We start from the raw sequence: 49,411 nt of genomic DNA on the forward strand, positions 1-49,411 counted from the left end.
CAAATCTTTGAATGTATATTCCCACCCTGTTGCTTCACTTACTTCTTGCGTTTTGATGACCTGACCATCTTGTAGTAAGTCTACTTTGATTGTTGTTGGTCGATCTGATACGTCGTTGTCATTCCAAGTTTTCGTTCCTGCAATGAATGTAGTTTTCACCTTATTCGGAATTGGTAACTTAATTCCATTTACAGAACCGGATTTAACTTCGAAACTTATTTTTTCTTGAGGATCGAAATCAACGTAGTCTGGTGCTGAAACTTCTTGCACATAATATTTACCTGGTTGTAAATTAAGGATTTCAATTATCCCTTTTTCATTTGTTTCATGTTCATTTCCAACTTGCTCACCCGACTCTTTATACAACTTAAACGAAACTTTCGGGATTACTTTTTCTTCATTTCCTTCAAGATGCTTAACAATCCTTAGCGTTCCTTTTGAAGGTAACTCACCTTCAGCGCCACCACCAGCTGCCATATTTTCGACTTGATAACTACCTGATTCAGAAACTGGTTCTTTGTACAGAACTTGGTAATCAACTGTATAATCATTCTTAAAGAATTCTTGCTTCTTTCCAGCTTCCGTTATAGTAGATGTATAAGCAATTGAAAAAGCTGCAAGGCGTGCCTTATCCTTATAAAGCACTACTTTAAATGAAGTGTCACTAGTAAATGTGATCTTTCCATAACCTTTAGATTCAAAGTCTTGCAGTGATAAACTTTGTCGGCCTAGATAGTTATCAACACTTATTCTGAAACTATCTTTATTAAGTATTTGACCTTCTCGCAAACTATCAGACACAACAATATTACTGCTTAACTCTTCTTTATTTAAGTTTATGTTCAAGAACCAACGTACTTCATTGTCCTTACCTGAGAGCATATCACCAGTTTTATAAAAAAACGGCTGCTTTCCAGGATTTGTACCACCGCCACCACTTGGGCCGGTAATCGTTACAGTTTGCTTATCTAAATTTGTACCTAAATTTGTTTCAAACTCTTTCTTTTCACCCGTTCCTGCATTAGTAGCTTGTACTCTAAAGTTTAAATATCCTCTAATATTTTGATGTGTATCTGCTTTATCATTAAATGTACATACCACCGTACCTGAAGTTACTTTACAAGTACCATAATCACTTAAATCAAACGTTGTATTCAAGCCGTTTAATTCTGGGGGTAGTGCTAATGTTAGTGTGTCTCCAGGCTGCAGCTTAATTCCGTTTTTTTCACTGAAGTTTACAGTTATTTTAGTCAGTTCTCCGCTCTGTAGATCTGATTTATCCAACTTAAAACTATCCACAAGTCCTATTGTATTTAACTCTTTTGCACTCGCAATTATAGGTACCAAACTCTGACCTATAGTCAACATAAAAAGCATTAAAATTGAAAAAAACGAAGTTATTCTTTTTATCATGCCATTCTCCCATCAATTATTATTAGATGGCTTCTAATATGACTATGTAATGACAATGACTTAATAGGTTGATGGCATTTCTGCTCTTTCAACTGTTATAAACTTAAAAACTTGAAAATTGATTGCTATAAGCCTTCATTTTTCTAATGCAATATTCTCTTTACTAATTTTAATATTTACAAACTAAGCAATTACTGATAACGTTGTAATCAGTATCATTACATCGTTTCATCATCCCTATCAAATCTCGAAATCTTATGTTGTATCATATCTGCCATCTTAAAATGAGCATAAATTTCTGATTAATAATGTTTTCATTTAAATGCCATTGGTTTACTCATACTATTCCCCTTCATTTATAGATTCATAACATGAGTATGTCCAATTTTGATACCGTATTTTTAATGATTCACAATTTTTATTTACCAAAATCTTTTGCCCCCTCCTAAAGGCCTTTTTCATGCTCTCCTCCGTAATATAAGACTATTTAGGTAACAAAAATAGTTTTTGTAACTTTTGTAACTGATTTTGTAATTAATGAAACCAAACATAAACCAATAACAGGTTTTGGATAAAACCTGGTTTCCCCCCGCCTTCATCTATCAATCTATTTTAAATTATGAATTTAGTATTTTATTTACAATCTACATGACCTATATATGTAATGTTTAAATCTCGCTATACTGGATCTTCAATCAAATTTCCCACATGAAGACTAGATTCACAATTTATTGTAGATGATGAAAAAACAGTTACTAAGGAAATCCCTTACTCAATAAATAAATTTTGTAAAACCGTAGCACTAAAAAAGAGGTTGTTGGAAAAGTAGGCTAGTTCACGGATGAGACAACACCCTTGTAGCTAAAATCGTGGTTAATCAAAAAATGGTAGCGCAGGCATAAGCACCCGCGCTACCATTTTCGATTTAATTTTTTGCTATTAGCATTTTTCTAATAAAATTGATTCATGAACAGATTGTTACTAAAAAAAGATATGAATTTCTCTTCGAAACCATCACTGAAGTGACTATGCTTTTTCTATGTAAGAGCTACTAGAAGAAAATCTTCTAGCCTACTCCCATTTATAAGTCCAAAATTGTTCAAGTTGTAGCCATTTTAATGTTGCTGCATCTTTATTCTTTATTTTTGCATGCGTTTCTTCAAGCATCGCTTCTGTTTGCGAACGATGCGCGCCTAGTGCAGCTAATTTATGTTCAAATACTTCACTAATATTATTTACAACATCCGGCTCACCGAGTACAGCTTCACGATTTTTCGTAATCGCAACCGCATGAATAACTGGACGCTCTTCTTTTGACATACGTGATACGGCGCGAACGACAGCGCGGCCAAATGCATCATGATCTGGATGTACGCCGTGCTCTGGATAAAATGTAATAATTCGAGATGGATTTACTTCTTGAATGATCGCTTCAATTTTATCTGCAACGAAATCAACATCTTCAAATTCTAACGTTTTATCATGGAAACCAAGCATTCTTAAATCTTTGATTCCCATCGCTTCACATGCATCTTTTAATTCTTTTTCTCGGATATTTGGAATCGTTTCACGGTTAGCGAATACATTTTTCCCCATGTTACGTCCCATTTGTCCAAGAGTACCACATGCATACGTTACAGGTACTCCTTGGTCTGTTAATAAGCGAATTGTTCCTCCCGCAGCAAATGCTTCATCATCTGGATGCGGAAATACAACAAGTACATGTCTCTCCATAAGTTTCCCTCCTTCTTACTTAAATGGTGTTAAGCTTAACTCAAGCGCTACCGCTAAGCGACCTTGATTATCATGCCCTGCAAGTAATAAACGCTCTTGACCGTCTACTTCCCAGTGCGTAATACCTTCTGCATATACCCAGCCATGATCCATCTTTAGACCAACTCGGTATGGGTTTGTTCCAGTAATCTTCCCGCGTTCAAAGCGAATAATTGCATTTCGAATGAATGCTCCAACTGTCATCATCTTTTCATTAAAGTGTGACGCATACGCTCCGTTCGTCGTTTCTAAATGAATATATACATCTTTATTTACAAAACGTTCAATTTCATTTTGAATAAGAGAACTATCTTTTACTATTTCCATCGGAATTCACCTCTTTAAACCATTTTACGCAAAAATAATGTAAATTGCTATCTCTATATTAGAGGACAACTCTCACTTTTCCTAATAATTTGCACTGTGTTTTTTATATTTTTTATATCATATGTAAAAAATACATTTTTTCCTTCACTTTGTTAATTAGTTTTCTTTCTTTTTTGAATTTGCTACAATATAAATTATGCAGAGGAATGCATTTTTACAATTGAATACATACTTTAAAGAAGGTGACACGATTGGAACAATCAGCACATGAAGTAGCAAATTGGCAATATTATTTTGCAATTGCCGTATTTTTAGTCACGTACGGATTTATTATTTCTGAGAAATTGAATCGTGCTGTAATCGCACTATTCGGCGCTGCTATTATGGTTATTTTTGGAGTTGTAGAATTACATACTGCTTTCACATCACATATTCAATGGGAAACGATCACCCTTTTAATTGGGATGATGATTCTCGTACATATTACGAGTCAATCAGGCGTTTTTGAATTTGTAGCCATTAAAGCGGCAAAAGCAGCTGGCGGAAAACCGATCCGCATTTTATTATTACTCTCCCTATTAACCGCTGTCGGTTCTGCATTTTTGGACAACGTAACAACAGTCTTATTAATCGTACCTGTTACACTGTCCATTACACGTATTTTAAAAGTAAACCCTGTTCCTTATTTGATTTCAGAAGTACTATTTTCAAATATAGGCGGAACAGCAACATTAATCGGTGATCCACCTAACATTATGATTGGATCAGCAAATAAGCATTTAGATTTTAATGCCTTTTTACTTAACTTAGCTCCAATCGTAATTATTATTTCTATCGTGACACTTGGCATTATTTACTTCATGTATCGCAACAAACTAAAAACAACGCCTGAACAAATTAAATTGTTAATGGCATTAAATGAAAAAGATTATATTAAAGATCGAAGTCTCCTTTTAAAATCGATTACGATTTTAGGACTAACTATTTTAGGCTTTGTACTTCATTCCATTATTCATGTAGATGCTGCGGTTATCGCGATGACAGGTGCTACACTTCTTATGTTAATCGGCGTGAAAGAACATGATATTGAAGATGTATTCGCCCACGTTGAATGGGTAACCATCTTCTTCTTCGCCGGACTATTCGTTCTCGTTGGCGGGTTAATTGATATCGGACTCATTTCTTCTCTTGCACAACAAGTACTTGACGTAACAAATGGCGACATCGGTTTCGCTGCTATACTTATCTTATGGGTATCCGGTATCGCATCTGCGACAATCGACAACATTCCATTTGTCGCAACAATGATCCCACTTATTCAAGATTTAGCTACAGGACTCGGACTATCTGTCGATTCTCCGCAAATCGAAGTATTATGGTGGGCATTATCTCTTGGTGCTTGCTTAGGAGGAAACGGAACGTTAATCGGAGCATCCGCAAACGTAGTCGTTGCCGGTATTGCAAAACGTGAAGGACATGCTTTCTCTTATATGGACTTCTTAAAAATTGGTTTACCATTAACAATCATTGCATTATTATTATCACATGCTTATATATATTTACGTTATTTAATGTAAAAGTTATATTGTATGAAATTATATCTTCAAACACAAAAGGTATGCAGCACTACGCCGCATACCTTTTTTCATCACCAAAATATCCCGATAATTGCTAATCCACCTAAAATCATACCACCAATTTGTCCGATGATTGTTGGGGATAATTGAACACCTTTTCTCACTTCAACAACTGGTCTCTCGTGCCTTAGTTGGTGCACACTTCCGTGCAATTCTTTTATAAGCTCCTTTAATTCAGCGACCTCTTCGTTTACTGGCTTACTTTTTTCTAAGTTCATCTCGCATAACTCCTTATAAATTCAATCAGTCTACTGTAAAAATTCGCCAATTATCATTATATCTCCTGCATACCATATATTCAACAATTCTATTTTTTATAGTTTCTTTTCACACCTAAAAAACATAGCTTCATTAAAATTTAGCAGGTGTACCTTGGTGAAAATACATTTGCCACCTTCCTTCTCTAAATTTCCAAATTGAACTACGTAACGAGTGTTGATTATTTATTTCATTGAATATTCGATAAGTAGTTAATACTACATCTTTGGATAAAGGATGTACTTCAAAATCACTTAAAGTCATTTTTACCACGCCTATTCCATTTTTATCGATATCCTCATTTTTATATAAAACTTTACCAGAACTCCCAAACTCAAAAAAATCATCTGCAAGTATCTTTTTAAGCTCTTTTGGAGATGTGCGAACCTCTGGCTTAAGTAATCGTTCCTCTAGCTGATATAAACACTCTCTTAATAAAGAGAAACCTTCCATTAGTACCCCCCTCCCTTCTAGTTATCTGAATATTAGATTTTTCTCACTGCACTATACAATTATTTTTGTATGTTTTTACTAGTTTTGCAGCTCTATCCATTCATCCCGCAATATCCCCATAATGATACGATCAAAACACTTTCCATCTCTTTGAACTGCTTCCCTCATACACCCCTCCATCTGAAAACCCATCTTTTTGTACAGTGCAATGGCTGCTTTATTATAAGAAATAACATCGAGGCCAACGCGGTGTAAATTCATTTCATAGAAAGCATACTTTAGAATAAGGTGTATTGCTTCTCTCCCATATCCATTCCCTCTATCATTCGCATCTCCTATACCAATTGCTAACAAACCCGTTCTGTTATTCCACTCTACGCCATGGATTGCCACAAAACCAATTAAGCGATCATCTTGAACTGTCCTTAACATGAAAGAAACACTATTCGATTTTCGTCCCTTTAATAGTCTGTCACTCGCTATTTCATGTAACGATTGCGGGAATGCCAAATCTGTATCTATATTTCTTAAATATTCACTATCCTCTTGCCACGTAGCCATTACTTTCGCATCCGTTTCTCTCATAACTGATAATGTAATAGCTTTATTTTGAAAAAGATTCATTGTCATTTCAAACTCCCCCTTTATTAAATAGCGGGGACAATTATTCTAGCCTATTGATCCCCAACTTCCATGAACTGCTCTATAAACGGGATACTTACAATAAGCGCTAACATTGGCACAACTCCCTTTCATTAAATTAACTTCATTTTACATTTTTATGCTTTTTCAAACAAACTAATTATAGTTCTCTATTATTTAGAACTATAGTATACTTAGTTATTCTTCAGATTATTCAATCAAAACAAGAAATCATAGAAGGTGAAACAATGTTTTATATAAAACAACTACTCTATTTTACTTATGAACAAGCATTATCTTGCTTATTCCCAGTCGTTATTTTCTTGACACTAGCCCTTTCAAAAATCATTTCTATTCCAGGGTTATATCGCTATGATTTCATACTCATCGTATGTCTTCTGATGCAGTGGATTATGTACAAGACTGGACTTGAGACGAAAGACGAATTAAAAGTAATTACTGTCTTTCACCTCATCGGGCTCTTTCTAGAAATATATAAAGTTCATTTCGGTTCATGGAGTTATCCTGAAGAGGCGTATTCAAAAGTATTCGGAGTTCCGCTTTACAGTGGGTTTATGTATGCGAGTGTCGCAAGTTACATATGCCAAGCGTGGAGAAGATTGCATTTACAAATGTATCATTGGCCTAAAGCTATTTTTGCCATACCGTTAGGCGCTATGATTTACTTTAATTTTTTTACACATCATTTTCTATACGATTTTAGATGGGTATTAACTTTACTATTATTCATTGTTTTCTTTCACACATTTGTGGAATTTTCATTGCAAGGCGTTACATATAAAATGCCGCTCATTCTCTCCTTTTTTCTTATTGGTTTCTTCATTTGGATTGCAGAGAACATCGCAACATTTTTCGGAGCATGGCAATATCCAAATCAACGGGAAGCATGGAATCTCGTTCACTTAAGTAAAATTAGCTCATGGTTTTTACTCGTTGTTATTAGCATTATGATTGTTACACAGCTCAAACATTTGAAAGAGTCGAAAAGATAACGCTGATTATGCAAAAACAGTTAGCCCACCACTCATTAGAGAATGATGGGCTAACTGTTTTTTTAATCGTCCTCATCAAAGAAGCTATAGATTCATCATAATTTACAAGAGCATAAGCAGTCGCACATTATGAACTACTACTAGCAGAAGATGTTGCGGCAGATGAAGCGGCAATCGTTGCCATCATGGCTGCCTGTTGTGCTTGTACGAGGACTTCTATCATTGTTTGTAAACCTGTGTTGTTCGCGTTACTTTCCTCACCTTTTTGACTTACGAACAGTTGAATAGCCATAAGAATATTCGTATCTGTATGCCAACGGAATAATTTCTCCCCCTGCAATTTTTCAATCAATGCTTTAATAGAATGAATCTCTTTTTCTCCATCCTCAAGTAACGCTAGTAGCCCGATAGCTGGGTAATGCATCTGTTTCACTTTTACCTTTTCTTGCTTTAACAAATTCCATATGTTTGTGCATTTTGCAACTAACATTTCTTCCCTGACATCCTTCTTTAGCGAAAGAATATGACTTAAAAATTGAAGATCATTCCCTTTACGCAAGCCAGCTGTCGCTAATTTCTGATAAAGACGTTCCACTCGGTCCATAAGCGTTTCTACATTCTCTGATTGTCCTGCTAGTAAAACCGCGAGCGGATAATCATTTGTGCCTGTAAGAAAAAGATAATCCTTTTTCATGCGTTTATATACTTGCATCGAGCGCTGAATGTGTGTGCCATGCTGTTCATTTTCTTCTGTTAAAAGCACAGTTGCTGCGAGATAAGTAAATATACTCCTGCTAAAGCCACCAGTGACCAATTGTTCATATAAATCTAAAAAATTTCGGAAAGCTTTCTTGTAATCTGTAAAGTGAATATCTAATGTTGCGGCCACTACAAAGCGATGATAAGACTTTAAGTATGAAAACATCCCTACCTGATTTTTAATATAACTACTAATTTCTAAAAAACGTCCGCGATCAAACAATTTATCACTACCTGTATACATAGCAGCAATCATCATTCCTGTTCGAGAATCACTCGTTTTCCATTTTAGTTCTCCCTTTAACTGTGCATATGTATGTGTGTATTGCTCCAACTTTTGTTCTAATGTAATCATAGTATTCACCCCTATTTCTATTTCTTCTCTATTATTATACTTATATTCCATATTTAGGAATACTATATTTAATCATCACACCCTAAAAATTAGAAGGCTTCTTTATCCTAATAGATCGCTTTCCTATCCTTCTTCATCAGCATTACGATGATAGTCCCTAATCCTTCAAGAAGTTAGACAAAAAGGGTAGATAATAAATTATCTACCCTTTTTGTATGCAATTAAACTTTATCCAAAACTAAAGAGCTTTAATAATACGTTCCATCGCCTTCATTTGCCCAATATGATCCGCTTCATGATAAAGCATCATACCGTAAAGTTCTCCTACTGTTTCCAATCCTAGGAATGGTTCTGGAAGTTTGTTTTCAAATGCTTCTGCTGGAATTTCGTTAATACGCTTTGCTTGTTCTTTTAATTGAGCTGTTAACACTTCTAGTGATGGTCCTTCTTTTTCCCATTTAGATGGTCTTGATCCATACCCGAACATACCTGGGTATTCAGTTGGTAAGTGTTTAAACTCTCTTCCAAACATGAAAGTTTCTGCTGCCGTTAACACGTGACCAATATGCCAGCGAATTGTATTGTTAAAGCCCTCTGGCTGCGTATCTGCAGTTTTATCATCTAACGTTTCCATAAATTTAAGTAATGCCCCACGCGTTAATTCAAATTGTTTTAAACCAACTGTTCTATTCATTTTATCGCTCCCCTTTTTTATATACAGTTTATTATGAGCTAAGAATGTTCAACTTATTAAAGTTTCACCTTGTTTAATCTATCAGAAATAATTAAGAAATACACCTAATATGCTTAGTGAAAATAATAAAAAGGTCCACTCCTTATAAATATAGAATTACTTACTACTCAAATAGTTTAGTAAATAAAAGAGGAGTGTATTTACATGCTAGATATTTTAAAACAACAATATCACCTTATTAGCGCTACAAGAGAAACTCTATTTACGTTTTTAGAAGATATTCCACTAGAAAAATTGCACAGCACAGTTCCTAATTTCGGAAGCGGTAGCATTATAAAAACCCATATTCATGTGGCTGATTGCTATCGATATTGGCTCGGATCATTCGCATTTAAGCAAAAACGAGCAGATTTTTTATTTGCTAACGATTATGAAATTGAGCAGGCAGATGTTGCGAAAGTTCGTGATAGATTTAAGTTAGTTGATGAAACTGTCCAACGTTTTTTAGATGAACACAATGGCAGGTGGCTTGAAAATATAGCAAATGAAGTGAAATGGCAAAAGGAACCTTGGAACACAACTCCGCTATGGCTTTTAACTCATACGGAGACGCATGAATTTCATCATAAAGGACAGATTGTATCTATGGCTCGTCACCTCGGATACACTCCTCCTGACACAGATCTTAGTTAATTACTATAACTGCCGATAACATTAAAATTTGTTTATACCAATACAACTGAACTAAATAAACAAAAAAAAAAGAAAGAGCATGTTTTGATTAACCTTTTTCAAAACATGCTCTTTCTTTCCGTAAATAAGTTGATCGTTTATTATAAACACCTGCTAATTAAAAGACTCCCTCGTTACATCAATAAATTGTTGCAACGGCGCTGTCATCCATTTATCTTTATGCCAAGCGATTTGTGTATAAATCGGGGGAATTGTTTCTTTTAAAACCAACTCCTTTACTGTCCCTTCTCGTATATCTTTTTCTACAACTATCGCTGGTAACACGGCTACACCTAAATCTGCAATAACACATTGTTTAATCGCCTCTACGCTAACAAATTCAATCTTATTTGCCGGATATACGTCTTCCGTACGAAATAACTCCTCAAATAAAGTCCGATACGAGCAACCTAGTTCTGTTAGTAACAGTGTTTCACTCTCTAAATCTTTTATAGAGACAGAAGGCTGTTCAAGTAAACGGTGCGCTGGAGCCGCCACTACTTTTAATTCTTCTTTCATAAGCGGTTCCACATGCAAAACATCTTCTGTTTTGCATTCGTCCAAAATAAATGCAAGGTCTACTTTCCCCTCCATCAATTGTTCCTTCGCATCTTTATTGGAATGCGCCGGTTTAAATATAAGTTTTATTTGAGGAAATTGTGCTTTAAACCTCTTTAATATAGATGGAAGCCTATATGTACACTGACTTTCTTGTGCACCAATTATTAACGTACCTGCTATTTCTTCATCATCCTTCACAGCCATTTTTGCTTCATTACTAAGTGCAATCATCTTATCAGCATATAGTTGAAACTTTCTTCCTGCTTCAGTTAAGAAAAGACGTTTTCCTAATCTCTCAAATAATGGCGTACCTAGCTCAACCTCTAACGTTTTAATTTGCGCTGTTACGCTCGATTGGGCAAAGTTTAATTTCTTCGCAGTTTGTGTAAAATTTAAAGTATCTGCAGCTACTTTAAATGTAATTAACTGTTTTATCTCCATTTGTCATTCCCTCTAATCGATATTTCCGATTGATTCCATCGAAATAATCATCTTTTTCTATCGTTATTTGTATTGTATGATAAAGAACATCGACAAACAATATAAATGGAGGTATTCCATATGAAAGCACTTTGTTTCGAAACATTCGGAGACGCTAATGTACTACAATATAAAGAACTAAATGATCCAATCATAAATCCAAATGAAATTCTTGTACGCACGAAAGCAATCGGTTTAAATTTTGCTGATATTTATAGACGCCGCGGCGATTATCATCTCGCTGGCAACCCGCCTTATATATTAGGTTATGAAGGGGCTGGAATTGTTGAAAAAGTAGGAGCTAACGTTACTACTATCAATGCTGGAGACCGCATTGCATTTGCGGATGTTCCATTTGCAAATGCAGAATTAGTTGCCGTTCCATCAGAAAAAGCAATCCCGCTTCCAGATGCTATCTCTTTTGAAACAGCTGCTTCTGTCTTATTGCAAGGTCTAACAGCACATTATTTAACGAAAGATAGCTATCAAATAAAACAAGGTGATATAGCTTTAGTTCATGCCGCAGCTGGTGGTGTTGGTCAACTACTTATTCAAATGATTAAACTACAGGGCGGAACAGTAATTGGTCTAACATCATCAAAAGAAAAAGCACAGGTAGCTACGTTAGCTGGTGCCGATCACGTATTTTTATATACTGAATCATGGCCTACGAAAGTACTTGAAATAACAAATGGTACGGGAGTAAATGTTGTATATGAATCAGTAGGTTCTACACTTGAGGAAAGTTTTAACGCTACTAAAATTGGTGGTACTGTCGTATTTTTCGGAATGGCTGGCGGTAATCCTGCGCCCGTTGATCCACGTATGCTTATGGATACTTCAAAAACTTTAACTGGCGGCGACCTTTGGAACGTGCTTACTACTTTCGAAGAACGTAAACAGCGTTCTACTCAATTATTTGATTGGATCGCTAGTGGAAAATTAAACATCGCGAGTCCTACTACATTCTCTTTACAAGACGGTGCCCGTGCCCATGAATTATTAGAGAGCAGAAAAAGTACAGGGAAGATTTTATTAATCCCGTAATACACAAAAGGAAGCTAGATTTCTCTACCTTCCTTTTCTTATTTCTATATGTGATTTTTTATATTTCTACACTTTCTTTTCCTTTTGCAACATAACTCATATCTCCAACCGACTCGACGATGTACTCCCCATCTTTATATAAAATTTTCGTCACACTAGCATTTTCTACTCCAAGTTTTGTTTTACTACTGTCTATCATTTCTATTAACGCAGTTATCAAAAGCCCATGAACGACAACTAAAACGTTGCCTCCACCATTTTCAGCAGCTTCTTCACTAATTTTATCAATCTCTGTTTTTATACGAGTAGAAAATAATTCCCAATCTTCCGCCTGTTTCGTAGGATCTGCTGCTCTAATAAGGTCAATCACTTCTTGAATAGAAAACTTCATAAGTTCTTCTGGTGATGCAACGCCTGCAGCTTTTCCAATCACATCCCACATATTTTCAAGTTTTTCACCTTCAAAAATACCGAAATTTAATTCTCGTAAATCTTTTCTTTTCTCAAGTTTCAATTTTGACTGCTCACTATATTTTAATACTAAATTAGCAGTTTCAATCGCGCGGCCACTATCACTACTATACGCATTCGTAAAATGAATATCTTTTAATCCTGTTCCTAAATTTGTGGCAACTTCCACACCTTTTTCTACTAATGGAGAATCTGCCCAACCTTGCGCGCGATGATTCGTATTTAATATTGTTTTACCGTGTCTTGTAACATATAACGTAACTACATTCTCATTGCTATTTGTTTCTCGCTTATTCATTCTCTTCTCTCCCTTTACATTTCTATATCAATTTTACCATCTTAATTATTCATTGAGCAAAATATACGTAACTGGATTTACTTAATAAAAAAACGCTACCTTTCTGTATATCCCAACAAAAAGATAGCGTTTTTTATGATACATTTCTTAACCGATACTTCTACTCAGCAAAAGCACTCGAATATTGTACAATCCCTTCTACACCTTGCAGAGCATCCCCTCTTAATTCCATCGCCATAAACACTTCATCAGGCACTTCAAATGGTGCCTTTATATTCCACTCACTTGCTTTCTTAAAACCGAATCTTGGATAATACTCTGGATGTCCTAACACAACAACTGATCCATATCCAAGTTCTTTCGCTTTTTCTAAAGCAGCCGCGATAAGCTTTCCGCCAATTCCTTTTTTCTGATGGCCCCTAGCAACTGAAACTGGTGCAAGTGCTAACGAATCTACAGAAGTCCCATCCTGTTCTATCGTAATTTTCGATAACATAATGTGACCAACGATTTCCTCATCTATAGCAACGATAGATAACTCCGGAATAAACGCGTCACATTCTCTAATACGTTTTACAAGTTCGTGTTCTTTTTTATCACTAAATTCTTCATGTAAAAATGCTTGTTGTACAACTCCTTCTGTTTTTCTATAATCGTTTTTTTGTTCTTGTCTAATCGTTACCATTTTAACTTATCCTCTATTCTTTCTTATTTCTTTTTGGATTTTACGAAGCGCTTTTTTCGATCCGCGCTCAATGTCATGTTGCATTTTTCGTTCTTTATAATCGACAAATAGTGTACTTAAATCGTACCCTTCTGGATATAATTCCTGCGCCGCTACCTCTAATGTAATACGTTTTACATTCACTTCAATAAATTCACCGTTGTAATACACAACGACGTTATAGAAATTATCTTTTTCCTTATAAATGATACCAAAATCATCATGATCCAATAAATTCACACGGTCGCCGATTTTATACTCATAATGATTTTCTCTTTTTTCTTGCACAAATTTCGGTTTTCTAATTTTACTTTCATTCACTTTTTCTAGAGCGTATTCTTTATTTCCCATGTACTCTTTCGCTCTGTTTAGTACATGTTCTCTTACATTCATTTTATTCGCAATCCAAAGTGCATTACTTTCCCCTGATTTACCTATTACTAATTTATAAAGCGGTTCTAACGTCTCACTATTAAATTGCATCGCTGCATTCATAAAGTCATCATGCATTTCTGAGAAGCGTTTAATTTCTCCGTAATGCGTACTCGCAATTGTAATACATCCCGCTAGGTACAACTCTTCTAAAATAGAAATCGCAAGTGCCGCACCTTCATTTGGTTCTGTACCGCTTCCTATTTCATCAAATAATAGAAGCGTATTATTATTTGACACCCTCATAATCTCGGATAGATTTTTCATATGAGATGAGAATGTACTTAGTGCATTTTCGATACTTTGATTATCACCAATATCTACAAACACCTTTTCAAAAATAGCAATTTCCGTTTCTTTATCTCCAGCAATATGAAGGCCTGACATTGTCGCTAATGTTAGTAATCCAATTGTTTTTAGCACAATTGTTTTACCACCCGCATTCGGCCCTGTAATAATTAAACTACGGTATTCTTGACCGATTTCAAAGTTTAACGGTACAACTTCCCCTGTTAAAAGTGGGTGCTTACAATTTACTAAATGAAGGTAGCCATGATCGTTTAACTTCGGTTCTATTCCATCGATTGATTTACTAAACTTCGCTTTCGCAAATACCATATCATACTGGCTAATAAGTTCCATATTAATTTTTATATGATAAATATTTTCTAATACCATTCCTGATAACGTCGCTAAAATTTGATACTCTTCCATCGCTTCTTCTGCTTTCAAACTTGCTAGTTCCACATTTAACTTCGTAACCGTATGCGGTTCTATAAATACAGTAGAGCCTTTTGCCGAAGCTTCAACAATACTTCCCGCAACTTGATTTTTATAGGACGATTTAATTGGAATCGTATAGCGATCATCCTTTTTACTAATAAAGAATTCCTGAATATATTTCTTATTTGCACTACTATTTAAAAACTTCGTTAAACGTTCTTTTATTTTTCCATCTACAGAATCGATGTTATTACGAATTCGCTTTAACTCTTTACTAGCAGCTGCATCAATGCTAGTTCCTTTAATTGAAAAGTTAATTTCCTCTTCAATACTTTTATATTCAGTCATTGAATTTGCGTAGGAAGCTAATACTGGTGCAAAAAATTCTTTATCTAACATAAACTTTTTAATCTTTCTACATCCACGTAAAAAGTCTGAAACACTTACTAATTCTTCTGGATCTAAAATCATCCCTTTTTCTAATTTTTGAATTGTGCTAGCGATATTAGAAATTCCGAAGAAAGGCACATGCCCTTCTGCATCTAATATTGCTCTTGCTTCTGTCGTTTCATTTAAGCGATTTCTCACTACTTTTATACTCGTACTCGGCTCTAATTTATTTATTAATTCTTTTCCTAGTCCACTTACACAATAAGATTTCACTATTTCCTTTAATTCGTTATATTGTAACTTTTCAAAAGTCATCGTATTCATTTTGTTTCTCCTCACTATGATTAATTTCTATCATCAATGAAGATACCTACTCATTAGATTCCAATGAGCTATACATTATTCAATTACCATTTTTATACATTAAAAATATATACAAAAAAGCTGCGGGGATACCGCAGCTTTTACATTTACAAGGCATGTGTAATACCGTATGAGAAAATAAGCCACCTAAAAAGTATATGGCACTCCTCTTATTACACGCTTTATAAAGTATTGTAGGTATCTTCATAGGTATCGAAATAAATCCATGACAAAGTTAGGGGTATGGTGTACATAAAAATCCCCTGATCTTATCTGATTTATTTCATTAAATTTTTCCTATTTAGTACCTACCGCACTCACAAAAAGCACCTCTCATTAATTTATATTATAGTCATTGAAATCTAATTTACTGAAATCATCATACTATATGTTTTGTAAGAAGTAAAGGTGTCAGACTATTGTCCTCCACACACCTGAGGAAGAATAATTTTTTCACCTATTAAGCTGTAAAACTTTCATATAATCAGCCTTTTTCTCAAGGGTCTTTTTTGCTTCTTCAGCAGTTAATATATAATCTACTGCAATATTTTGTAATACATCCTTATTTGTATTTGGTAACTGAATCGTTATATCTTCCACGCTACTCTTATTATTTTCAAGTGTTTTATTAAATTCCTGAATACTTCTTGCAATCTCCGCTAATGTTTCCATATGTGAAGGATTATTTACATCTAAAACAGTATTACTTCTAAAAACTGCCGTATAATACTGCTTCAAATTTTTCTTCTCTATTTCTTTCTCAGCATTCTTATGAGAAACATTATCCCCCGTCTGTATTTGATCGAAAGCAAGTATAGTATTATTCTCTTTTTCTTCATAATATGTATTGAATCGTTCTTGTAAATCATTCGCTTCTTTTTTTATTTTATAGTTATCATTATTTACTTTTGGAGAGATTTGTCCATCGAAATAAAGTTGAAATTGCAAATGCGGTTCATCTACTTGTTGCACAGAAGCTATCCGTCCCTTTGGACCAAGGAAGTCTTTTCCGTTATCCAGTGTTTCAACTTGATTTAGTTTAACAGACATACCATACTCCGATTTTGTATAACTTTGCGCTTTTTGTTCAATTTCTTTATCCGATATATCACATGATGTTAATAGTAATAAACTAAACATCATGCTATATTTTATTTTTATTTTTTTCATATTGCATCTCCTCTTTACTTCATATATATAAATGCCCTGATAGATTCACGACGTTTATAAAAAAGACGAGAAGTTTTGAATAAAGCTACACTCTTCTAATCTCTTACATTATTTTTTTAGCATAACTTCAAATATTTCACAAGTACTTCAACATAGTTTTAATTTCACATCTTACTCAAGATTGTTTACAATTTATCTATAAAAGCATGCCGGAGGGATTACTATGACAGACTTTCAGAAACAATTTTTCGCACGATTACATATACATGAACAAGAAACGGTTTCATTTGAAGATTTACCTAACATTATGTATGCAATGGCACAAACTGTGCCATTTGAAAACTTAAATGTTCTCGAAAGGAACTTTACAGAAATATCAAAAGAAAATCTGAAAGAAAAAATTTTAATAAACAACCGCGGCGGTCTTTGTTATGAACTAAACCCGACTATGTATTACTTCCTTAAAGATTCTGGATTCAATGTTCATCTCGTTTCAGGAACAGTTTATAACGCTACAAACTCTCTATGGGCTGTCGACTCTGGACATATCGCAACAGTTTTAAAACACCATAATGAACTTTATTTAATTGAAGTTGGATTCGGATCATACTTACCTCTTGCACCTGTCCCTTTCTCAGGTGAAGTCATTCACTCCGTAACAGGAGATTATCGTATTCGCAAAGAAACAACTGAAAAGGGTAATTACATTTTAGAAATGCGTAAAAACAATGAGTTTCTCGATCAATCTTCTGCTGATGATTGGACGTTAGGCTATGCATTTTATATAGAAGAAGTAGATGAAGAGAAAGCAAATGCAGCACAAAAAATTATCGTTGAACATGAGAGCTCACCATTTAACAAAGTACCTCTTATTGTAAAACTTACTGAAGATGGTCATGCCTCTTTAACGAAAGATAGCCTTACTGCAACAAAAAATGGTGAAAAAATAAAAGAAACAGTGACAGAAGAACAATATGTAAACCTATTACATTCAAAATTCGGAATTACACTCTAATTTTTTAAACCTTGCTTACAGCAGGGATTTTTTGCAATTTGTTGTATTTCATAGTTATATAGAAATATAACTACATGTTTAGAAAGGAAATGATTATGACAGAACTTAAAAATCGATTAAACGTACCTGATAGTGAAAAATGGAATCTAACAGATATTTACGATACGATTGATGATTGGGAAAATGACTATAAAAAAATAGAAAAGTTAACAAGTGAACTAAAAGAATTTAATGGAAGTATTCATGATGGGAATCGTTTACTAGCTTATTTAACAAAGAGCGAAGAAATATCAAGCATATTATCATTAATGTTTGCTTATGCACGATTACAATCTGACCTTGATACGCGCGATACGGACTCTCAATCCCTTGTTGATAGAGCATCACAATTACATGTGAAAGTAAGTGCAGCGAAATCATTCTTCTCTCCATTCTTACTTAGTATAGATGAAAACACATTACATTCTTACATAGAAGAAACAGAGGGCTTACAATATTATAAAGAAGATTTATTTGAGTTATACCGCTACAAAAAACACGTATTGAATAAAGACCAAGAAGAAATTTTATCACAAATGGGTGAAGCACTCTCCTCTCCGCAGCACACATTTGGCATGTTAAATAATGCAGATATAATTTTTGGTGAAGTGACGACTGATGATGGAAAGAAAGTACCTTTAACACGCGGAATGTATGCAAAGTTAATAGAAGATGAGAATCGTGAGAAACGTAAAGAAGCTTATAAAGCGTATTACAAACCATATGTTCAATTAAAGAATTCTATCGCTTCTACTTTATCCGCTGCAATTAAAAATAACGTAACAGTTTCAAAGCTAAGAAAGTATCCATCCGCTTTAGAGAAATCATTATTTGGCGATATGGTTCCGAAAGAAGTATATGACAATTTAATTGATACGACGAAGAAAAACATTCAATCTTTACATACATACAATGAACTGCGAAAAGAAAAATTAAATGTAGATGAACTAAGACAATACGACTTAGGCGTTGATTTAGTACAAGGTGTAAAACAAGACATTCCATACGATGAAGCGTTTGATATCATGCTTGCATCTCTAGCTCCTTTAGGAGAAGAGTATATTGAAACATTAAAAAGCTTTAAAGATAAACGATATATAGACGTAAGAGAAACACCCGGAAAACGTTCTGGTGCTTATAACTTCGGTGTATACGGCGTTCACCCTTTCATTCTTTTAAATCATCACGATGATTTAAATAGCCTTTTCACTCTTACTCACGAATGCGGTCACGGTATGCATACACATTATTCACACGGTTATCAACCAAGAATTTCTGCACACTACTCCATTTTCGTCGCAGAAGTTGCTTCTACAGTAAATGAAGTGTTATTAATTCATTATTTATTAAAAGAAGCGAAAGAAACGAACGTGCGTAATCATTTAATTAACTACTTTATCGATAGCTTTAAAGGTACTTTCTTTACACAAATCATGTTTGCAGAATTTGAAAAAATCACACATGAACTGGCTGAGCAAGGTAAACCATTAAATGCACAAGTCTTCAGTGAAATTTATGAAAACCTATTTAGGGAATATAACGGTGATTCACTTGTATTTGATGAAGAAGTAAAATATGGATGGTCTAGAATCCCTCATTTCTATCGTCCATTTTACGTATACAAATACGCAACTGGATTTGCCTCTGCCATTCAAATCGCTGATAAATTATTAAGTGGCGATCCGAATGCTCAGAAAAACTATATCGAATTCCTTAAAGGTGGAAGTTCAGACTATCCATTAAACTTACTGAAAAAAGCTGGCGTCGATTTAACAACGCCAGAACCAATTGAAAGTGCATTAAATCGATTCGCTCAACTTGTTGAAGAGTTTTCAGCATTATAGAAAAAAACATGCAGAGTGTATATTCTGCATGTTTTTTTCATTTGAATCCCTTTATCCTAAATGCTGCTGCGTCACACAGTGAATCATGCCACCATACGCATACAATTCATTCACATAAATACCAACAATATTCTCATTCTATTTTCGAAACTAAAAAACATATTTGTGTTACATACTCCTCTACTAAACAATCACATTCAGGTCCCTTTATATAGACTTCATATGGAGGACTCTTCATTATATAGCCATTCCTTTCGACCCACTCTTCTAACGCCATATATGCATAACCTATATAATCATAACTACCATAATGCATAGTAGTAACGATTTGATGTTGATTAAGCTTTTTTATTTCGCATCCTTGTAATACGCCTTTATCGTCTTCATCCATAATCGGAATTCTTAATTCAATATCACTTTGATTAGGAATATACTCTTCATCATAAAAAACTGTAGATGGTGAACCGACTATTTGAAAGTTATTTTTTTGTACTTTCTCATATAAGTCATAAAAATAATCATCCATATCGTCTATATCTATTTGTAACCTTTGAGCAATTACCGTTATTTCATTTCTCATTCCAATTAATATATCGTAACTTCTATGGCGGGCAATATTTAGACCATTGTTAATACTTACCATTTCATTCATTTCTGAAATAACCTGTAAATTTTGTTTCACTTCATGAGACAACTCTACAATTTGCTCTTGCATATGTTTAATAAATGAATTTTGATCTGATGACTGGAGAATAACTTTAATTTTCGGTAAAGGAAACTTGTACTCCCTCAGCTTTTTAATTTTCAAGGCTATTTCTAGCTGCCCTTGCTCATAATATCTATATCCATTTACCGGATTTACATATGCTGGTTTCAATATTTCCTCTTTATCATAATGTCTTAACATCCGTGTACTCATTTTACAAATCCGCGAAAATTCAGTAATTGTATACATATAAATACCCCTTGGCTACATTTTCTTATAAGCTTATTTCTTAAAACCAATCAAAAAACTTTCTAATTGAAGAACCTTCATTTTGATCGCTCAATCTTTTCATTTTTGAAGGTAACAAATGACTCGGACAATACCATGTTAAACAATTTATTGCGCCTCCCATAGTCGATATTTCTCCTACATGAATTTGAATAACTTGTTTCTCCGTATACTGTTGAATATATCGTAATACTTCCCCATCTTTAGCTAATCCAAACTTAGGAACATAAATGGCGTCACATGTTTCCAACATATTTATATATAAGCCTTTTGCCGATGCTATTTCTTGATCATATTGGCCTTTCTCTGTATATGACGAAGGAACAACAATAAATTCAGCTTCTGGCATTTGCTCTTGAATAATCTCTTGAACATTATATCTAAATTCATGATCTCCTAGAAAATCACTAATAAACATTGTGTGTTCATCAATAAATTTAACCATTCCGTCTGCGTGTGCAAGTACATCTCCTTCTTCAGCAGGAATAATAATGACTCGGCTCACATCTAAATCCCATTCTAATTGCTCAATAATCTCCTCTTCTGTCCAATCATCGTTATCATCAAATATGCGTTCTGTTAATATAACGGTATCTTTTTTATTCCAAATAAGATTACCACCATCTAATATTAACGGGGATTTCACATATTCAAAGTCGTTCTTTTTCAACCATTTATTAAATTGTTGATCTAAATATCGCCCTTGATCATCTGGTAAATAATTTGGTCGATATTTAAATTTAACAAGATGATTCGTTACAACTGGCGCAACATCTCTTAACCAAATATCATCATACTCAAAAAAGCTCGTATGAAATTCTTGTTCTTCAACAGATAAAGAAATAAGTTGATCTGTAACTCCCTTCTTTTCATTTAAATTTTCATTAAAATAAATAAGTTCTTCATAAAACGGTTCATAATATTCATTTGATTCATCTGGTATCGCAGTAAAAATAATTCCCTTTTGTTTTTGTTCCATATATTTTACCTCGCTTTTTTTATAATAATTGATTAGCCGATTTAAAAACGCCCGCTCTTCCTCAATACTTTTCATTACAATTTTTAAAACGTGCACATTTCTTGAATGGATTATAGCATGGGCAAATATTATATATTTATATAAAAAATATAAAGCCGTCATTAAGCCGTAAATTGACTCTTGACAAGGATTCAAAATATAAATATTTGATGATTGTAATGAATCCTATTTAATCTTTAAAATTATGAAAGCATACAATTAAATACTAGAATCATAAATCCAATCATTATGAAGCTAATTAAAATGATTTCTTTCAACACCGTTACTCCTTTTTATACAAATAAAAAAGAATGCCACCTAGCCAAAAGTTCAACTATGGGACATCCCTGCCGATAATTACACTTCCATTTACTACTTCAAACTAACGGGTTGTTGTTGCGTCACACAATGAATCATGCCGCCATTTTTATAAAGCTCTCTCACATCAATACCGACTACTTTACGATCCGGGTATAACTTCTGAATCGTATCGTTTGCGATTTTGTCATTCGGATCATTATAATTAGGCACCAATACCACTTTATTCCCAATATAATAATTGATGTATGATCCCTTATAATCGAGAGTTTTCCCGTTTTCTAAAGCAACGTTTGCTTTACTAAGCGGTAAGTATTCATACTTATACTTCTTTCCTGAAGCATTTTTCGCATCTAACAATGTATCCATATCTTTGTTTGATAAACCCCATTCAGCTAGGTCATCTTCTTTCATCGTTACAATGGTAGATTTATCATGGAATTTAGCAAATCCATCAATATGAAAATCCGTAATATCTAAATTAGGCACGCCATCTAACCAAATAAAGTTTGTTACCCCAAGGTCACTTATATATTCTTCAATTTCCTTTTCTGATAAATCAGGGTTTCTATTTTTATTCGTTACAGCACTCCGGGTTAATAAAGCTGTTCCATTACTGTCTAATTCAATTGCGCCACCTTCAAGAACAAATTCTCCCCAATCAATTCTTTCAATCCCTAATTGTTCACTAACATTCTCACGTATACGAGCATCATTTTTATAAGGCGTTTTCTTTCCCCATCCATTAAATGCTGGATCTAATATTTTTAAATTTTTATTATTATCATAAACAAAAATCGGTCCACTATCTCTTGCCCATACATCATCAGTAGGAGCAATGAAGAAATCAATTTTCTCCATATTCAACCCTTTATCTATTAAAAGCTTATTGATTCGCTCTTTCTCTTCCTCATCATATGCAACAATGTGGACTTTTTCACCCTCTGTTAAAGCACTTGCCATCTTAACCCAAATTGGTTCGACTTCTTGTTTATATTCTTGTCCATATGTGTATTCATGTGGCCATTGCAACCATGTACCTTCATGTTTATCTTTTTCATCCGGCATCGTATATTTCCCAGCGTTTTTCTGTACCTCTACCTTCTCATCCTCTTTCCCTTTTACATTTTCATGATTCCCCTCAAAAGAACATCCACTAATAATCGCTGTAGATAATGCACTTATGAAACAAAGCTTTACTATTTTTTTCATTTTTCAACCTCCTGTTCTTCTCTCCAATAATGTAAGGCTTCACATAGTGTTAAGCTCAAGCTTTTTCATAAATATAAAATTTACCAATTACTCTTCAGCATAAATTCCGTACAAATAAATGAACTTCATATAGCATCTTTCCTCTATTTAACATTAATATCATTTAACTTCCCCCATAAATTTATTCTATTATTAACTACCTCCTAGCTGTTTGTTCACTAAGTAGAACCTTACTAAATAAAAAAATCGGTATTGATAATTACATATCAATACCGACTTTCCCATCATTGTTTTCCTTCTATTAAATCATTTGCCATTTTCCTAAACTCTTGATTAAATGCATCATTCATACCATTTTGTACGTTAGAGAATAATATTACAAACGTTCGTTTATCCCAATTAAAATTATTAAATGTGTTCCAACCAGCTAATACACCATGGTTATGATAATAATCTGGGTAAATATAAAAACTAAATCCATATTTTCTTGCAGGTGATGCAGAAAACATATCCGTTAAGCTTTGTTTAGAAAGTAGTTTACCATCCATAATAGCTTCATCTAACCTTTTCATATCTCCAACGGTCGTATACATTTCACCACAACCATACAGCCAGTTCATTTTTAAACGAGGTGCATCTATTAACTCATTATCTTTTTTCGTATAACCTTCCGCTAAGAAAATATCTTCAGGGAGAGTTGCCCCCATTCCAGATTCATGCATTCCAACAGGCGTAAAAATATTTTCTTTCACATATTCAGCGAGCGGTTTATTCGAAATCTTTTCTACAATATACGCAAGCACCATATAATTATAATCTGTATATTTCCATCCCGTTCCAGCAGGGAATTGCAACGTTTGCTTTCCAATCCACGTTACTAATTTTAAACGTGAAGCTGCATCAACACTACCTTGCCCCTGATCTGGCAACCCAGACGTATGTGTTAACAAATTCCGTAATGTAATGTTTTTGTCTGCCGGAAACGATGGAATATACTTATTTACATTGTCATCAATATTCAATTGCCCTTTTTCTCTTAGTTGCATGATAGATATTGCAACAACTGTTTTCGTAATAGAACCAATGCGATATTTCGTTCTTGGCGTTGTTAATACATTATCTTTTACATTCGCATACCCGTAACCTTTTCGTAAAATCACATGGTCTTTACTAGCTACAAGAACACTCCCATTAAACCCTTTATCTTTCAAATATTGATCTAGTTTTTCAGCTGCCACTTCATAGCGCTTTTTTTCAGCTACGCTAACTCCTTGCACATCGTCCTTCCGCTTAGCATTTAAATTAGCAAATGCCTTTATATCATATTTCTTACCTTTATTTGCATGTATTAGCGCAACGACACTACCACAAAAAACAGCAAAAATAAAGAAAACGATTAACCATTTCTTTAACATAATAGGAACCCTCTTTTATCTAGCTTCACTTAACGCGCATCCATTCTGTTCTATATCTTATATTCTATTCTATATTTTATAATATTACCTAATCTATTATTCACTCTATTCTATCAGATTCCTTTTTCTCACACCTAATTTTCGACTACTCTCTATTGTATTTCTTTCTTGAAAAATTTCCACCATACAATCGGATGCGTCACACTATAATTTCAAATTCTTTTGTAACATTTGTTACATACTAAAAAGAATGGAGATGTAATATGAAAAACACTGATAAACGCAATCGTTTAGATGATAGGATGTTTCATTATCGGGTAACAAAAAATAACATGGTTTTAATTGAATATTACAGAAAACAAATTATGATATTAAAAGGAAATGATGCTGAAAAATTTTTAAACAAAATACATCATGCAAATAACGATAAAGAAAAACAACTCATTATGGCTAAAGTTACAGGTAATTTCAAAAGAGGAAATGAACGTCATTGAAAACGAATCTCATTTCTTTTTTGATTATACAGCATATTCAAAAAGAAATGTCGCTCATATGGCATTTCTTTAGACTTTCTTCATAAAAAATTTACATTGCTAACATTCCTTTATTTTTTATTCTTCCAATATAAGCTGGCCGCTGAAATACTGAGTAATACAACTATACATAGCCACGCATACGTATACCCTTTTTCATCTACAATATAGCCAAATAAAACAGGCGCAACAATAATAGCAATTTGATTTAATGTAAGTGCAAAACTCACTGTCATCCCTACGGATTCTTCACTTGCTGATTCTGCAACTTCGGCTATAAAAAGACTGAACCATCCAATTGAAAAGAACCCTAACAATGCACTTACACCATACAATACATTCGTTCTTGCATGTATGCTCATTACTAACATGAGAATGAAGCAGATAGAAGTGCAAACAGTTATAAATAAAGGGATACGCCGATTTCCCTTATAGAACAAATCACTAATAGCTGCTAATATAACCCTACCAATCATTCCAAAAAAGAACATAACGGAAAATACTTTCCCAGCTAAAATAGGTGTAATTGATTGTTCTATAACTAAATATTTTATAAAATGTCCAACTAACACCATTTGCAATGAAATCATGCAAATACCCGTTATATAAATTGAATACAACTCTTTTTTACATATCACTGCTTTTAGATGCATCCAAAAAGAGATATTACTGCGTTCTTGTCTCTTTTCCTCTCGAACACATGGTGGATCCTTATAAAATATATAAAATAAAAGACCACCTATTATACAGATACTTCCTATAATATTTATCGTAGACGTCACATTGTATTTTATCGTAAGAAACGGAATCAATACTCCCGCTAACGCACCACCAATCGGTATCCCAGCTTGCCTTATCCCCATCGCTAATCCACGATTTTCTTTTGGAAACCAATTTATTATCACTTTACTTCCTCCTGGCTGGGACACACTATAAAATGTTCCAACTAATAAAAGTACGAATAGTAGTCCGATAAATCCATTTACTATATTAGTCAATAAAAGCGAACCACCTAGTAAAAAAGAACTTATGCTAATTAACATTTTTTCATTATATTGATCCAGTAACCGCCCGACAAAAAGCATACAAAATAACGGGCCAATATTTACAACACTTATTAACAATCCACTCTCCATATTTGTAAGTACATATTCTTCTTTCCAAAATAAAGCGAAAGCTCCGACACCATACGTTATAAGTGTTGCTGTCGCTTGAGCAATCGTCGCATAAATTAACACCATCCACTTATACGTACTATTTACACTCTCTTCCATTAACATCAAAATCCCTCCCCCTTTCATTGTATGAAAGTTTTAATATCATATAAAATAAAGATTAACCATATAATCCATCAAAAAAATTGATACCTTTTTCGGGGGGATGACACGTGGACATAAAAGATTTAACTGTTTTTTACGAAGTTGCGAAAGAAGGAAATATATCTCACGCAGCTAAAAATTTGAACTATGTACAATCTGGCATAACAATGCGTATAAAGCAATTAGAAAACGAATTAGGCGTTCCGTTATTTTATCGAAATGGAAAAGGAGTTACGTTGACTTCTAATGGTGAGATTTTATTAACATACGCAAAACAAATCATCCACTTAATGGATCAATCTATTAAAGCGGTTCAAAGTAACGGAACCGAGCCAAAAGGAACTTTAAAAATCGGATGTACAGAATCTACAACCGCCGTTCGGCTTCCTTCAATATTAGCGACCTACTATGAGAAATACCCACAAGTCGAATTGATTTTAGAAACAAATACAACGAAACAACTAACTCACCTTGTATTAGAACGAAAACTGGACGGGGCATTTATCGCTGGCACTACTCCGCACGATGAACTTCACACAAATATATTTCGTGAAGAAGAATTAGTTCTCATCAGTAAAAATCCTTTATCCTCCTTTAAAGAAATAGACGGCATGAATTTACTTGCCTTTAGTCACGGGTGCTATTATAGAAGATTATTGGAAGACTGGCTTCAAGAAGAAGGAGTTTCACCTAAACGAGTTTTAGAGTTTGGGACAATTGAAGCGATACTTGCATGTGTAAAATCCGGTATGGGCATAGCAATTATGATGAAGTCTATTTTAAACGGTCATAAACATGACGTATCATTCAATCCTTTACCAAATAGCTTCAAAAAAGTTCCTACTACCTTTATTACTAGAAAAGATATTTTTCACTCTGCTGCATTACAAAAATTTATGGAGATGATCCACAATGCGTGAGAAGAAAATACGTGGTATGAAACGAAGAACAAACACTATGATAAAACGAATTGAAGAACATACAAAAACGTTTCCTTCTACTTTCCATAATGATGAATATTGGTATATACCGTTACCTGTTTCACAAGCTTTTATCGATTCTCGTAAAACACCTAGAAAAGTAAAGCGATTATGTATTCAAACTTTATTAAATCAAGCAAATCAATTAGTAAAAATGAACGATACAAATACATATCGAGTTGTTGTTATGATTTCTATCGCAGATTTATGGAACTCTCAAATTATCATATTTAAAAATAATGACTACTTTCATACTTTTTTCAATAGAAAAAACCATAAATTATTTAGAGGACACTTCTGTATCCCTAAATAAATTTATGGCTTTTCTCAAATATCTCCGGCCTCTATTAACTTGTTGATTTTAATCATACCAAACCTATTAAAATTTGTGAATATTATTTTTTCAATAAAGTGAAGCTTTAATCAGGATGAATTATCCATCTCCTACTGATTATTAGTGGAAGTTTTTACTGCTCATTAATGTAGGATACATTCTGTTCAAATTCTTTATAGTAACTTTCACTTGATATTTACGTATATCTACGTTTTACTTAATTACAAATTCTTAGTTTCGTATATCCTTACTTGGAACTTATTTTAAAGTATATTTGAAACTATACTTAACTTTGAAAACATGCATTATACTTTAGACAATACATTTTCTTGGAAAGTACGTTCTTCTTGATCTTCATATCCAGTTGAAACAACTTCTTGAATATCATCATGGTTAAATAAATAAGTGAAATCTGGATTCATATAGCCTTCTGGATAGGGACATCCCATATAATCGAATTTTCTTATCTCATCCGTTTCTACTTGTTGTTTCCGCCCGAAAATCATGAGTTTCTTTGTACCTTCTTTTAAAATTACAATAGAGCCTATAGGAAAAAGTTGCGAATTCATTGTATGGCCCCTCCTTATTAATTGTTTTTTGCTAAGAATTTAAGGAACCTAGCTTGGTTTTCCGCTTCTTTAAATCAATATATATACATATATACACACCATATATACTAGACACAACAGCCAATAAAGAAAAGACCAAAATTAAGACCGTCGCTAAAGCATTTTGTGATAATGAACCTACACATATCTGTCCAATAATATATCCCAATCCTGAAAAATAAACAATTGGAGAAATTTTTATATTTCCATTTTCTTCATTGTTTAATCGCTTTAAAAAACTTTTCATTCCAATAGAAATCAATTTATAAATTGTAAAAATGTAAAGCACAAAAGTAACAATAAAAAACAGAGGTGTTTCAATTTTAATAAAAGTATATGCAATCTTTTGAATCACTATAAAGCTTCCAAAAGAAAAAGTTATTCCCATAAATCCATTATATAAAATGTGTACCAACCTTGGCTCATTTGGTTTACAAAAAAATACCCATCCCCCCCATATATTAGCAGTCAATAGAACAGGTAAGATTATATATAAGTATATGGTAAAGGTTGGAGGGAATAAAAATGGGGTTAAAATCATAAAATTAATAACTACCCACACCATAATGACACTCGATCTAACACTGTAAGGCATCAATTTCCGAATAATTTGTTCTGTACTTTTTCCGTGGTATTTTTCCATATTAATCTCCCAAAAACTAAAAAATTTTATCTAAAGTTGCTCCGATTCCAGATTTAACTCTATCTTTTATCGAATCCTGTTTACCATCATGATTCCAATCACCTTTGTTAAACTTAATTCCATCTGTTAATATACTAGCTCCTATAGAAACACCAAAGCCAAAACAAGCTCCAACAACAGTTCCGATTGGACCTCCAAAAACAGTTCCAACAGCTGCACCTACTTGGGCTCCCGCAAAGGCACTTACAGCAGTAGAGCCAATCCCAATTGCTGCATCACCAATAATATCACCAGCTATTTTAGTTTTTGAAGCTTTATTTTCAATATTTTCCTTTGTATCATTAATTACATCCCACCCTATAGCTGCATAGCCTAAAGCATTTGTTTTTAATTTCAATGAATCCTTTAAAATTTCTTTTGGTGATAAAACATGTCTTTTTACATCGTCTATTTGCTTTACTTCGGCTAAAGGTAATTTTGTACGCCTTATCACATTAAGTCCATTTTTATCCTTTAGTACGGTGCGATTTTGAAATCTTACCATTTCTTTTCCTTTTCTATCTGTGTAGGGTGTTACACGCAAGCCTTTATTATGTAAAGATGCCAATTTATAGGCAGCTGCACCTTCCGTTACGGTACCCAGTAAAGTAAATGCAGACCCTGCAGGGTTATCTTTCCAATCACCAATATCGCCACCAAACGGTGCGAACCAATTTATATCAATTGCTTCTTCTCCAAATGAAACTTCTTGCTGATCAGCCTTCTCAAAACGATCAGCAGCTTTTCTTAATGAATCACTATGTTCTTTTAAAACGGTCGTTATAGTAGCTAACATTGATCCTGCGTATTGGGATTGATTTAACACAGCATCTCTTCCAGATACTTGAAAAGGAATATCAATTAACTGCTGATTGATACGTTGATATGTTTCAGATAGCTCATGATCTGTTTGTTCTATATTAGAAGCCAGTTTCCTTAAATGGTCAGGAGTAACCTTAATTTCACCGCTCACCTTGTTTCACCGCCTAATGATTTAAGATAAAGTACCATTTTCTTTATCTCTTCAGTAATTGTAAAGGTATCAAGGCAAATAAAATTCGTTTGTGTTTGCTCATTATCTAAAACTTTTTGGATTAGCCAATATTGGTTCTGACTATATAAAAACTGAATACAGTCTGTAGACCATGAGTCCTTTATATAATAATGAACTTGAACAGTATTTAACTCTTCACGATTATGTATAATGTTTGCTAACTCTAAGGAAGCTTCATCATCTAAGTAAAGTTTCAAGTAATCTACTAATTGCTTGTTTGATTGATTTAAAATGTTTTCTTTATATGCAGATGAAGGGATTTTAAATGTATAATTTGGACGAGAGAAAGAATTTTTAGGCTGTAATGCTTGATATATAAATTGCCAAGCTACCTCCGGTGTCCCGCATTCTTTAAATGTACATTGTTTTTCACCGTTAGCATCTGTTATTACATTTTGTATAACCTTTTTTTCACTAAAATAGAAAATTTTTTTTTCTAAAGCGCTGTTTTTACCTATCTGTACTTCAATAACAAATCCTGTAGTTAAACAAATGCGGAAATATTCTAAAAGTTGTTTGTTACATAATGTTTCATCTTCTTTTATTATGAGTAGCTCTTCGTTTTTCCAATTCTCGTACATTACATCTAATTCTTTGTCTATTTCTTCATCTGACCAATTTTCAAAGGGGTTCTCAATTCCAATCATAGTTTCACGGTCAAACATACCAGTTAATACATATACTTCTTTATTTGATAAAATAAGAGGTTCAATAGTCAAATAGTCCCACTCCCTAGCGTAATATATAATCCCTAAGAAATATAATACAATAAAAAAATGATTCAATCTAGTAATTGCCAACACTTAAAACTAAAAACTAAAAACATTCTAATAAAAACAAAAAGAAAGAGAATTAATTTAAATATATTTTTATAATAATGTCTCTTCACTACATAATTTTTATTTTGTAAGCTAAAAAAATAGAAGTATCGTCCTATATAAGACCATACTTCCGTAGTTACTTAAAAATCACATAATAAATTACCCATTACCTCTTCAAGCACTACATATGGATTTACTATCACTTTTTCCGAACGCCATCCTATAAATCCATCTGGTCTAATTAGTACAGCTCCTCCATTCTCTATCCCATATATTTCATTAAAAACATCTTCTTGAGTAATAAAGTCTCCACTTAAACCAACACGATACACTTTTATATTTACTCTTAACTTAGATGAAACATCATGTACACCTTTGGTCCAAGCACTATTTTCTACTCCAGTAAATAACACAAAATCGTTACCTAATAAATCAAGTATCGAAACTTCTTTTCCATCATACGTTCCCCAAAAGTGTGGTGCTCGCGTGCCGGGTCTTCCGTTCAACTCTACGATATCCATTCTATGTGGAATAGTGCATTTATCTATAATCGCTTGTGAACAATACTGATACCCAACAGTTACAGCTAAACCGTCCCTATTATTCAAACTGCCTACCTCTCTATTCGCAGCACGAAATAATAAACTACTCGCATAATCCGTCGTTAATTTTGCAACTGGATATCTCTCTTCATGATATGTTTCTAGCAATTTTGGCTTTGCTTTCCCTTTTATAACAGAAGCTAATTTCCAAGCTAAATTATGCGCATCTTGTATTCCTGTATTTGAACCAAATCCCCCTGTTGGCGGCATAATATGTGCAGAATCACCAACTAAAAAAGTGCGATTATCTTGAAATTTCACCGCTGTACTTTCACTCGCTTCCCACGGTAAAACACTTACTATTTCTGGTTCAACATTTGTGCTCCCAATTGCTGTTTGAATAATTTTTTTACAGCGTTCTATAGAGAAATCCTCTGGTCGCTCCCCTTTTATTGGATCATAAGCTACATGATAAATCCATTTACTTACGTTATCGACTGGAATAAGCGCACCAAGAACCTCCGAATGAAGTACCATAGAAAAACCGAATGCGTCCCCTTGTATAAATTCACTTAAATCCGCTTCAAAATAAATATTCATATAATACCCACCGATTGTACCCCGTCCCTCAGTCGTAATCCCTAACTGCTCGCGTATTTTACTTTTTGCCCCATCTGCTGCAATTACATAGTCACAATGTATGACACTTTCTTTTTCTGTTTCCCGATCTCGAATAATCGCTATTACCCCGTTTTCATTTTGCTCATAAGAAACCAGTTCATGATAAAAAGATAGCTTTCCGCCTAATATTTTCGCTTCTAGTAACATCATCTCTTCTAAAGTAATTTGATAACAAGCAGTTTGTTTTGATGGACTTATCTCTTCTACTTTTTGAAGTAACTTTTCATCGTTTCCATACTGAGCGGTCCTCATTTTTGCCAATTCCTCCTTATCCGCCTCAGCTATTGTATGAACTGCTATTCTTCCTCGGCAATTTTCTAATGCTTTACCCGCTGATCTAATTCTTTGTTCTAAACCTAATTCTCGAAATAACTCCATCGTACGAAAAGTGATTCCACCTGCTTTTGGATGAATTGCAGTAGACGGGTGCCTTTCAATCAGTAAATAATCAATGTTATGTTTTGCAAGAAATAAAGCAGATGCTAATCCTGATAATCCTCCTCCAATAATTAAAACTGGTACATAATTCGATTTCATATATTTACCCTCCACATCATTGTTCTGAGCTCAGTGACATAAATATAATCAAAAAAACAACAAAGATATAGACTTATATTTCATTTTAAATTATCATATAGATAGATTACGCCCAAAATTACTTTTATCCTTTCATACATCTACAATTCGCCTAAATTGTGTGTGTATGAAAGGATAAAATAGAAGATCCTACTTTACGTTGAACTATTTTCTGATGTAGACATAAAAAATAATAAAAACATTATAAGCGGTCGTATCCTTATAGATTATATAGGGTTACGACCGCTTATTTTATTGTTAAATGGCTTATCCTCTACCCTCTACAGACAACGCATTGTTAAATCATTTTCTATTTTAAAACTTCATCCATTGTGGTATGTAAACCTTCTAATCCCTTTTCTATCCCCTATAATTTTCAACACTAGAAAATTGATTCGTCTCGATTTTCTTTCTCAATATTGCAGCTAATGCAACTATCATGTAGCATTAGCGTATCGATGTAACGGTTCATTATCTTAAACCTTTCGACTAATTACCAGGAGGCAAAGTGGTTGAAATGAATAAACAAGAACAATTAAATGTTATTAAAGAAGATTTTATTAATTGTCAAAAAGTATTATTGGCAATTGGTGATGAAACACGTCAAGCTATTTTGTTAGTTCTAATGAAAACGGAATGTCAAACAGGATTACGTGTAGGAGAAATCACAAAGCAAACACACCTTTCTCGACCAGCAGTATCACATCATCTTAAAATTTTACGAGAAGCTGGCATTATTTTAATGCGTAAAGAAGGCACAAAAAACTTTTATTATATTGATATACGTACAAAATTAAGTTTATTAAAAAATCTTGTATTAGATATTGAGAAACTATTGCAAAACTTTTATTGAAATTTGGAGGCATAAGAAATGAAGGCAATGATAATTGATAAGTATGGGAAAGTCCCAATGCGTATGACAGAGGTGCCTACTCCTGAAATAAATGAGTATGAGGTGCTTGCGGAAATTCATGCAGCTAGTATTAACCCAATTGATTTTAAAATACGCGATGGAAAAGTAAAGATGTTGCTTAAATATGAAATGCCCCTAATCCTTGGGAATGACTTTTCCGGTGTCATCGTAAAAGTTGGAGCAAAAGTAACTCGTTTTAAAGTTGGTGATGAAATATATGCCCGTCCAAGAAAAGATAAGATCGGTACTTTTGCGGAATATATAGCCATTCATGAGGATGATATAGCCTTAAAACCAAAAAATTTAAGTTTTGAGGAAGCTGCTTCGATTCCACTCGTTGGCTTAACATCCTATCAAGCATTACATGACATCATGCACTTACAACAAGGACAAAAGATTTTAATTCACGCTGGATCTGGTGGTGTTGGTACTTTCGCTATTCAATTAGCAAAAATAATGGGTGCCACTGTTACAACGACTGCTAGTGAAGCTGGTGCGAATTTAGTAAAATCTCTTGGCGCAGATGAAATTATTAATTACAAAATAGAGAAATTTGAAGATATACTAACAAATTATGATGCGGTATTTGATACAATCGGCGGGACAACACTTGAAAAATCATTCAACATTATAAAAAGCGGAGGGAACATTGTTTCCGTTTCAGGAATGCCGAATGCTCGATTCGGTAAAGAATTTGGTTCAGGATTTTTTAAAACGCTCTTATTTTCACTGGCAAGCAATAAACTTACTGCACTTGAAAAAAAGCATAATGCTCAATATTCGTTTTTATTTATGAAGCCAAGCGGGGATCAATTACGTATTATTGCAAACTATATTGAAGCTGGAAAAATCAAACCGGTAATCGACCGAGTTTTTCCTTTTGAAGATGCTCAAAAAGCAATGGAATATTCGGAGTCTGGAAGAGCAAAGGGAAAAATAATTGTAAAAATTAAATAATATAAAAGCTCCATTTTGAAAAATGGAGCTTTTATATTTGCTGTAAAATAGACACAATACACTGAAGTCCTTACAATAGATTGCAAGGGGAAATAATATATTATACTTTTAGTTAACTTAACAAAGAATACATACGTACAAATACATAGTAAAAAATACAAAAGGAGGAGATAAAATGACTAAAAATAATGAAACAGGTTGGAATTTAGATAATAGTTATACTACTTTACCACAATCATTTTATACAGAAATCCCCCCTACTCCCGTAAGTTCGCCGGAGCTAGTTAAATTAAATCATTCACTAGCGATATCTCTTGGCTTTAACCCTGAAGAACTGAAGAAGGAAGCCGAAATCGCTATTTTTGCTGGTAACGCACTTCCAGAAGGAGCTCATCCATTAGCTCAAGCATATGCTGGTCATCAATTCGGACATTTTAATATGTTAGGCGACGGTCGTGCCCTTTTAATAGGAGAACAAATTACTCCTTCAGGTGAACGTTTTGATATTCAGCTGAAAGGTTCTGGCCCTACTCCCTACTCACGCCGAGGAGATGGTCGTGCCGCACTCGGTCCGATGCTACGTGAATATATTATAAGCGAAGCAATGTATGCACTTGATATTCCGACTACTCGTAGTTTAGCAGTTGTCACAACTGGTGAGCCAACATATCGTGAAACAAAGTTACCTGGAGCAATTTTAACTAGAGTAGCAAGCAGCCACATTCGCGTCGGTACATTTCAATATGCTGCGGCTCGTGGCTCAATCGAGGACATTACATCACTAGCTGACTATACGATAAAAAGACATTATCCAGAAATTGAAGCTCATGAACACCGATATACTGCATTACTACAAGAAGTCATTAAAAGACAAGCAAGTCTCATCGCAAAATGGCAACTCGTTGGGTTTATCCACGGTGTAATGAACACTGACAACATAACGATTAGTGGAGAAACGATTGATTACGGCCCTTGTGCATTTATGGACAATTACGACCAAGGAACCGTATTTAGCTCTATTGATACACAAGGTCGCTACGCATATGGAAATCAGCCATATATGGCCGCATGGGATCTCGCGCGATTAGCTGAATCTTTAATACCGATCCTACACGAAGATGAAGAAGAAGCATTAAATATTGCTCAAGACGAAATTTCAAAATTTAGCGTACAGTATGAAAACCTTTGGTTCCTTGGAATGCAAAAGAAATTAGGACTATTTGGTGAAGACGAACAAGACAAATCACTTATTGAGAAACTTTTAAAAATGATGGAGAAATATAAAGCGGATTACACAAATACATTCCGTTCTTTAACTCTCGATACATTAGAAAGTACACCAATATTTGAAAGTCCAGAATTTAAAGAATGGTACGGACTATGGCAATCTCGATTAGAAAAGCAAGAAGAATCGAAAAAGAACGCCTATGAGATGATGAAAAATAATAACCCATCAATTATCCCAAGGAACCACCGCGTAGAAGAAGCACTAGAAGCAGCTGTTACAAATGGAGACTATAGCGTAATGGAGAAGCTTCTTGAAGCTTTATCAAACCCTTATGCATATTCTACAGACCAAGAATCATACTGCGTTCCACCTGTGCCGACGAATCGTCCTTATCGTACTTTTTGTGGGACTTGATTGTTTAATCCTTAAAAAAGGTGTGTTCATACAAATTGTGTGAACGCACCTTTTTTTACACTTCCCTTCCCTTTCAAAAAAGCATTCTGAAGCATCTTTTAGCTACCCTTACTACATTCTCCCCTCCTCCCTTAAGCTAAATATCAAAACTATTTTTATTACAATTTGTCTAATAGTAAATCTACTAAACAAATATTGAGAAATATAAAACCTCATTTCTAAATATTGTTATTTTTGATAATATATTTTATAAGAATATTCAAAAAGCGAGGGGATTTCATGAACGTTCAACTACAAGGTAATGAACAAGTTACGAAACTATTTAATGATTGGTATGTGGCTATGCTAAAGCAAGATGTTTCACAGGCGACAAACTTAAAGCATGAAATTGAGGAAAAGGAACTAAACTTTGAGGAAGATGAAAATTTAGCATTATATCATTCCTTACTAGATTTTCGATATAAAGTTTTAACAGATAGTTTAAGTATTTCAAAAGATAGTTTTGAGATGATAGATTCTTACGCAATCTCAGCTAATCCTACACTTTCTTATTACTACCATTTGTTTAAGGCGATTCATGCTACTTTAACAACAAACTATAATGTAGCAAGTGAACACTATGAACAGGCTGAGAAACTATTAGTCAATGTTGCAGATAAACTAGAAGAAGCAGAATTTAATTACCGATTCGCTATCTTTAATCAACATTTTTATAAACCTATTGAAGCGATTCAGCAAGCAACAAAAGCCAGAGATATTTTCATGACTGAAAAAGGATTTGAGATAAAATTTGCCCTTTGCGACAATATAATTGGTTCCTCATGTGTATTTTTAAAACAATATGAACAAGCAGAGGAAAAATTCAATACTGCTCTTTCCATTTTACAAAAATTCGGCGAAAATGATTTAGTTTTAAGTGTTCGCAATAATCTAGGTTGGCTCTATGCAAGTCAAAACCTTTCTTCTCCAGCAATTCGCCATTTATCAGAAGTGACAACAAAAGTTCCTACACACTTTAAAGCGCTCTTTTTGCAAGCCAGAGAACATTCTAAACTGGGTGAAATAAATATTGCTGAGGAACTTATTAAAAAAGGATTGAAAGTTTGTACAGAACTAAACAATGATGAGTATATAATTCATTTTAAAATTTTAAATTCACTTAACAATAATGAGACAACTGACGATCTAGAAAAAATTATTCTTGAAGGAATTACGTATTTCGACAAAGAATCTTTATATAACTACACTCAAGAATATTCTGAAAAGTTAGCAATAAAGCTTTATGGTGAGAATAGTCATATAAAGGCGAGTGAATATTTTCATCGCGCATTACAAGCGAAAGAAAAAACTTTTGAGAAAGGGGCATTAAAATGATTAAAAAAATTAGTTCTGTTGTTTTAGGATTGTCTGTTATCGGTATTATGTCTATTGGAATAAATAGTTCATTTACATATCAAGCAAGTCATGCCGATCTTCCTGCACCAAAAAAACCTGACTTTGTTCAATCCGTTGACGTTAGTAAAGACTACAACTCAACAACAGCTGAAAAAGCACTTTAAAAAACGAAAGACCTTCAATAAAGAAGGTCTTTTTAAATGCCCTTATTTAGAGTATTTGTCTTCTAAGTAGAATGTATTTTCAACAAAAATAGTATTCTCCCTTTATTTCACCAAAATCCTCATTCTATTTCTTTCATCAACCCCGCAATCCCCCTGCTCCCCTCACTCCCAACGTGCTCTATAGAAAAAATGAGTTCCCCCATTACGTTATTAATCAACTTCTGTAATTTACAAAATTCACTTTCCCATTTGACGTTATATTTTTCAATAGTAATTCTCTGTTTCAATGTAGCCCTCTCCTCAACACATACCTAAAATAATTTATAACCTCTGAATATGCGTATCCTTAAACCCCGTCTCATATTTCAACCCATATCCAAACATTCGATCCATTCCGATATGCGCTGTCCATATTAGGCCCACCATTAAAATCGTATCCATCTTTAAATAGACCCCTATTAAAACAAGTAGTATCGATATAATATATGTGTGAAATAGATTGTAAATTTGCGCACCGACACGATTATTTATCGTGTATGCTACCATCGCTAAATCAGGTGCAAAAAGTAATACGATAAATAATAACCAACTAAATCCACATAATGAATATATATAAATCGCAGCTAATAAGACAATCAATCCTTCAAAGTGTATAATTCGTTTCTCCAAACTTCATCATTCCTTATCTGTTAGCTTGAAAATTTTATTCGGATTCAAAATATTTTGCGGATCAAGAGCTTTCTTTATTTTCTCCATTACGAATAATGCCGCCCCATGTTCTTCTTCTTGATACTTTCGTTTTCCGATTCCAACTCCATGTTCTCCAGTACACGTTCCACCTCGTTTAAGAGCATACAGTACGATACTTTCGTTTATTTCGTCAGCTTTTTTCACTTCATCTTTATCGTTCGGATCAACCATTAAGAGCACGTGAAAATTCCCGTCTCCTACATGACCAAGAATACCACCAACAAGACCAACTTTATCTAAAGTCTCTTTCGCATGATGGATCGCGCCAGCTAATTCCGAAATCGGCACACATACATCCGTACTCATTAGCTTTTTACCTGGGTAACTATGCACATAAGAATAAGCTAAGTTATGTCTGGCATCCCATAATTTATTCCTCGCCGCAGTTTCAGTCTCAAAAGCAACTTCTCTACATTTATGATCAAAAACAATTTCTTTCGTAAATTCAATATCTTGCTTGAGCCCTGCTTCATTGCCATGAAACTCTAAAAACAGTGTAGGTTCTTCTCTGTAACTCGTTTCATTATAATGATTTACTTGTTTCATAGATAATTCATCAACAAGTTCAATTCTCGCAATTGGAATACCTGCCTGCAATATATGAATAACAGCTTCTACTGCATCATTTATAGTTGGAAACGATGCTCTCGCAGCCATAACATGTTCTGGTATGCCGTATACTTTTAAAGTTAACTCCGTAAAACATCCAAGCGTCCCCTCTGATCCGACGAAAAGTCCATTTAAATGATAGCCTGATGATGACTTCGCTGCTAAATTCCCAGTATGTATCACTTGTCCATCAGCAAGCACCACTTCTAAATCACGAACTTGATCACGCATAACGCCATACTTTACCGCTGTTGTTCCACTCGCATTTGTAGCAGCCATTCCACCTAACGTTGCATCTGCCCCCGGATCTACACTAAAAAACAAACCGTATTTCTTTAGTTCTTTATTAAGCTGAGAGCGCGTTACTCCTGGCTGTACTCTCACAAGAAAATCTTTCTCTCTTATTTCAAGTATTTTATTCATAAGCGAAAAGTCCATTGTAATTCCTTTTTCGTAAGGAATTACATGTCCCTCTAAACTGGACCCTACTCCAAACGGAACGACAGCTGTTCCTTGCTGACCTGCTACTTTCATTATCGCGCTAACCTCTTCTGTCGTTTTCGGAAAAACAACTACATCTGGTAAACTACTAGCATGGTAAGATTCATCTTTACTATGTAACTCTCTTACTGTCGTATTGATTACTACTCGATCTTCAGGAAGTATATCCTTTAATTCATTTACTAAATGTTCAATTGTTATTTCCATCACTAACTCTCCTTTTTAGTTTTGAAATAAGTATACCATTTTTATACAAAATAATTAGAAAAATAAGATTATTAACTTTGAGCATAGCAAAAAGAACTTGCAGCGAGTGCTACAAGTTCTTTTTTCATTTCATATTAAATGACTTCTTTATTAACAGCATAAACCAAACTAAAGTAAATGCCATCATAGAATGAGAGAAACCGACAATATAAGTTAACCCTTTAAAGTCCGCTCCATTTAGTTGAAGAAGCCCTCTCGCTGCTAGCGAACCTAACATTAAAGTTAATGCGATATTATGTAAAACAAACCAGTTATTAAATCCTTTCACTTCATGAAATGCGAATACTTTTGCTAATCCTAAAGCAATTAAAAAGAAGAAAAAGCCAAGTACTAACGTATGCGTATGTAAAAGATTTAATAGTGTAGATCCTAGAATCCCTTTAAACTTACCATACTCCCTAGCAAAAATTCCTGATAATAAACCGATAATTAAATACGTAAACGATGCATTATATAATTTCTTCATTATGTACCTCCTTGAGTAGAATGTGTAGTGTGTCATATTTAGTAATAATGATAGTTATATAGTAAAAACTCCCAGTTACCTAGGAGTCATTGTATAAGTATCTCACTCTTTACAATCAATCCTAATTATAAAATATCCTTTTATACAAAACAATCGAACTTTATGTGAACAAGTAGAGCATAATTAAAATATGTTGCACTTTCGTTTCGCACGATTCATACTAATTGTTATAACTTTTAAAGGTGGTGCAATAGATTGATAGTTTTAGAAACTGAACGTCTCACGCTTCGTTGGTTTGATATAAAAGATGCTCCGTTTATTCTCGAATTAGTAAACGATCCTGCATGGATTCAATTTATTGGTGATAAAGGAGTTAAAAACTTAGAAGACGCAAAAAATTACATCGTAAATGGACCAGTCGATATGTATAACAAATTCGGATTTGGCCTTTACTTAGTAGAAAGAAAAGAAGATCTCACGCCACTTGGTATGTGCGGCCTTATTAAAAGAGATTCATTAGAAGATGTTGATATCGGCTTTGCCTTTTTAGAAAAATTCCGTTCAAAAGGATACGGCTACGAATCAGCTTCTGCGGTCATTGAGTATGGAAAGAACGAGCTAGGTCTTAAACGAATTGTAGCAATTACTTCTACAGATAATGTTAATTCAGGAAACCTTTTAGAAAAAGTAGGATTACGATTCGAAAAAATAATTTCAGACTCAGGAGAAGAGCTAAAGTTATTCGGGTATAACGCATAGTAAAAAGGGCGCCATTCACGGCCATAGCCATCAACTTAAGAAAATCAATAAAATAATAAGATTAGGGCACCCTTTCATGCAGTACTGCATGAAAGGGTGCCCTAATTTATGTCTACAAACAACAACATATTAGTTGAGGAATTACGCATACTGGGTGAAGAATTTCGAAATGAATTTTCTATCCATCACTTACAAGAACTTGCGTATCAAACAGGTATGATTCGACGAAAATGAAAATTTCAGGCACAGGACCTTGTATCTCAGCCGAAGCGCTCAATAAGCGTTGGAACGCGCGAACTGTAGCATTCCTTAAAAAGTTATTTCTGTATGCACTGGATATTACATTTGCTTATTTACGATAAGGCGAAACATCTCAAATAGCAAGAAATTCAAGAACATCCACACCCCACCATATACATATCCACCTACGATATCGCTTGGAAGTATATGAGAAAACGCAATGTTTGCAATTGCTATACCTAGCAAAAGCACGATACCCAGAAGAGGGAGAACAAATTGTATATACTTATTCTTCAGGTGACGTACCATTAGAAATAAGCAGGTGCCAAACACAATAATGGTAATTGTTGCTTTTTCATCTGGAAAAGCAGAAGAACGTGTTGCCGCATCTTTTCCAATAAAACGAAAATAAGACAGTGTGTGTAAGACTGCATTATGGTATATATGTGCTCCAAGTATGGAAACGATAAGTAAGAGACCTTCAAGCCATCTATCCCTTCCTTTTCTCCAAATGGCTAAAATCGTAATAATAATGAGAACACTAAATGCGATAGGTGACTGCAACGATAGAAATCCTTTGATACTACTTGTCCATCCTGTTTGAAGTACAGAATGAACAATATATGTAGTAACCTCGTTAAACTGAGTAAACTCATTATATAAATAATCCAGTGCCATTCCCAACATTAAGGTTATCATTCCTAATAAGACTAGTGTAAGACTGATAAGGAACGCTTCCGTTGCTCGGATTGTTCGAAAATAGGAAATAAGCCAATTAAGCAGTCGTAGGAAAAAGTTTTTGATTTGTTTTTTGTAAAATTTGTAAACTAGTCCCCCCCTATAACGATAGCGAGTACAAGGACAATGTAAATAAGATATTGTCCGGCCAATTTATGAAAATCCTGCCAGCGCGGTCCTAATATTTTACCTAGTGTAATAAAGCCAATTGCCCATAAGCTTGCCCCTATGTATGCTGGAATAAAAAAGGTTCGATACGGCATTCTTGAAATACCAGATACGTATCCTGTGAAGTGCCGAACCCCAGTAATGAAATAAGCAACTACCAACAATTTACTTCCTGATCGTTCCATCCAGGCGGCTACTTTTTTGTAGTTCTTAGGTCCAAGGTGAATATACCGTCCATACTTTTCAATCAGTTTATAGCCTCCTAACCTTCCAATCCAGTATGTAACTGTAATTCCGACTCCTCCAGCAGCAATAGCTGTTAGAATGGCCAAGGTATAATCCATTTTTCCTTGAAACACAAAATATCCGGCAAAGCTCATAAAGAATTCAGCCGAAATCGGAATCGCAAACAGTTCAATCAAAATAACAGTGAATAAAATACTATAGCTGTGCTGCTCAAATAATGAAATTAAATGTTCCATGTCGTTCCTCCGAGCCTCATTCTGTTTTTGTTTTTATTTTCATTTATCCCACTATTTGCGTGCAGTAATACTCCCACCTCAAAATTTGGTGAAAGCAAAGAAGTTACGTGGGAGATAAACTGCCCATTAATGCGGGATAAAATCAATATGTAAGCTCAAGAGCACTTCCCCCTTTCATTCATTATAGATAGATAAAACAAAAATTATCAAACACATCTATTGATTGATATAAAATCATTCCATTAAAATACACTTAATATCCCAGATGATTTATGTTAATATTTTTAATATTAACATAAATGAAAACCACCTTATTTTTCATATGAATTTTAAATTTCAAAGCAAAACTAATTTTTATTTAAAACAGAATGTGGATTGCATAAAATGAGGTTGAGAAAGCAAGAAAATGCTTTTGTTAAATGCCGCATTTTTGTGAAATACAACATCAATCAAAGGAGCCTATAAACAATGAACGTCTCTTTACTTACACCTACTACCAATTTACAAGAAGAATACTTAGATTTTTATAACGAATGGAAAGATAGCGGTGAAACGCTGATTCCGTGGGTTATTTCAAAAGACCCTTCTGACTTCCCAGCTATGATACAAGAATTACTCGATGCACATAACGGAATAAATATTCCCGAAGCGTGGGTACCAGATTCTACGTATTGGCTCGTTACAGATAATAATAGAATTGTAGGAGCTGTTAATATACGTCATAGTTTAACCGAACATCTATTTAACGCTGGAGGCCATATCGGTTATGGCATTCGCCCTTCCGAAAGAAGAAAAGGATATGCTACGAGGTTACTAGAGTTATCATTAGAAAAAACGAAAGAATTAAACATCACGAAAGCACTTGTCGTATGCGACGAAGTAAATACCGCTTCAGAAAAAACAATTTTACATAACGGTGGCCTTCGTGATGAAGATTTCATTGAAGAAGATGGTAATGTTGTAAGAAGGTTCTGGATTGAGCTATAAATGATCAACAAGAAGCCAGAAAGTGATTACACACTTTCTGGCTTCTTTTATACTGCTTCAATTTCAAACTGTACTGTAATACCACTTGGGTCTACTACTGTAAATCCATTTATAGTTTCATTTTAAATTCAACATGACCAATGCGTGTTTTCGGATGAATTTGTACCATGAATAACTTCATCTCCTTCTCCCTATATACTTCTATTAAATTTAACCGTTACTATAAAGGTTACAACCGAAATCACCCTATACAAATGAAAAAAGTCAGAATTTATACCCATTTCATTTTCTCAATAAAAAAGCCACCTCTTCTAACTATCAGAAAAGATGACTTCACAAAAACAATCTATTATAACTCTTATCTCATTTTATGTACTTCAGCAACTAACTTTCCGCCCTGAATGCCCATATAAAGCTTCACAGGTGCATCATTCGTGTTTTCAAATACTAAGTCTAAGTATGGATATGCAATTGTAGCGTCTCTTCCTTGTGGAACATAACCTACTGTTTTAGAATGCGTAGTTCTCTCTACCATTTTCAAACCAGCTTGATCTGCTGCATTGTATAAAGTTGATGATGTTTGACAAACACCACCGCCATATCCATCTACTAATTTACCATCTACGATTTCTTTTCCTAATTGGTAGCCTTTATCTGGCGTTGTATCACCGATTAATGCATTAAAAGAGAAACGGTCTCCTTTTGCTAATACAACTCCGTTTATGCTCGCTGCAGACAAACGAATGTTTTCAATTCGGCCACCTGTTGAGCCACCTAAATTTGTTTCATATCTACCAATTACAGTACCACTTCCTTGCCCATCGCTAAGTGTTGCAGCAGGCTTTTTCTCAGTAATTGGTAACTGGTATGAAGAATCCCACATACCAACGTTCAACAATTTATCTACTAATTCTTTTTCCATTAATTCATAAGAAGGTTTTCCTTCTTGCCAACTTCCATCAGGAGCTATACGTGAAGGGACCATCTTTTGGTCAACGCTTTTCCCAACCTCGCTAGCAACCTTCGTTACCGATTTTTTAAATTTCGCCTCATCTTCAAAATAACCTAAACTCGATAAATCTAGTTTTTTCACTTCAGTACCCGTGCGACCATCAACTAAACTAATCGTATCCTGTACCTCTGCTTTAGCTTCTACAGTGTGTCCACCAATATCACTTACTAATGCAACATCACTTACTTTTGTACCACAACCACTCATTACAGCTACACATAACACCCCAACTAATATACCCTTTATTTTACGGAACAATATACTCTCCCCTTTTTCCTAATGTCATTCTTATGTATTATTTCATTTTTATGTATGTTTTGTTACAATCATTTTACAATATATTTATAAATTGTTACAAGTTATTTTTCACTCTATTAAAATTACTCTTTTCTTTTGTAAATGTCTATACATATTTATATAAATTTTTGAGTTTGATAACATTGTAACTTTTATGTTAACTATCTTCATCCAGTATATACCATTAATTAAGTGAAATACAAATTAAAAACACTATTGTTTTACCTCTTTATTCACCTACGTAAGTCCGTAACTATAATACTGATTCATCATTTCTAGCCATTTTCACGTTACTCATAAGTACATACACCCTCTCCTTTCTCCATATATGGGTATTTGCCGTGCCACCTCTCCGCTTTTGCACATACATTATGGTGAATTTAACCTAATTTAAAGAAATGGAGGATGTTTTTATGTACCCCTACAATCCATATGATCCATATAATCAATATGCGTACCAACAACCACAATATGACTTACAAGCACAATACCAATCCTATATAGATCAAGCAGAGCAAGCGAATCCATATGATCAAAATCGACAATTTCAAATTCCAATCTCTTTTCCTGGGACTGGTGGACGTCAATTAGAAAGACGAGTAAATGAGCTTGAGCAACGAGTACGTCAACTAGAAAACACAGTTGAGCGCCATACACGTAGACTAAACCGCTTAAACCAACGTTTACGTACAGTAGAAAACAGATTGAATATTCCATTTTCAGCACTAGAAGACGGCTTTTAATTTCAAAAATAAAAAACATATAAGGAAGGTGCTCCCCCTTCCTTATATAAATTGACTAAAGTTTTTTCCATCTCTATACTGATAAGAGTTAACGAAATGAAACAAGGTGATAAATATGGATTTTGAAATAAATTTTCTTTCCTTTTATGTTGTACAAGTAGAAGGAAAAGGTGAAGCAGTTGATAAACGCTATAAACATTTTCAAACTTTAGATGCTGAAGAATATGAAGATAGCTCCTTAAAAGAATTTTTGAATGGTGAATTATTAAAAATTTCAAAGCGAAAAGTAGAACGTCACGCAAAAACGGAACAAGCTCCAACAAAAATTGGTCGCTTTATTGTAGAGGAAGGGCATGCACTCGATTCAAACCCTCATTACAACTTGTTTAATCGTATTCGCTTTGCAGAAACGAAAGAAAACTTCAAAGATATGAGCGAACCTCTCGTTTATACATATCTTGACACAAGTGCTGTACGCGGTGGTGTATTTTTAATCGCCCAAGCAAAATTACGCAAATACTTTGATGATCCATTCGTATTCGTAATGAAATGTGACTTCGAACCGAAAGTCGCTTCCATTTCTGATGAATCAACGCTTATTCGTAACGTTGAAATGGCCATCACAACAAAGAATATGAAATCTATCCAATATCCATACATGCCTGAAGAAGGCATCGTCGAAGTAGGCGAGCTAAAAATTCACCAAGCATCACACGCCCGTTACTTTGAAGACTTCTTAAAATTCGTAGAGTACGAACGCTCTATGCCTGAAATTATGAAAACACAAGTAATGGACATGGTATACGACCAAATTGAAGATGTATTTGAAGAAGGTACTGAAGAACGCGAACAATTCGACCAAGCGATGGAAGTATGGGCTGCCAGTCCGAAACGCGAAATTATGGAACAATTTTCAACCGAAGAAGTAATGGAAGCTACTGCTCAAATCGTCGAGCACGCTCCTGAAGTGGAATTAAAGTTAAAAGCAGACCATATTTCTGTGCAGGCTTTGCTTGCAGATTTTGGAGACCAGATTCATATTGCGAAAGTTAACGATAAATATGTACTAATGATTGAAGCGGATTCGCTTACGTTCGAGAAAGGATTCTCTCCAATTGAGTTTTTGAAGCCTGATGAATTGGAGAAGGTTATAGAGCGAATTGCGAGGAAGTCGTGATTTGAGTAATGTATAAGTGCCATTAAAGCAATTTTGAACGTTTTAGTGACCTGAAATGTGACCGCTCTTGTTTATCTAAAATCTTGTGATTACTGGATTTCTATTAAATTTAGTGACCGCATTTGTGACCAAAAAACATGCTCTTGAAGCTGTAGAAGATTTCCTTTATTTAATACAAATTAGAAAAACAGTGAGCTTGTACATTGCTCACTGTTTTTTATTTATGAACTAAATATTTGATTAAGATATGCAATGTATCCCTTAACTACTGATATTGTCTTCAATACAAAGCAATCCCAATGCAGCCTGTATGACTCATAGAATATTCATAGAAACATAATAAAATCATTCTTCATCTTTTACAGTGTAACTAATCTTTTGTATTACTTTTTATTACTTTGTCATTTAAGTAATGTTAGTATTGATAAAAGTACATTACACCCTATGATAGGACGGTTATTCTTCTCATAAACACCTAAAACCTAACAGTTATAGACTGCTAGGTTTTAATTTACCTCTTCCGTTGTGAGCCACTTTGTTTTAATTCCACTGAATCTTCCACCTATAAACTCCACTGTATTTCAAAATATCTATCTACGCAAAAGTGATTTTACCTCTTCATTAGCAGTACAAACTTAACTATATCAAGGTTCCAAATTTATTCCATCCCAGAGATATGTGACACCTTCATGTTGTTTTATAGATTTAACTTTTCCATCCTGAGATATCACAAAAGCTATAGCATCCTTATTATAATTACAATAACGAATTGCAGACCTGTGTCTTGTGCCATAAGAAATAATATTAAGGTTAGTAGTGTCATTCCCATAAGGGTCATTTGCTTTCTTAATAGAGGTTAATTCATCATTCGTTAATCGGATTTCAGCCCCAAATCCTAATATTTCAAATTTTTCATTTAACACAACTGCACCGTCTACTTCAGATAACGAAGATATAAATTCCTCATGCTCAAATATTTTCTTTTCTGCCCGTCCAATCCTTCTTTTTGAATCCAGAATTTGTTCATATTCTTGTATATCTTTTCCTTTCTTAAAAAGAACATCAAAATACAACCTTTCATTTATACATTTATTTAAAAATTCATCCCATATCTTCGGACTTTTTAGTTGATACTTCATGTGTAAAGAGTCCCTAAAAACCTCATTTGGCAAACTCTCTGGAACAACAATTAAAGTTCCACCATGACGTTTCTTCTCAATAAGCCTTAAGATATTTCTTAAGGTACTAAAATAAAGTGTTTTAGGTGTATCGTTTGAATCATCTTCACTATATCTATCTCTTTGGAGTCCCTCACATACTTCTAGATAAAGCTTATTGGTTATGTTTGAGAAGTGATTTCCTATTATTCCTTCACTAATATCTTTTAGGGGGGAATTAGTTAATTGTCCTCCCTTTAACTTAAAAAATTGTTCCCCACTTGCAGATGCAAGTAATTCTCCTGGTTCTGAAACTTCTAAAGTAAAAATAAAAGGTGGTGATAATGCACCCGAAGCCCTACCATTCTTCAAGTTTGTATAATCATTTCCTAAAAATATGACTCCCCAAATAACTAATTGATTAGGACTCCCTCCTTCTATTATTTTTTCTTCAGCACAAACTGTTAAAATACTAGTTTTAGGATTAAATGCTGGTGATAAACGGATAAGTTCACTTTTACTAAATCTAATAATATTCTCAAACCTTATTGGTGGACTAGACCTATTTAAAATACCACTTAAATTATCACTCGGCTCCATGTAAGCAATCGTAGCAGATATGTTTCTAGATTCTTCTTTTTCAAAACTTAGATGATACATGACGTTCATCATCGACAACAAGTTTTCATCATCTGGGAAATGCAGACCCGAAACATGTTGTTCGTACTTACTTCTAAATGAATTCCAATAATCTTTAGTTACTTCTATTAAATCGATTGGATATAAAAATTTAATAATATCTCCCCCTTAAAACTATTTAACTAATTATAATTCATTAAGAACTAATTGGTGTATAAATTCACCATAAATGAATTGAAAGATAAATTATTTAGTTCCTTTTAAACAATGTAACCCGAGTAGCTTAGATTTTCTTATTGCACTAACCTGCAAGTTTAAGTACATTCCTTCACAATCAACTATCATCTTTTAGCTTGGTATTTTAGAACCAGAGATTGAAATTGACTACTACTCTTAATGAAATCACAGATTTATTAATCGTTGTGCAGCTATGTCTTGAACTCTACCCTATGCCAATATCCGCCCAATATAAGAAAAAAGGAATAACTCAAACCTGAGTCATCCCTTTCCTGTGCATTTTTATATAGTAGAAATGCACCCGTTAATTGAGCGAAAGTTAAAAAATGTATTTGTATGTCAATTAACTATTTAACTGTACAAAAGATAACCCGTTATAAATTATCATCTGCTTTTTCATCTAAACACTCT

48 protein-coding genes and 3 pseudogenes are annotated in these 49,411 nt (G+C 34.0%); 19 read left to right on the plus strand and 32 right to left on the minus strand.

The annotated features are described in order from the left end of the window. The 3 genes from COC96_RS28265 to COC96_RS26135 all read right to left on the minus strand — a co-directional run. Window positions 1-1,413: collagen binding domain-containing protein (locus COC96_RS28265; RefSeq protein WP_441296600.1), on the minus strand; the 1,413-nt coding region annotated here is incomplete at its 3' end. Between the two features lie 1,071 nt (window positions 1,414-2,484). Further along, the gene (bshB2, locus tag COC96_RS26130) at window positions 2,485-3,147 is read right to left on the minus strand and encodes a bacillithiol biosynthesis deacetylase BshB2 (RefSeq protein WP_000439461.1); all 663 of its coding nucleotides are present in this window, start codon (window positions 3,145-3,147) and stop codon (window positions 2,485-2,487) included. A gap of 15 nt (window positions 3,148-3,162) precedes the next feature. Beyond that, the gene (locus tag COC96_RS26135) at window positions 3,163-3,513 is read right to left on the minus strand and encodes a YojF family protein (protein ID WP_000407040.1); all 351 of its coding nucleotides are present in this window, start codon (window positions 3,511-3,513) and stop codon (window positions 3,163-3,165) included. Window positions 3,514-3,764: 251 nt separating this feature from the next. Between COC96_RS26135 and COC96_RS26140 the strand changes: the two genes are divergently transcribed. After that, window positions 3,765-5,090, plus strand: a complete 1,326-nt coding sequence (locus COC96_RS26140; RefSeq protein ID WP_098769689.1) for an ArsB/NhaD family transporter — start codon at window positions 3,765-3,767, stop codon at window positions 5,088-5,090. Between the two features lie 71 nt (window positions 5,091-5,161). Here COC96_RS26140 and COC96_RS26145 read toward each other — a convergent pair whose 3' ends face one another. From COC96_RS26145 to COC96_RS26155, 3 genes are all read right to left on the minus strand, one after another. After that, window positions 5,162-5,368 (minus strand): hypothetical protein, encoded by a 207-nt coding sequence (locus COC96_RS26145; protein WP_098769691.1) that lies wholly within the window; start codon window positions 5,366-5,368, stop codon window positions 5,162-5,164. A gap of 133 nt (window positions 5,369-5,501) precedes the next feature. Further along, the gene (locus COC96_RS26150; protein WP_098769693.1) at window positions 5,502-5,861 is read right to left on the minus strand and encodes a nuclear transport factor 2 family protein; all 360 of its coding nucleotides are present in this window, start codon (window positions 5,859-5,861) and stop codon (window positions 5,502-5,504) included. A 78-nt stretch (window positions 5,862-5,939) separates the two neighbouring features. Next, window positions 5,940-6,491 carry a GNAT family N-acetyltransferase gene (locus tag COC96_RS26155; protein ID WP_098267137.1) on the minus strand — a complete coding sequence of 184 codons (552 nt, stop codon included), beginning with the start codon at window positions 6,489-6,491 and terminating at the stop codon, window positions 5,940-5,942. A 260-nt stretch (window positions 6,492-6,751) separates the two neighbouring features. On the opposite strand from COC96_RS26155, the gene COC96_RS26160 reads away from it, so the two are divergent. Then, window positions 6,752-7,516 carry a DUF817 domain-containing protein gene (locus COC96_RS26160; protein ID WP_098769695.1) on the plus strand — a complete coding sequence of 255 codons (765 nt, stop codon included), beginning with the start codon at window positions 6,752-6,754 and terminating at the stop codon, window positions 7,514-7,516. 127 nt (window positions 7,517-7,643) lie between these two features. Here the strand turns inward: COC96_RS26160 and COC96_RS26165 are convergent, their stop codons facing one another. Continuing rightward, window positions 7,644-8,681 (minus strand): DUF4003 domain-containing protein, encoded by a 1,038-nt coding sequence (locus COC96_RS26165; protein WP_098769696.1) that lies wholly within the window; start codon window positions 8,679-8,681, stop codon window positions 7,644-7,646. A gap of 187 nt (window positions 8,682-8,868) precedes the next feature. Next, window positions 8,869-9,324 carry a DinB family protein gene (locus COC96_RS26170; protein ID WP_098267134.1) on the minus strand — a complete coding sequence of 152 codons (456 nt, stop codon included), beginning with the start codon at window positions 9,322-9,324 and terminating at the stop codon, window positions 8,869-8,871. 204 nt (window positions 9,325-9,528) lie between these two features. Between COC96_RS26170 and COC96_RS26175 the strand changes: the two genes are divergently transcribed. Then, entirely contained in the window at window positions 9,529-10,017 is a 489-nt protein-coding gene (locus COC96_RS26175; RefSeq protein WP_098267133.1) for a DinB family protein, read from the plus strand. 153 nt (window positions 10,018-10,170) lie between these two features. On the opposite strand, the gene COC96_RS26180 is transcribed toward COC96_RS26175, so the two are convergent. Beyond that, the gene (locus COC96_RS26180) at window positions 10,171-11,058 is read right to left on the minus strand and encodes a LysR family transcriptional regulator (RefSeq protein WP_098267132.1); all 888 of its coding nucleotides are present in this window, start codon (window positions 11,056-11,058) and stop codon (window positions 10,171-10,173) included. 120 nt (window positions 11,059-11,178) lie between these two features. Here COC96_RS26180 and COC96_RS26185 point away from each other — a divergent pair, with 120 nt between their 5' ends. Beyond that, on the plus strand, window positions 11,179-12,144 hold the full coding sequence (locus COC96_RS26185; RefSeq protein WP_098769698.1) for a quinone oxidoreductase family protein: 966 nt from the start codon (window positions 11,179-11,181) through the stop codon (window positions 12,142-12,144). 58 nt (window positions 12,145-12,202) lie between these two features. Here the strand turns inward: COC96_RS26185 and COC96_RS26190 are convergent, their stop codons facing one another. The 4 genes from COC96_RS26190 to COC96_RS26205 form a co-directional block, all read right to left on the minus strand. Then, window positions 12,203-12,913: a histidine phosphatase family protein gene (locus COC96_RS26190; RefSeq protein WP_098267130.1), complete on the minus strand. Its 711-nt coding sequence runs from the start codon at window positions 12,911-12,913 to the stop codon at window positions 12,203-12,205. Between the two features lie 160 nt (window positions 12,914-13,073). Further along, window positions 13,074-13,598: a GNAT family N-acetyltransferase gene (locus COC96_RS26195; RefSeq protein ID WP_098267129.1), complete on the minus strand. Its 525-nt coding sequence runs from the start codon at window positions 13,596-13,598 to the stop codon at window positions 13,074-13,076. Between the two features lie 6 nt (window positions 13,599-13,604). Beyond that, window positions 13,605-15,506 (minus strand): endonuclease MutS2, encoded by a 1,902-nt coding sequence (locus COC96_RS26200; protein ID WP_098769700.1) that lies wholly within the window; start codon window positions 15,504-15,506, stop codon window positions 13,605-13,607. 492 nt (window positions 15,507-15,998) lie between these two features. Next, window positions 15,999-16,715 (minus strand): hypothetical protein, encoded by a 717-nt coding sequence (locus COC96_RS26205; protein WP_098769702.1) that lies wholly within the window; start codon window positions 16,713-16,715, stop codon window positions 15,999-16,001. Between the two features lie 223 nt (window positions 16,716-16,938). Here COC96_RS26205 and COC96_RS26210 point away from each other — a divergent pair, with 223 nt between their 5' ends. Then, window positions 16,939-17,730, plus strand: coding sequence for an arylamine N-acetyltransferase family protein (locus COC96_RS26210; protein WP_098267126.1), 792 nt, complete (start codon window positions 16,939-16,941; stop codon window positions 17,728-17,730). 95 nt (window positions 17,731-17,825) lie between these two features. Then, complete coding sequence (gene pepF, locus COC96_RS26215) at window positions 17,826-19,613, plus strand: oligoendopeptidase F (protein ID WP_098267125.1); 1,788 nt, start codon at window positions 17,826-17,828, stop codon at window positions 19,611-19,613. A 133-nt stretch (window positions 19,614-19,746) separates the two neighbouring features. Here pepF and COC96_RS26220 read toward each other — a convergent pair whose 3' ends face one another. From COC96_RS26220 to COC96_RS26235, 4 genes are all read right to left on the minus strand, one after another. Continuing rightward, complete coding sequence (locus tag COC96_RS26220) at window positions 19,747-20,568, minus strand: MerR family transcriptional regulator (protein WP_098769704.1); 822 nt, start codon at window positions 20,566-20,568, stop codon at window positions 19,747-19,749. Window positions 20,569-20,608: 40 nt separating this feature from the next. Continuing rightward, entirely contained in the window at window positions 20,609-21,586 is a 978-nt protein-coding gene (locus tag COC96_RS26225; protein ID WP_098769706.1) for an agmatine deiminase family protein, read from the minus strand. Window positions 21,587-21,997: 411 nt separating this feature from the next. After that, a complete protein-coding gene (locus tag COC96_RS26230; protein ID WP_098769708.1) occupies window positions 21,998-23,155 on the minus strand; it encodes an agmatine deiminase family protein in 1,158 nt (385 codons plus the stop codon). Window positions 23,156-23,439: 284 nt separating this feature from the next. After that, window positions 23,440-24,570 carry a serine hydrolase domain-containing protein gene (locus COC96_RS26235; protein ID WP_098769710.1) on the minus strand — a complete coding sequence of 377 codons (1,131 nt, stop codon included), beginning with the start codon at window positions 24,568-24,570 and terminating at the stop codon, window positions 23,440-23,442. A 263-nt stretch (window positions 24,571-24,833) separates the two neighbouring features. On the opposite strand from COC96_RS26235, the gene COC96_RS26240 reads away from it, so the two are divergent. Then, window positions 24,834-25,064 (plus strand): hypothetical protein, encoded by a 231-nt coding sequence (locus COC96_RS26240; protein WP_098267120.1) that lies wholly within the window; start codon window positions 24,834-24,836, stop codon window positions 25,062-25,064. Between the two features lie 110 nt (window positions 25,065-25,174). Here the strand turns inward: COC96_RS26240 and COC96_RS26245 are convergent, their stop codons facing one another. Then, on the minus strand, window positions 25,175-26,383 hold the full coding sequence (locus tag COC96_RS26245) for an MFS transporter (protein ID WP_098267119.1): 1,209 nt from the start codon (window positions 26,381-26,383) through the stop codon (window positions 25,175-25,177). Window positions 26,384-26,490: 107 nt separating this feature from the next. On the opposite strand from COC96_RS26245, the gene COC96_RS26250 reads away from it, so the two are divergent. Together COC96_RS26250 and COC96_RS26255 are read left to right on the plus strand one after the other, a co-directional pair. Further along, entirely contained in the window at window positions 26,491-27,342 is an 852-nt protein-coding gene (locus COC96_RS26250) for a LysR family transcriptional regulator (RefSeq protein WP_098267118.1), read from the plus strand. Further along, window positions 27,335-27,676, plus strand: a pseudogene (locus COC96_RS26255) (DUF3916 domain-containing protein); the annotation flags it as partial. The gene COC96_RS26250 and the pseudogene COC96_RS26255, both read left to right, overlap by 8 nt. A 365-nt stretch (window positions 27,677-28,041) precedes the next feature. Here COC96_RS26255 and COC96_RS26260 read toward each other — a convergent pair. From COC96_RS26260 to COC96_RS26280, 5 genes are all read right to left on the minus strand, one after another. Further along, complete coding sequence (locus COC96_RS26260; protein WP_098267116.1) at window positions 28,042-28,305, minus strand: DUF4176 domain-containing protein; 264 nt, start codon at window positions 28,303-28,305, stop codon at window positions 28,042-28,044. Between the two features lie 31 nt (window positions 28,306-28,336). Next, window positions 28,337-28,987: a hypothetical protein gene (locus tag COC96_RS26265; protein ID WP_098267115.1), complete on the minus strand. Its 651-nt coding sequence runs from the start codon at window positions 28,985-28,987 to the stop codon at window positions 28,337-28,339. 16 nt (window positions 28,988-29,003) lie between these two features. Next, on the minus strand, window positions 29,004-29,999 hold the full coding sequence (locus COC96_RS26270) for a WXG100 family type VII secretion target (protein ID WP_098267114.1): 996 nt from the start codon (window positions 29,997-29,999) through the stop codon (window positions 29,004-29,006). Next, window positions 29,996-30,799, minus strand: a complete 804-nt coding sequence (locus COC96_RS26275; RefSeq protein ID WP_098267113.1) for a hypothetical protein — start codon at window positions 30,797-30,799, stop codon at window positions 29,996-29,998. The genes COC96_RS26270 and COC96_RS26275 overlap by 4 nt, the downstream gene beginning before the upstream one ends. 242 nt (window positions 30,800-31,041) lie before the next feature. Next, window positions 31,042-32,661, minus strand: a complete 1,620-nt coding sequence (locus COC96_RS26280; RefSeq protein ID WP_098769711.1) for an FAD-dependent oxidoreductase — start codon at window positions 32,659-32,661, stop codon at window positions 31,042-31,044. 547 nt (window positions 32,662-33,208) lie between these two features. On the opposite strand from COC96_RS26280, the gene COC96_RS26285 reads away from it, so the two are divergent. The 5 genes from COC96_RS26285 to COC96_RS26305 all read left to right on the plus strand — a co-directional run bounded on the left by COC96_RS26285 (window position 33,209) and on the right by COC96_RS26305 (window position 37,771). Further along, window positions 33,209-33,553, plus strand: a complete 345-nt coding sequence (locus COC96_RS26285) for an ArsR/SmtB family transcription factor (RefSeq protein WP_098267111.1) — start codon at window positions 33,209-33,211, stop codon at window positions 33,551-33,553. An 18-nt stretch (window positions 33,554-33,571) separates the two neighbouring features. Next, window positions 33,572-34,570, plus strand: coding sequence for an NADP-dependent oxidoreductase (locus COC96_RS26290; protein WP_098769713.1), 999 nt, complete (start codon window positions 33,572-33,574; stop codon window positions 34,568-34,570). 175 nt (window positions 34,571-34,745) lie between these two features. Further along, window positions 34,746-36,212: a protein adenylyltransferase SelO gene (locus COC96_RS26295; RefSeq protein ID WP_098267109.1), complete on the plus strand. Its 1,467-nt coding sequence runs from the start codon at window positions 34,746-34,748 to the stop codon at window positions 36,210-36,212. Between the two features lie 279 nt (window positions 36,213-36,491). Continuing rightward, the gene (locus tag COC96_RS26300) at window positions 36,492-37,586 is read left to right on the plus strand and encodes a Rap family tetratricopeptide repeat protein (RefSeq protein WP_098769715.1); all 1,095 of its coding nucleotides are present in this window, start codon (window positions 36,492-36,494) and stop codon (window positions 37,584-37,586) included. After that, window positions 37,583-37,771 carry a Phr family secreted Rap phosphatase inhibitor gene (locus COC96_RS26305; protein WP_098769716.1) on the plus strand — a complete coding sequence of 63 codons (189 nt, stop codon included), beginning with the start codon at window positions 37,583-37,585 and terminating at the stop codon, window positions 37,769-37,771. The genes COC96_RS26300 and COC96_RS26305 overlap by 4 nt, the downstream gene beginning before the upstream one ends. Window positions 37,772-37,914: 143 nt before the next feature. Here the strand turns inward: COC96_RS26305 and COC96_RS26310 are convergent. The 4 genes and pseudogenes from COC96_RS26310 to COC96_RS26325 form a co-directional block, all read right to left on the minus strand. Continuing rightward, a pseudogene (locus COC96_RS26310) lies at window positions 37,915-38,058 on the minus strand (GrpB family protein); the annotation flags it as partial. A 34-nt stretch (window positions 38,059-38,092) separates the two neighbouring features. Next, on the minus strand, window positions 38,093-38,440 hold the full coding sequence (locus tag COC96_RS26315) for a DUF4260 domain-containing protein (protein WP_098267105.1): 348 nt from the start codon (window positions 38,438-38,440) through the stop codon (window positions 38,093-38,095). 6 nt (window positions 38,441-38,446) lie between these two features. Continuing rightward, entirely contained in the window at window positions 38,447-39,838 is a 1,392-nt protein-coding gene (locus tag COC96_RS26320; protein WP_098267104.1) for an FAD-binding oxidoreductase, read from the minus strand. 124 nt (window positions 39,839-39,962) lie between these two features. Next, entirely contained in the window at window positions 39,963-40,364 is a 402-nt protein-coding gene (locus COC96_RS26325) for a DUF2871 family protein (RefSeq protein WP_098267103.1), read from the minus strand. Between the two features lie 255 nt (window positions 40,365-40,619). Between COC96_RS26325 and COC96_RS26330 the strand changes: the two genes are divergently transcribed. Both COC96_RS26330 and COC96_RS28270 read left to right on the plus strand, forming a co-directional pair. Next, a complete protein-coding gene (locus COC96_RS26330) occupies window positions 40,620-41,123 on the plus strand; it encodes a GNAT family N-acetyltransferase (protein WP_098267102.1) in 504 nt (167 codons plus the stop codon). A 108-nt stretch (window positions 41,124-41,231) separates the two neighbouring features. Then, the gene (locus tag COC96_RS28270) at window positions 41,232-41,357 is read left to right on the plus strand and encodes a hypothetical protein (protein ID WP_255287919.1); all 126 of its coding nucleotides are present in this window, start codon (window positions 41,232-41,234) and stop codon (window positions 41,355-41,357) included. 105 nt (window positions 41,358-41,462) lie between these two features. Here COC96_RS28270 and COC96_RS28275 read toward each other — a convergent pair whose 3' ends face one another. After that, entirely contained in the window at window positions 41,463-42,050 is a 588-nt protein-coding gene (locus tag COC96_RS28275; RefSeq protein ID WP_257202262.1) for a hypothetical protein, read from the minus strand. Between the two features lie 140 nt (window positions 42,051-42,190). Further along, window positions 42,191-42,751, minus strand: a complete 561-nt coding sequence (locus tag COC96_RS28280) for a DedA family protein (RefSeq protein ID WP_257202264.1) — start codon at window positions 42,749-42,751, stop codon at window positions 42,191-42,193. A 468-nt stretch (window positions 42,752-43,219) separates the two neighbouring features. Between COC96_RS28280 and COC96_RS26345 the strand changes: the two genes are divergently transcribed. Then, a complete protein-coding gene (locus COC96_RS26345) occupies window positions 43,220-43,738 on the plus strand; it encodes a GNAT family N-acetyltransferase (protein WP_098267100.1) in 519 nt (172 codons plus the stop codon). A gap of 47 nt (window positions 43,739-43,785) precedes the next feature. Here COC96_RS26345 and COC96_RS27380 read toward each other — a convergent pair. Next, window positions 43,786-43,860: pseudogene (locus COC96_RS27380) on the minus strand (glyoxalase); the annotation flags it as partial. A gap of 236 nt (window positions 43,861-44,096) precedes the next feature. After that, window positions 44,097-45,008, minus strand: coding sequence for a VanW family protein (locus tag COC96_RS26350; protein ID WP_098267099.1), 912 nt, complete (start codon window positions 45,006-45,008; stop codon window positions 44,097-44,099). Window positions 45,009-45,460: 452 nt separating this feature from the next. Between COC96_RS26350 and COC96_RS26355 the strand changes: the two genes are divergently transcribed. Next, entirely contained in the window at window positions 45,461-45,790 is a 330-nt protein-coding gene (locus COC96_RS26355; protein WP_000283710.1) for a hypothetical protein, read from the plus strand. A 115-nt stretch (window positions 45,791-45,905) separates the two neighbouring features. After that, a complete protein-coding gene (locus tag COC96_RS26360) occupies window positions 45,906-46,967 on the plus strand; it encodes a DUF3900 domain-containing protein (RefSeq protein WP_098769718.1) in 1,062 nt (353 codons plus the stop codon). A 644-nt stretch (window positions 46,968-47,611) separates the two neighbouring features. On the opposite strand, the gene COC96_RS26365 is transcribed toward COC96_RS26360, so the two are convergent. Further along, complete coding sequence (locus COC96_RS26365; protein ID WP_373604895.1) at window positions 47,612-48,922, minus strand: putative sensor domain DACNV-containing protein; 1,311 nt, start codon at window positions 48,920-48,922, stop codon at window positions 47,612-47,614. Window positions 48,923-49,411: the final 489 nt, after the last annotated feature.

It is taken from the genome of Bacillus cereus (assembly GCF_002577405.1).
GTDB classification, from domain to species: domain Bacteria; phylum Bacillota; class Bacilli; order Bacillales; family Bacillaceae_G; genus Bacillus_A; species Bacillus_A cereus_AU.

Coding starts and splice junctions, on each gene's coding strand:
- COC96_RS26305 (WP_098769716.1), top strand. CDS start 37,583: ATGATTAAAAAAATTAGTTCTGTTGTTTTAGGATTGTCTGTTATCGGT.
- COC96_RS26360 (WP_098769718.1), top strand. CDS start 45,906: ATGGATTTTGAAATAAATTTTCTTTCCTTTTATGTTGTACAAGTAGAA.
- COC96_RS26265 (WP_098267115.1), bottom strand. CDS start 28,987: ATGGAAAAATACCACGGAAAAAGTACAGAACAAATTATTCGGAAATTG.
- COC96_RS26150 (WP_098769693.1), bottom strand. CDS start 5,861: ATGGAAGGTTTCTCTTTATTAAGAGAGTGTTTATATCAGCTAGAGGAA.
- bshB2 (WP_000439461.1), bottom strand. CDS start 3,147: ATGGAGAGACATGTACTTGTTGTATTTCCGCATCCAGATGATGAAGCA.
- COC96_RS26155 (WP_098267137.1), bottom strand. CDS start 6,491: ATGACAATGAATCTTTTTCAAAATAAAGCTATTACATTATCAGTTATG.
- COC96_RS26325 (WP_098267103.1), bottom strand. CDS start 40,364: ATGAAGAAATTATATAATGCATCGTTTACGTATTTAATTATCGGTTTA.
- COC96_RS26160 (WP_098769695.1), top strand. CDS start 6,752: ATGTTTTATATAAAACAACTACTCTATTTTACTTATGAACAAGCATTA.
- COC96_RS26290 (WP_098769713.1), top strand. CDS start 33,572: ATGAAGGCAATGATAATTGATAAGTATGGGAAAGTCCCAATGCGTATG.
- COC96_RS26230 (WP_098769708.1), bottom strand. CDS start 23,155: ATGAAAAAAATAGTAAAGCTTTGTTTCATAAGTGCATTATCTACAGCG.
- COC96_RS26195 (WP_098267129.1), bottom strand. CDS start 13,598: ATGGTAACGATTAGACAAGAACAAAAAAACGATTATAGAAAAACAGAA.
- COC96_RS26240 (WP_098267120.1), top strand. CDS start 24,834: ATGAAAAACACTGATAAACGCAATCGTTTAGATGATAGGATGTTTCAT.
- COC96_RS26225 (WP_098769706.1), bottom strand. CDS start 21,586: ATGGAACAAAAACAAAAGGGAATTATTTTTACTGCGATACCAGATGAA.
- COC96_RS26205 (WP_098769702.1), bottom strand. CDS start 16,715: ATGAAAAAAATAAAAATAAAATATAGCATGATGTTTAGTTTATTACTA.
- COC96_RS26170 (WP_098267134.1), bottom strand. CDS start 9,324: ATGAATAGAACAGTTGGTTTAAAACAATTTGAATTAACGCGTGGGGCA.
- COC96_RS26180 (WP_098267132.1), bottom strand. CDS start 11,058: ATGGAGATAAAACAGTTAATTACATTTAAAGTAGCTGCAGATACTTTA.
- COC96_RS26220 (WP_098769704.1), bottom strand. CDS start 20,568: ATGTATACAATTACTGAATTTTCGCGGATTTGTAAAATGAGTACACGG.
- COC96_RS26165 (WP_098769696.1), bottom strand. CDS start 8,681: ATGGAATATAAGTATAATAATAGAGAAGAAATAGAAATAGGGGTGAAT.
- COC96_RS26280 (WP_098769711.1), bottom strand. CDS start 32,661: ATGAAATCGAATTATGTACCAGTTTTAATTATTGGAGGAGGATTATCA.
- COC96_RS26295 (WP_098267109.1), top strand. CDS start 34,746: ATGACTAAAAATAATGAAACAGGTTGGAATTTAGATAATAGTTATACT.
- COC96_RS26300 (WP_098769715.1), top strand. CDS start 36,492: ATGAACGTTCAACTACAAGGTAATGAACAAGTTACGAAACTATTTAAT.
- COC96_RS26320 (WP_098267104.1), bottom strand. CDS start 39,838: ATGGAAATAACAATTGAACATTTAGTAAATGAATTAAAGGATATACTT.
- COC96_RS28280 (WP_257202264.1), bottom strand. CDS start 42,751: ATGGAACATTTAATTTCATTATTTGAGCAGCACAGCTATAGTATTTTA.
- COC96_RS28270 (WP_255287919.1), top strand. CDS start 41,232: ATGTCTACAAACAACAACATATTAGTTGAGGAATTACGCATACTGGGT.
- COC96_RS26175 (WP_098267133.1), top strand. CDS start 9,529: ATGCTAGATATTTTAAAACAACAATATCACCTTATTAGCGCTACAAGA.
- COC96_RS26145 (WP_098769691.1), bottom strand. CDS start 5,368: ATGAACTTAGAAAAAAGTAAGCCAGTAAACGAAGAGGTCGCTGAATTA.
- COC96_RS26355 (WP_000283710.1), top strand. CDS start 45,461: ATGTACCCCTACAATCCATATGATCCATATAATCAATATGCGTACCAA.
- COC96_RS26190 (WP_098267130.1), bottom strand. CDS start 12,913: ATGAATAAGCGAGAAACAAATAGCAATGAGAATGTAGTTACGTTATAT.
- pepF (WP_098267125.1), top strand. CDS start 17,826: ATGACAGAACTTAAAAATCGATTAAACGTACCTGATAGTGAAAAATGG.
- COC96_RS26200 (WP_098769700.1), bottom strand. CDS start 15,506: ATGAATACGATGACTTTTGAAAAGTTACAATATAACGAATTAAAGGAA.
- COC96_RS26345 (WP_098267100.1), top strand. CDS start 43,220: ATGAACGTCTCTTTACTTACACCTACTACCAATTTACAAGAAGAATAC.
- COC96_RS26210 (WP_098267126.1), top strand. CDS start 16,939: ATGACAGACTTTCAGAAACAATTTTTCGCACGATTACATATACATGAA.
- COC96_RS26235 (WP_098769710.1), bottom strand. CDS start 24,570: ATGTTAAAGAAATGGTTAATCGTTTTCTTTATTTTTGCTGTTTTTTGT.
- COC96_RS26185 (WP_098769698.1), top strand. CDS start 11,179: ATGAAAGCACTTTGTTTCGAAACATTCGGAGACGCTAATGTACTACAA.
- COC96_RS26260 (WP_098267116.1), bottom strand. CDS start 28,305: ATGAATTCGCAACTTTTTCCTATAGGCTCTATTGTAATTTTAAAAGAA.
- COC96_RS28275 (WP_257202262.1), bottom strand. CDS start 42,050: ATGTTGGGAATGGCACTGGATTATTTATATAATGAGTTTACTCAGTTT.
- COC96_RS26245 (WP_098267119.1), bottom strand. CDS start 26,383: ATGTTAATGGAAGAGAGTGTAAATAGTACGTATAAGTGGATGGTGTTA.
- COC96_RS26135 (WP_000407040.1), bottom strand. CDS start 3,513: ATGGAAATAGTAAAAGATAGTTCTCTTATTCAAAATGAAATTGAACGT.